This is a genomic window from Pseudomonas sp. C6002 (assembly GCF_013385805.1).
Lineage (GTDB): Bacteria > Pseudomonadota > Gammaproteobacteria > Pseudomonadales > Pseudomonadaceae > Aquipseudomonas.
The window spans coordinates 311084-365180 of the sequence record NZ_JACAPH010000021.1 but is presented as its reverse complement, the minus strand read 5'-3'; the positions used below and the strand labels follow the sequence as shown (position 1 = coordinate 365180).

Below are 54097 nucleotides of genomic sequence, written 5' to 3'. Positions count from 1 at the left end.
TAGGCGGCCCAGGGCTTCTACGCCGGCGATGCGGCCGGTGGCGGTGTCGATGAATGGCTGGAAGCAGGCGAGCGGTTGCCCGTCGATCACGGGGCCTCCTTAAAAGACCGGAAATAAAAAAGGCCCGGCCCTCAATGGAGAGGGCCGGGCCTGATCTGTTTGCAAGAATGCAGCCAGCACGCTCAACTTTTGCGCGAAGCACCTTGCATGGCCAGTTTGATCAGCGGGATCAGGCCGGCACCCAGCCGCACCAGGCGGGTCATGGTGCCGATTCCGCCGCCCTTGGCGCCTTTGCCGGTGAGAAACCCCAGCAGCGTCACCACGCCCACGCCCCACAGCGGCGCGTGCTTGATGCCAAAACCGTCCTGCCAGCTCAGGCCCATGTTGCGGACCTTTTGCAGCGGCAGCATCAGTTGCTGGGACTCGTGACGGATTTCCTGGCGGTGCATTTCCATGCGCAGGCGGATCAACGCCTTGCGCATTTCTCGTCGGGAAGTGTTTTGCGGCAATTCAGTCATGCTCATGGCAGCAGGCGCTCCCGGTCGTTGGCCAGCTCTTCGAGGGTGGCGTGGAACGGCGTGGACTCATCGAACACCGCCGCCTTCAGGCGCAACCCGCAGAATGCTGCGGCCAGTATGTAGAACACACACAGGCTGATAATCCCGGTCAGGCGGTAGGTATCCCACACCAGAATCATCACCAGCGCCGACAAACCCACCAGCAACAGCAAGGCAAACACCAGCGCCAGGCCGGCGAACAGCAACAGGCTGACGGTGCGGGCTTTCTGCTCCTGCAACTCGATGCCGAACAGCTCGACATGGCTGTGCAGCAAACCCAGGACAGCCGCGCCCAGGCGCCGTGAAGTAGAACTTGGGCCCGTGGACGAGCCGGATTCGCCGATAGACATGATTAGCGCCTTGTAGCCAGCAGGCCGATCAAAAAGCCCACGCCGGCCGCAATGCCGACGGACTGCCAGGGGTTGGCCTGCACATAGTCTTCAGTGGCCGTGACCGCCGCCTGGCCGCGTTCGCGCAGGGAGTCCTCGGTCAGTTGCAGGGTTTCACGGGCCTTGAGCAGGCTTTCGTGAATCTTGCTGCGAAGCTCGTCAGCCTGGTCACCGGCGAGGATGGCCGTGTCGTCCAGCAGCTTCTCGGTATCGCTGACCAGGGTTTGAAAATCCGCCATCAGTATTTCTTGAGCAGTCTTTGCCGTTTTTCTGGCCATGGTTATCTCCGTGAGTGGCTGGTCTGTTTACTTCTGGTTTCGAGTCACCGGTGTCGGTGAAGGTTCACTGCAATTGTCTGGTACAGCTTTTGCTTTGCCTTGGTGCGCAGGCCCGGGGCCTTGCGCTGAATCCGGGCGGTTGGGGCTCAAACCCTGAAAAACCTTACCCTAAATAACTAAAACTCGCGGAAAAACCCTGTCGGATTCTGCCTTTTTCAATGATCGCTGCGCCAAAGCGGTTCACGGCCTCAAACGAGGGTCGGACCGCTGGTGCCAATTTAGTGCGCATCATGAAGGTCATGAACTGCTTTGGTGCTTTTTCCTGCATGTGCAGGCCTGCCATCCTCCATGGAAAATTTGCAAAGCGCGGTGGACACCCTCGTCCACAGCTCCAACACGCTGTTCATTCTGATTGGTGCGGTCATGGTCCTGGCCATGCACGCCGGCTTTGCCTTCCTGGAAGTCGGCACGGTGCGCCAGAAGAACCAGGTCAATGCCCTGTCGAAAATCCTCAGCGACTTCGCGATTTCCACACTGGCCTATTTCTTTATAGGCTATTGGATCTCCTACGGCGTGACCTTCATGCAACCGGCGGCGGTGATCAGCGCCGACCACGGCTACGGCCTGGTGAAGTTCTTCTTCCTGCTGACCTTCGCGGCGGCGATCCCGGCGATCATTTCCGGGGGAATCGCCGAGCGTGCACGGTTTGTTCCGCAACTGTGTGCCACTGCGTTGATCGTAGCCTTCATCTACCCGTTTTTCGAAGGCATGGTGTGGAACGGCAACTACGGCCTGCAAGCCTGGTTGCTGGCCACCTTCGGCGCCAGCTTCCATGACTTTGCCGGCAGCGTCGTGGTGCACGCCATGGGCGGCTGGCTGGCGCTGGCGGCGGTGCTGTTGCTGGGGCCAAGGCAGGGGCGTTATCGGGAAGGGCGCCTGGTGGCGTTCGCGCCGTCGAGCATTCCATTTCTCGCGTTGGGCTCGTGGATCTTGATTGTCGGCTGGTTCGGCTTCAACGTCATGAGTGCGCAAACCCTGTCCGGGGTCAGTGGGCTGGTGGCGGTCAATTCGTTGATGGCGATGGTCGGTGGCACGGTAGCGGCATTGGTGATCGGCCGTAACGACCCAGGCTTCTTGCACAACGGTCCATTGGCCGGGTTGGTGGCGATCTGTGCCGGTTCCGACCTGATGCACCCGGTGGGCGCGTTGGTGACCGGCGTGGTGGCGGGCGGCTTGTTCGTCTGGTTCTTCATTGCCGCCCAGGATCGCTGGAAAATCGACGATGTGCTGGGTGTATGGCCGTTGCACGGGCTGTGCGGCGTGTGGGGCGGGATTGCCTGCGGGATCTTCGGCCATACCGCCCTGGGCGGTTTGGGCGGCGTGAGCCTGATCAGCCAGTTGATCGGCACCGCGCTGGGGGTAGTGGTAGCCCTGGCCGGCGGCTTCCTGGTGTATGGCGTGATCAAACGCGTGCATGGCCTGCGCTTGAGTCAGGAAGAAGAGTATTACGGCGCGGATTTGTCGATCCACAAGATTGGCGCGGTCAGTCAGGATTGAGGGGCGCGTCCCCTTCGTTCTGGTTGCAGCCATGTAACAGGCGGTACCGGCTCTGGCGCACTTCATCGACACGGCCTTGCACCTGCTGCTCCGACAACCCCAGCAGGATCAACGCATGGGAGGCGAGCATCAGGCTCGACTCCAGCAACTCGGGCACCACTTCAGTGGCGCCGGCGGCTTTCAGTTCGGCCAGCTGACTGTCGTCGCGGGTGCGTACCAGGATCGGCACGGTCAGGTTGATCCGCCGCGCTTCGTTGAGCACGGCCAGGGCGACGTCGCTGTTGTCCACCGCGATCACCACCAGGCGCGCACGTTCCAGGCCGACCGCGCTGAGCAGGGCGCCACGGCGGCAGTCGCCGTAATGCACGGCGCTGTCTTCGGTAGACGCTTCCTGGACTCGCTCCGGGTCGTCATCAAGGGCAATGAACGCCTGTTGTTCACGGTGCAGGAAGCGCCCGATGGACTGGCCAACCCGGCCGTAGCCGCAGATCACCGCGTGGTCGCGCAGCTCGGCATTCAGGGCCGTAATCTCTTCAAGCTGTACTTGCTGGTTGGGCTTGCGGTGCAGGCGCAGGGCAATCGCGGGTGCAGCCCTGAGCAACAGCGGAGTCAATAGCATCGAGCAGAAGGTGGCAGCCAGCAGCAGGCCGCTGATGTCGGCGGGCAGCAGGCGGCTTTGCTGCATTTGCGCCATCAAGGCGAAACAGAACTCGCCGCCCTGGGCCAGCGCCAGGCCGCTGCGCCAGGCGGTTTCACCGTCGCTGCCGCGCAGTCGCACCAATAGCGCGACCACACAGCCTTTGATGAACATCAGCGTGAGGGTCAGGCCGAGAATCAACAGGCTATGACTGACGAACAGTTGCAGGTCGATCAGCATGCCGATGCTGACAAAAAACAGTCCTAGCAGGATGTCGCGAAACGGTCGGATATCGGCTTCGATCTGATGGCGGTAATGGCTTTCCCCCAGCAGCATGCCGGCGAGAAACGCACCGAGTGCCGGGGACAGGCCCAGCAAGTGGGTCAGCCAGGCGGTGAGCAGTACGATCACCAGTGCCAGCAGCACGAACAATTCGGCCGAATGGGACGCCGCCACCTCACGGAACAAACGCGGCAGCAACCAGCGGCTGGCCAGCAGCAGGCCGAGGAACAGCACCACGGTTTTGCCCAGGGTCAGTGGCAATGCCCAGTACCAGGCTTGCTCGCTGTTACCGGCGAACACTGGCACGAGGGTCAGCAGCAATACGGCCACTACATCCTGGAACAGCAATACCCCAATCGCGTTCTGGCCATGGCTGCTGAAGATTTCGCCAAGGCTGGTCAGCTCCTTGCTGACGATGGCGGTGGACGACAGTGCCAGTCCCGCACCGAGCAACAGCGCGGTGGTCGGCGACAGGCCGAACAGTGCCAGCAAACCGCCCAGCAGCAACCCGCAGCACAGTACCTGCAGGCTGCCCAAGCCAAACACCACCCGGCGCAGGCTGAGCATTTTGTTGAGAGAAAACTCCAGGCCCAGGGAAAACAGCAGGAACACCACACCCAGTTCGGCAAGGTCTGGCAACTCTTCGCTGTCATTGACCCAGTCGAGGGCGGTGGGGCCCACGGCCAGGCCAACACACAGATAGCCCAGCACCGGCGGCAGTTGCAGGCGACGAAACAGCGCAATCACCACCAGGGAGGAGGCCAGGATAATCAGCAGGTTGGCAAACACATGCAGCTCCATTGCAGGTATTACGGGAAAAAAGTCGCGAGAGTCGCTGAATCAGTTATACGCCATGCTGATCTGGGTCAGGCTTTTGCAGTGTCCCGACGCTGTTAGAATAGGTGCCTGATTCTTCTTGGACCCGTTGCCATGCTTCCTGAATGTCAGTTGTTCGGCACCCTGGGCTGCCATCTGTGTGAGTTTGCCGAAGCCGAAATCATGCCGTTGGTCGAACACGGCCTGCTGGTGGAGTTGGTGGATATCGCCGATTCCGAGGCCCTGTATGAAGCCTACGGCCTGCGGATTCCGGTGCTGCGCCGGGTGGACACGGGCGCGGAGCTGGAGTGGCCGTTCGACGAAGCGCAGGTAGTGAACTTTCTTAGCTAGCACTCGGCGATGGCGAGTTCCCGATTATTCGGTTACTGTATGTTTGTACAGCGATTGAATGAGAGGGAACGCCCGTGGTGAATGTTGAACAACTGAAAAGCAGCGTCAATCGCATGTCCGCCGACGTCGTGCGCGACGCGGTGAACGAGCTGCGCCTCGATGGCCTGGTCACGGAAGGCAAGACGCCGTTTAACAAAGTGCATTTCAACACCTGCTTTGCCGAGATCGAGGCGCTGTTCCAGCGCGCGGGTTATCACAAGCAGCTGGATGTGGTGGGTTACCAGGGCTTGCTGTATGCGCTTTACGACCCGGGCCGCTGGGAAGCGGTGGATGTGCTGCGCTGGCTCAAGGAATTCACCGAGGCGGCCAGTGCGTCACCGGTGTTGCGCGCGGAATTGGCCAAGGCCTGAATCTGTGCTGGGCCTGATCCGGCAGCATGCGGGATAATGTGCGCCTGTATGTCCACGTCTTGAGCCTGCCATGTCCGTTTTTTCCGCTGCCCAGCACCAAGCCAGCACCTTGTACCTGCCGCCAGGCGCCTGGGCCACCGTGCTGGATTGCCTGTGTGAGCACTTCCAGGCCATCAGCCGTGAGCAATGGCTGGACCGCATCGCCCGGGGCAGGGTGCTGGACATCAATGGCACTCCCATCAATCAGGACCTCGCCTACCGCGAAGGCCTGTGCATCTACTACTTTCGCGAAGTACCGAACGAGAAAGTAATCCCGGTGCAGGAGACGATCCTGTACGCCGATGAACACCTGGTGGTAGCCGACAAGCCGCATTTCCTGCCGGTCACGCCTGCCGGTGAATACGTCGAGCAGACCCTGTTGCGGCGTTTGATCCGTCGCCTCGACAACCCGGCGCTGGTGCCGCTGCATCGCATTGATCGGCATACCGCAGGGCTGGTGCTGTTTTCGGCCAACCCCCAGACGCGCTCGGCGTATCAACAGCTGTTTCCCACGCGCAAGATCGACAAGTTCTACGAAGCCATTGCCCCGGCATTGCCTGGGCTGACTTTTCCGCTGGTACACAAAAGCCGGCTGGTGGATGGCGAGCCGTTCTTTCGCATGCAGGAAGGCGAGGGGGCGAGCAACACCGAGACGGCGGTCGAGGTGCGGGAAAAGAATGGCGACCTGTGGCGCTATGGCCTGTTTCCGGTGACCGGCAAGAAGCATCAGTTGCGGGTGCACATGACGGCCCTGGGCGCGAGTATCTGCAACGATCCGTTCTACCCCGACGTTATCAAGGATGCCGAGGACGACTACGCCAACCCGCTCAAGCTGCTGGCCCAAGGGGTGCGTTTCATCGACCCGGTCACCGGCCTTGAGCGCGACTTTCGCAGCGAGATCAGCCTGGACTGGTAAATCCCAGCAACGAAAAAGCCCGCATTACGCGGGCTTTTTTGTATCTGGCGTTAAGACTTACAGGTCTTTAACGGTGCGAACCTGATCCTTGTTGATCTGGGTGCGCTTGCCATCCAGCTGTTCGAATTCGTAGAAGCCGGTGGACTTGTCGAATTTAGGAGTGTCGACGGCCTGGATTTCGCGACCGTCATTCAGGGTGATCACTGTCGGCGAGGCGCAACCGGCAAGGGTAGCGAGGCCCAGTGCAAGCATGAGAGCGGCGATGGTCCGTTGAGTCATGAGTTTGTCTCCGAGAGAATGCTTTGTTGAGTACTGACCTTGTGACGTGTGTAACGTCGGCAAAGTTCCTTGTTCGACGCTCATTCTGACACGCTGGGCGGGCGGTGCAACAACTCCGGTGTATTGAGGTTGGCCAGGCGCGGATCGTCGGCGGGGCAATCCAGGGCCTTGGCCCCCAGCGCCTGCATGATCTGGCGCGGGCTGCGCTCGCCGGCTGCCCAGGCCCGTTCGAAGGGCTCGCGCAGCGAAGTGGGGATCACGCAGAGCAGCGGTTCCCAGAAATCGCCGTGGCGCACCATCACCGGCAGTAACGGGTTTTGCTGCGCCGTGCTGCGCAGGTCGGCGAGCAATCGTGCATCGATCTGCGGCACATCGCACGGCAATACCAGCAGATGCCCATGCTGCGCCACCGCCAGTCCTGCGCGAATGCCGGCCAGTGGCCCTGGAAAGTCGGGGCTGTCATCGCCGACCAATTGATCGGCGTAGGCCGCGTACTGCGCCTGGTTGCGATTGCAGGAGATGATCAGGTCGTCGGTCAACGGCCGCACCAGGCGATGCAGGTGCGCGATCAGCGGCTGCCCGTGCCAGTCCAGCAAACCCTTGTCGAGGCCGCCCATGCGCTGGCCACGGCCGCCGGCCAGCAAAAGGATCGAGCAGGGCAGTGGGGAAGAATGGCTTGGCATGACGGCTCCTGCGGGCAGTGAAATGGGGGGCTGTGATATAACATCGGGCTGTTCCTTCGACAACCGGACCGAGCCATGAAAGCCAAGGCTGATGCGCCCTTTGTACCCCTGAATATCGCTGTATTGACGGTCAGCGACACCCGCACCCTGGAAACCGACACCTCGGGCCAGGTCTTCGTCGACCGCCTGACCGCCGCCGGTCACCTGCTGGCCGAGCGAGTTTTGCTTAAAGATGATCTGTACAAAATCCGTGCGCAAGTGGCGCACTGGATTGCCGAAGACGTGGTGCAGGTGGTGTTGATCACCGGCGGCACCGGCTTCACCGGCCGCGACAGCACCCCGGAAGCGGTGAGCTGCCTGCTGGATAAGCAGGTGGATGGTTTCGGCGAACTGTTCCGGCAAATCTCCGTGGCCGATATCGGCACCTCCACCGTGCAATCCCGTGCCCTGGCCGGCCTGGCCAACGGCACACTGGTGTGCTGCCTGCCGGGCTCCACCAACGCGGTGCGCACCGGTTGGGACGGGATTCTCGCCGAGCAATTGGATAACCGTCACCGCCCGTGCAACTTCGTCCCGCATTTGAAACAGGCCGAGCCCTGTGAATCCCGTGGGTAAGCCGGGCAAGACCGGCGCGTTGATGCCGGTGGAAGACGCCCTCGAACAATTGCTGGCGATGGCCGAGGCAGCGCCGATCCGCGAGCCGGAAACGTTGGCGCTGGCCGAGTGTGATGGTCGGGTGCTGGCCCAGGCGTTGATCTCCACGCTGGACTTGCCGCCCTGGCCCAACAGCGCCATGGACGGATACGCCCTGCGCCTGGCGGACTGGACCGGTGAGCCACTGGTAGTCAGCCAGCGCATTTTTGCGGGCACGGCACCCGAGCCCTTGGCTGCCGGTACCTGCGCGCGGATCTTCACCGGAGCCCCGGTACCGGAGGGCGCGAACTGCGTCGAGATGCAGGAAAACGCCGTGGTCCATGCCGATCAGCGGGTGAGCTTCACCGAAGCGTTGCAGGTGGATCAAAACATCCGTCCCCAAGGCCAGGAAACCACGGTGGGCGAGTGGGTGTTGCCAGCAGGGACACGCCTGGGCCCGATCGAGTTGGGCCTGGCGGCTTCGCTGGGTCGTGATCGGCTGGAGGTGGTACGACGCGCCCGCGTGGCTGTGCTGTCCACCGGCGACGAGTTGATCGAGCCGGGCCTGCCGCTGGGGCCCGGGCAGATCTACAACAGTAATCGCCGGGTGCTGTGCAGCTGGCTGGAGCGCCTGGGCTGCGAAGTGGTGGATGCCGGGATCCTGCCGGACGACCTGGAACAAACCCGCGAACGCCTGGGCGCATTGGGCTCGGTAGACCTGATTCTGTCCACCGGCGGTGTGTCGGTGGGGGAGGCGGATTTTCTCGGGATTGCGCTGCGGGAAGAAGGGGAGCTGGCGCTGTGGAAGCTGGCAATCAAGCCGGGCAAGCCGCTGACGTTCGGGCATTTCCGTGGTGTACCGGTGATCGGTTTGCCGGGCAATCCGGCGTCGACGCTGGTGACCTTTGCCTTGCTGGCGCGGCCTTACCTGTTGCGCCGCCAGGGCGTGGAAGACGTGCAGCCGCTGCGCATTGAAGTGCCCGTGGGATTTGTCTGGCCCAAGCCGGGGAATCGCCGCGAGTATTTGCGCGGGCGGCTGGAGCAGGGCAAGGCGATCATCTACCGCAACCAGAGCTCGGGTGTGCTGCGTAGCGCGGCGTGGGCCGAAGGTTTGGTAGAAGTGCTGGAGGGGACGACGCTGGAGATCGGTGACCGGGTCAACTTCATTCCGCTGAGTGAAGTGTTGAACTGAGCCCGATCTATCAAACAATGAAGATCAAAATGTGGGGGCGGGCTTGCTCGCGAAAGCGGTGGATCAGTCACCCGATGTATTGACTGACCCTCTGCATTCGCGAGCAAGCCCGCCCCCACATTTGATTTGTGTTCATCCTGCAATTACGGCAAGTCGCGACTCGCGTAAAACGCACTCAACACCTTCACCAGGTGCGCCAGGTCGTGGCTGCCGCACAGCTCGCGAATCGAGTGCATGGCAAACGTCGGCAAGCCGATATCCACGGTGCGCACGCCCAGGTGGCTGGCGGTGATCGGGCCGATGGTCGAGCCGCAACCCATGTCGCTGCGAACCACAAAGCTCTGCACCGGCACTTCTTCGGCCATGCACAGGTGGCGGAAGAACCCGGCGGTTTCGCTGTTGGTGGCGTAGCGCTGGTTGCTGTTGACCTTGATCACCGGGCCGGCATTGAGTTTCGGGCCGTGGTTGGCGTCGTGCTTCTCGGCGTAGTTGGGGTGCACGCCGTGGGCGTTGTCGGCAGACACCAACAGCGACTTCTGGATAGTGCGTACGAACTCATCACCCTCGGGCAGCAGGCGACGCAGGGTCTGCTCCAGCATCGGGCCGTCGGCACCGCAGGCGGAGCACGAGCCGACTTCTTCGTGGTCGTTGCAGACCAGCACGCAGGTTTCATCGGTTTCGGCGGTGAGCAGGGCTTGCAGGCCGGCGTAGCACGACAGCAGGTTGTCGAGGCGGGCACCGGCGATAAAGTCGCCATTGAGGCCGATCACGGCCGCGCTCTGGGTATCGTAGAAGCTCAGCTCATAGTCGAGCACCACATCGGCGTTCAACCCGTGTTCACGAGCCAGTTGCTCGGTCAGCACTGCGCGGAAGTCTACGCGCTCGTCACCGGCGAACTGCGCAAGGATCGGCGGCAGTTCGGTCTGGGCATTGATCGCCCAACCCTGGTTGGCTTCACGGTTCAGGTGAATGGCCAGGTTGGGGATGATCGCGATGGGCAGCTTGAAGTCGATCAGCTGGCTTTCGACCTTGCCGTCGCGGCGGAAAGTGACGCGGCCGGCCAGGGACAGATCGCGGTCGAACCACGGCGCCAGCAGCGCGCCGCCGTACACTTCCACACCCAGTTGCCAGAAGCCCTGGCGTTGCAGTTCAGGCTGTGGCTTGACCCGCAGGCACGGGCTGTCGGTGTGGGCGCCGACCAGGCGGATGCCGCCTTGCAGGGGCGAGTGGCGGCCGAGTTTGAAGGCGATGATCGAGGAGTCGTTGCGGGTCACGTAGTAGCGCCCGTTGGCCTCGGTGGTCCAGGTCTCGCGCTCGTCAAGACGCTGGAAACCGGCCGCTTCCAGGCGCTGTGCAAGGGCGGCGGTGGCATGGAACGGGGTAGGGGAGGCCTTGAGGAAGTCGATCAGGCCTTGGTTCAACTCTTCGCGCATAAGTAGCTCCAGACAGCAATGGCGCGAGTTTACCGTCCGACGGGATAAGTGCACAGAACAAATGTGGGAGCGGGCTTGCTCGCGAATGCGGTGTGTCAGTCGCCGAATGAGCTAACTGATCCACCGCATTCGCGAGCAAGCCCGCTCCCACATTTTAATTGCGTTTACAGGTTAAAACGGCGCGGGGCACTCGAAGCGCAGACGCTCGCCGCTCTGGGGATGGGTGAAGCTCAACATGCTGGCGTGCAGACACAGGCGTGGCCAGGCAGCCAAGGCCTGTTCATGGGCGTACAAGCCATCGCCCAGCAACGGATGCCCGATGGACAGCATATGCACGCGCAGTTGATGTGAGCGGCCGGTGATCGGTGTCAGCTCAACCCGGCACCAGTCGCCGCAACGCTCCAGGACTTTCCAGAAGGTCAGCGCGTTCTTGCCGAATTCGTGGTCCACCACGTGCCGTGGCTTGGTCGGTGGGTCGTAGCGCAAGGGCAAGTCGATGCTGCCGCTGTCCAGTTCCGGTTGGCCCCAGCAGAGTGCGGTGTAGGCCTTTTCGGTTTCCCGGTCATGAAACTGGCGGGACAGTTCACGGTGGGTATCCGCGTCTCGGGCCAGCAGGATGATCCCGGACGTTTCCCAGTCCAGGCGATGGACGATGCGGGCTTCGGGGTAGCCGTTTTCCTGCAGGCGGGTGATCAGGCAGTCCTTGTTGTCGTCGGCGCGACCGGGCACCGAGAGCAGCAGGGTAGGCTTGTTCACCACCAGGACAGCAGCGTCCTGATGAAGGATATGGACATTGGACAACGGCATTAAAACAGCCTCGTAACAAACGCCAACGGCGGCTCGCTCACCCGGCCCCGTGAGGGGAGCCAGGTAACCGAGCCGCCGTGGCGACCGCCTTTTCGATCAACGATCAGGCAGGGTGATATTGAGTTCCAGAATCGAGCAGCTGCCGTCATTTTCCAGGGCGACATGCACGTCATCGTTACCGATGTTGACGTACTTGCGGATCACTTCCACCAGTTCCTTCTGCAGGGCTGGCAGGTAATCCGGGGTGCTGCGTTGGCCGCGTTCGTGCGCCACGATGATCTGTAGACGCTCTTTCGCTACCGACGCGGTACTTGGCTTTTTGTTGGCGCGAAAGAAGTCGAGAAATTTCATTGTTTAGTTGCCTCCAAAGATACGCTCGAAGAATCCCTTCTTCTTAACATCGAGGAAGCGATGTTCCACGGTCTTGCCCAGCAAGCGATCTACCGCATCGCTGTACGCCTGGCCGGCGTCGCTCTGGTCGTCAAGAATCACCGGCACACCTTGGTTGGATGCCTTCAGGACGGCCTGGGATTCCGGGATCACACCCAGCAGGGTCACGGCGAGGATTTCCTTCACGTCTTCAACGCCGAGCATTTCGCCATTGCTGACGCGCTCAGGGTTGTAGCGGGTCAGCAGCAGGTGTTCCTTGATCGGATCTTCACCTTTCTCGGCGCGCTGGGACTTGCTGGCCAGCAGGCCGAGCATGCGGTCCGAGTCACGTACCGAGGAGACTTCAGGGTTGGTCACGACGATGGCTTCGTCGGCGAAGTACATCGCCAGGTGAGCACCGGTCTCGATACCCGCCGGGGAATCGCACACCACGTATTCGAAGGTTTCCTTCAGTTCGGCGAGGACCTTGCCCACGCCTTCCTTGGTCAGCGCGTCTTTGTCGCGGGTCTGGCTGGCGGCCAGTACATACAGGTTCTCAAGGCGCTTGTCCTTGATCAGGGCCTGTTGCAGGTTGGCTTCGCCATTGACGACGTTGACGAAGTCGTAAACCACGCGGCGTTCACAGCCCATGATCAGGTCGAGGTTACGCAAGCCGACGTCGAAGTCGACGATAACTGTCTTGTGGCCGCGCAGAGCGAGGCCGGTACCGATAGCGGCGCTGGTGGTGGTCTTACCCACACCACCCTTGCCGGATGTAACCACGAGAATCTTGGCCAAGGTGTTTCACCCCTAAGGAAAAAGGACTTTTTAGTCCCTGAAAAACATCTCTTGTCACTCGCTGCAGGCGGGCAGCTCTTGTAGGAGAAAGCACGGTTTGCCTGGGCAAACCCCACCTTAAAATTATTCCTACACAAGTTTTGCCGTTTTCGCTGTGCTATCAGAGTCCAGAGATGCTTGGAAAATGCGGCAGTATCCGTTAAAGACGAACGATGTTCAACACATCGCCCGACAGGCTGACTTGTACCCCGGCCCCCCACAGCGGATCGCGGCGCAAATCTTCCGAAACCTTGTACTGGCCTGCGATGGACACTAGCTCAGCGGTCAACTGCTGGCAAAAAATACGGGCCTTGGTGTCACCTTTTATGCCGGCCAGGGCACGACCACGCATGGGGCCGTATACATGGATGTTTCCATCGGCGAGAAGTTCCGCCCCCGGGCTGACCGGGGCGATGACGACAAGGTCGCCACCCTGGGCGTAAATCTGCTGCCCGCCCCGTACGGGAGAGGTGATGATCTTTGTCGGCTTGATCGTCGGCTCCGGCGGTTTCTCCGGTTTTTTCTTCTCTTCGCCGACCAACGGGTCGAGCGGACGCTCGCGGGCACCCGACGGCGGCAGTACTGGCAGTTCAATGGCGATTGCCGCGGCGATGTCTTCGATACGGCTGGCACGGATCGCCAGGGTGCGCAGGCCATGCTGGCGGCACACGCGCATCAGCCCGGGCAGGTCGACCGCGCCCTGGCCGGCCGGGAGCTTGTCCAGGGCCAGCACCAGCGGTGCATTGTTGAAGAAGTTCGGCGCCAGGGCGACCTTGGCGGCGAGCTGGCGGTCCAGGGCATCAAGGTCGTAGCGGGCCAGTTCCAGCACGGTAATGGCGAGCATGCTGCCTTTCAACTGGAACACGGGATCTTGGTCTAGCGGTTCGGTTTGGCTCATGGTCGGCAAAGCGGCTTGTCACGAAAAGTGTCGAGACTTATAACGAGAACATCCGCTAGCCGCAAGCCGGGTCGAACCGTTGTAGAATGCGCGGCCGTTGTCTTTACCGGAATCTTGAATGGATCGCCCGCGTTTTCGAGCTGTATTTTTTCATCCGCGCTTCTGGCTGTTATGGCTGGGGCTGGGTTTGCTGTGGCTGATTGTGCAGTTGCCGTACCGGGCTTTACTGGGGATTGGCCGTGCCTTGGGGGCGGGAATGTACCGGGTGGCCGGTGAACGTCGACGTATCGCCGCACGAAACCTGGAACTGTGCTTCCCGGAAAAGTCCGCTAAAGAGCGTAAACATTTGCTCAAGGAAAACTTTGCCTCCACCGGCATCGCGTTCTTCGAGATGGCCATGAGCTGGTGGTGGTCCAAGCCGCGCCTGGCGCGCCTGGCCCATGTCGAAGGGCTGGAGCACCTCAAGCAGGCGCAACTGGAAGGCAAGGGCGTGATCCTCATGGCCCTGCATTTCACCACCCTGGAAATCGGCGCCGCCTTGCTCGGGCAGAAGCACACCATCGACGGCATGTACCGCGAGCACGGCAACCCCTTGTTCGATTTCGTCCAGCGCCGTGGCCGCGAGCGGCACAACCTCGACTCCCTGGCCGTAGAGCGCGAAGACGTGCGCGGCATGCTCAAGCTGCTGCGGGCCGGTCGTGCGATCTGGTACGCACCGGACCAGGACTACGGCGCCAAGCAAAGTATCTTCGTGCCATTGTTCGGCATTCAGGCCGCCACCGTGACCGCCACCAGCAAGTTCGCCCGCCTGGGCAAGGCTCTGGTGGTGCCGTTCACCCAGGAACGCCTGGCCGACGGCAGCGGTTATCGCCTGGTGATCCATCCGCCGCTGACCGACTTTCCCGGTGAAACCGACGAGATCGATTGCCTGCGCATCAACCAGTGGGTCGAAGCCTCCGTGCGCGAATGCCCCGAGCAATACCTGTGGACGCACCGCCGCTTCAAGAGCCGGCCGCCAGGTGAACCTAAACTGTATGAAAAACGTCGCCGTTGATCTGAAGTCCCCAAGCACCATGGAGTGATGCAATGCGCCCAGCTGAACCGGTCACAGGCTTGATTCTTTCCGGCGGCGGGGCGCGAGCCGCCTATCAGGTGGGGGTACTGGCGGCGATTGCCGAGCTGTTGCCGCCGGGCGCGGCCAATCCGTTTCCGGTGATCGTCGGCACCTCGGCCGGGGCGATCAATGCAGTGAGCCTGGCCAGTGGCGCCATGGACTTTACCGCCGCCATCCAGCGCCTGACCGCCTTCTGGCAGGGCTTTCGCAGCCACCTGGTGCTGCGCAGCGACTGGCCCGGGGTGATCAGCCAGGCCAGTCGATTCCTTATCCACAGCCTGCTGGGGATGGGGGCGCAGGTGCCAGTGGCGCTGCTCAACAGTTCGCCGCTGCGGGACTTGTTGCGCGACAAACTGCACCTGGAAGGCATCGCGCAGTCGATCCGCGAGAAACACCTTCATGCTGTGGCGGTGACCGCGTTCGGGTACGAGTCCGGGCAAGCCGTGACCTTCTATCAGGGCGGCGGCACCATCGATGCATGGTTGCGGCATCGGCGCATCGGCATTCCCACCCAATTGACCGTTGAACATTTGCTGGCCAGCTCGGCGATTCCGTTGCTGTTTGCGCCGGTCAAACTCGGCCAGGAATATTTTGGTGACGGGGCGGTGCGCCAGTCGGCGCCGATCAGTCCTGCGTTGCACCTGGGCGCCAGCCGCGTGCTGGTGGTGGGGGTCAGTGGCAACCCGCGTGGCAACGATCCATCGAACCCGGCGCGCACCTTCACCGGCCAGGAGCCGACGTTGGCGCAGATCGGCGGGCACATGCTCAACAGTACGTTCATCGACAGCCTGGAAAGCGATATCGAATTGCTTGAGCGCCTGAACCAGTTCAGCCACGTGTTGCCGGCCAACGCGGCGATACAAGGTTTGGCACCAGTGGAAGTATTGGTGATCGCTCCCAGTCAGCCAATCGACGAAATCGCGGCACGTCACCGCCAGGAATTGCCGGCGGCATTGCGCCTGTTTCTGCGCGGGCCGGGGGCGACCAAAACCAGTGGCGCGGGTGTGCTCAGCTACCTGCTGTTCGAGGCGGGGTATTGCAGCGAATTGATCGAGCTGGGAAGGCGGGATGCGCTGGCCAAGCGCGAAGAGTTGCAGCGGTTCCTGGGCCTGACACCGGACTGAATGTGGGAGCGGGCTTGTGTGGGAGCGGGCTTGCTCGCGAATGCGGTGTGTCAGTCGCCAGATGTATTGACTGACCCACCGCATTCGCGAGCAAGCCCGCTCCCACATAAACCCGATTCCACAGGGGATAGGCGGTGTGGTTAGAAGTGGTACTTCACCAACAGGCTCGCAGTGTCCTGGTTGGTCTCGAACGCGCCGCTGTCCTGGATCCCGTACTTGTTCTTCCAGTAGTCGTATTCGATACCGACATACAACTGCTTCTCGCCCCAATGCAACGCCTTGCCCAGGTCATATTTGATCTGCGGGTTGAAGTGCAGGTTGGCGTGGTAAGTGCCGCGGGCGTTCTTGTCGTTATCCACCACCCAGTCCATGAAGCCGTCGATCAGCACATTGGAGTTGCCCACCGGGATCGTGTACGACCACACCGGTGTGATCTGCCATACGCCGTCACCCGGGCGATTGCCTTCGGTCTGGCGCTGGTAGAAGTTCAGCTGGAAGTAGTCGAAACCAGGGATTGCCAGGTCGAAGCCCGGGCCGAGCAAGTACGACTCGTTGTCGCCTTCGCCGAACTCGTAAGTGAACGCCAGCAACACGTCCTTGATCGGACCGAACGACAAGTCCTTGTCGAAGATCTTGCCGAACGACAAGCGTGGGCTGAACTCACCGTAGTAAGTACTCGGGCCGACATTGCCGTCTTCCTTGCCGTTGTAAAAGATGCGGTCGAGGAAGAAGAAGTTGTCGCCGTACTTCCACGCATCGGCGTGTTCGAAGGTCACGGTTTGCTGGATCTGCGGGTTAACAGTGAAGTTCTTGCCCCACAGATAAGTCAGGCTGTTGTTCTGCCACTGCAACAGATCACCGGCCATGGCCTGGCCCCCGGCCAGCAGGGATCCTGCCAGCATCAGGCTGTTCACGGTACGTTTCATTCGGTTGCTCCCGAGGTAAAGGTTTCTGGTTTTTTTTCTAAGCGGACGCTCTGGTGTGGCGTCTTTTGGCTTGCCGCAAAAATCGTCTGTTCGGTCAGCTTTGATGCTTTTAGCAAGAGCTGCGCCAAGGTGTTTAAAAAGCCAAAAAATCCCCGTCGGCTGTGATGAACACAGTCGAATTCGGAGAGTTTTTGCACACGTTGGCTGCGGACGTGGGGCCGGGATAAGTTGGCCTTGCAGTCAGCTTTTACATTCGCTGTTTTTTTTTGAGTCGATTTGAGCGGGCGCCGAGAATACTGACTCCCAGGCCTGTGCTCAAGTGCGCCGTTAAAGAGCGCGCGGGGCGAGAATGGGGCACGGCGCGTGGCCGGCCCCGGGTGAATGGCGTACATGGTGTGTTCCCTGATCGTTATTGTTTTTGTTGTGACGCAGGAATCAATGTGGGTGTGCGTGAGCGCTTGGGGCAGCGCGTTCGGCGCCACCCAGGATGTTGAATAACAGGTTCAGCGACAGCGCGCTGATCGTGGCCATGGCGATGCCGCTGTGAGTGATCGGGCTCATCCATAGCGGCAGCTGTGCAAAGAATTCGGGACGTACCACCGGGATCAATCCCATGCCGATACTCACCGCCACCAGCAACTGGTTACGACGGTCGGCAATGTCGGCTTCCTGGAGGATCTTGATCCCGGTGGCTGCCACCATGCCGAACATGGCAATCGCCGCGCCGCCCAGCACTGCGGGTGGAATCGACGCTACCAAAAAGGCGGCCTTGGGCAGCAGGCTCAGCACAATCAGGAACGCGCCGGCCACGATCGTCACCGAACGGCAGCGCACGCCGGTCATCTGCACCAGGCCGATGTTCTGCGCGAACGAGGAGTGGGTGAAGGTGTTGAAGAACCCGGCAAAAAACGATGCGCCGGCGTCACACAACAGGCCACGGCGGAGCATTTTCGGCGTGACTTCCTGGCCGGTGATCTTGCCCAGGGCGAGGAACATCCCGGTGGACTCGACGAAGATGATCACCACCACCAGGCACATCGACAGGATCGGCGCCAACTCGAACTTGGGCATGCCGAAATGCAGTGGCGTCACCACTTGCACCCACGGGGCGCGCGCCAGGCCGCTGAGGTCGACCATGCCGATCATCCCGCACAGCCCGTAGCCGAGGGCCATGCCGATCAGCACCGAGATATTCACCCAGAAGCCGCGCATGAAACGGTTGATCAGCAGGATGGTGACCAGCACCAGCGCGGCAATCGCCAGGTAAATCGGTGAGCCAAACGTGGACGCCGCTGCGCCACCGCCGGCCCAATTGACCGCGACGGGAAACAGCGAAAGACCAATGGCGGTGATCACGGTACCGGTCACCAGCGGTGGAAAGAAGCGCACGACCTTGGACATGAACGGCGCGATCACCATGCCGAAAAAACCGGCGGCGATGGTCGCACCGAAGATCCCCTGCAGGCCGATGCCGGGCATGCCGGCCATGGCCACCATGCTGCCGACAGCGGCGAAACTGGCGCCCATCATCACCGGCATACGAATGCCTACCGGGCCGATGCCGAAGGACTGGACCATGGTTGCGATGCCCGCCACCAGCAGGTCGGCGTTGATCAGGAAGGCGATTTCTTCACGGCTCAGGCCCGCGGCCTGGCCGATGATCAAAGGCACGGCGACGGCGCCACCGTACATCAGCAAGACGTGTTGCAGGCCTACCAGAATCAGTTGCAAGAGGGGCAGCCGCACCATGGCGGGCGCGGCAGGAGTCTGAGTTTCTAGCTGGGACATGCAACACCTCGGATCTTTTTATTGTTGTGTTGTTCGGCATTCAATTGCCGGGTGGAACTCATTCGTCAAAGCACACCGCAGATCCCATGTGGGAGCGGGCTTGCTCGCGAACGCGGTGGTTCAGTCACCTGAAGTGTTGAATGACACACCGCATTCGCGAGCAAGCCCGCTCCCACACTAGTCCTGCGTTAATCAGTCAGTTGGTACGCGCCCCCTGAGTGATCCAGGTGCCAATCAAGTCCCGTTCCTGCTGGGTCATCTGGGTGATATTGCCCAGCGGCATGATCTGGCTGGCCACGGCCTGTGCCTGGATGCGCGGGGCCATTTGCTGGATCTGCTGCGGCGTATCAAACATCACCCCGGCCGGTGCGGTGCTGAACAGCGGGCTTGTCGGCTTGGCCGAATGGCACACCGCGCAGCGCTCCTGGATCACCCCGTGGACCTTGTCAAAATCAATCGAGGCCTGGGCCGGTGCTGCTTCGGCAGGTGCCGGTGCAGGTGCCGCTGGAGCAGCCGGTTTAAGCCCGCCACCCAACGCCGTTTCCGGCAGCGGCTGGTACTCGATGGCCGCTGGCGCCTTGGCCACTTCCGGTGCAGTCGCCACCGGTTTTGGGCCGGTCACGTAGGCCAGGCAAATCATTGCCAGTGCGCCCACCGGCAAGGTCCAGGCGTATTTCTGGCTGTTGTGACGGGTGTTGAAGTAGTGACGCACCAACACCGCCGCCACCGCGATACCTGCGAGGATCAGCCAGTTGTATTGGCTGCCGTAGGTGCTCGGGAAGTGGTTGCTGATCATGATGAACAGCACCGGCAAGGTGAAGTAGTTGTTGTGCCGCGAACGCAGCAAACCCTTGGCCGGCAGTGCCGGGTCGGGCGTGCGGTTTTCGGCGATGGCCGCCACCAGCGCACGCTGGGCCGGCATGATGATGCGGAACACGTTGCCCACCATGATGGTGCCGATCACGGCGCCCACATGCAGGTACGCACCACGACCGCTGAACACCTTGCTGAAGCCGTACGCGGCGGCAATCAACAGCACGAACAGGATCAGGCCGAGCAGGGCGGGGCGCTTGCCCAGTGCCGAGTCGCAGAGAAAGGAGTAGATGAACCAGCCGGCCAGCAGCGAGCCGAGGCCCAGCAACACACCTTCCGGACCGCTGAGGCTGCTGCCCGGGGCCAGCAGGTACAAGGTCGGGTTGGCGTAGAACACCACGCACAGCAGCGCGATGCCGGACATCCAGGTGAAGTAGGCTTCCCATTTGAACCAGTGCAGGTTGTCCGGCATGGTCGGCGGGGCCAGTTTGTATTTTTCCAGGTGGTAGATACCGCCACCGTGGATCGCCCACAAGTCACCGGCGAGGCCGTCCTTGGGGTTGACGCGGTTGAGGTTGTTTTCCAGCCAGACGAAGTAGAACGAAGCGCCGATCCAGGCGACGCCAGTGATCATGTGAACCCAGCGCACGCTCAGGTTCAGCCATTCCATCAAATGTGCTTCCACAGTCTTTACCTCTCGCCTGTCACTCTGTCGTCGAGTGATCAGACCTTCTCTTATTGGTGGGGGGCGAGGATCAACCGCTCATCCTCTTTAAAAAAATGCTCATCGCAGTTATTGCCTGTGCCACTGCGATCAACCACCAGGAAGTCATCCCGCTTTTCGATCGTCAGCACCGGGTGGTGCCAGACGCCGCGATGGTAATTAATGCCCTGCCTGCCGTTGGTAACGAAGGCGCGGACCAAGCCCGATACAGGTTCATCGCCAAGTGGCGCGACCACGATCAGAAAGGGGTTGCCGAGCAGCGGGATGAAAGCCTGGCTGCCCAGCGGGTGTCGTTCCAGCATGCACACGGTCAGCGGCATGTCCTGCGCGTCGGCGCGGAAGATGCTGATGATCGCGTTATCTTCTGGCGTGGCGGTTTCAACCGTCGCCAGTTTATGAAAGCGCATGGTCGACCCGTTGTTGATCATGAAGTGATCGCTGCCATCGGTTTCGATAACGTCTCCGAAAGGGGCGAAGGCTTCTTTGGTCAGGGGTTCGATCATCAGTGTGCGCATGGCTGTCTTCTTATCCGGATTCTGTGTTGTTTGCTTTTGTGGCGAGGGAGCTTGCTCCCGCTGGACTGCGTAGCAGTCCCATTTCCTGGGGCCGCTTCGCGACCCAACGGGAGCAAGCTCCCTCGCCACAGGTTCACCGCTTACTTCGAGACCTTACCGAGAACCCGCAGGCGGCTCACACCACCATCCGGGAACACATTCAGACGAATGTGGGTGATCGGGCCCAGCGCCTTGATCTGCTCGGCAAACGTGTGTTCAGCGTGCATTTCCAGTTTCTGCGCCGGCAGCAGTTCGCGCCAGAACAGCGATTGGGTTTCGATCTGGCTGTCGGTGCCGCCCTTCACGAACGCGCCCTGGATCGAGCAAGTGTCCGGGTAGTTGCCCTTGAAGTGCAGGGTGTCGACCACGATCTTCTCGATCTCGCCCGGGTGGCCCAGTGCGACGATCACCCAGTCATTGCCCGGCGTACGACGACGTGCGGTTTCCCAGCCGTCGCCCATGTTGATGCCACGGCCCGGGTTGAGGATGTTGCTCATGCGCCCGAAGTGTTCATCGGAGCAGGCCAGTGCGCGGCCGCCGTTCAATGCAGCAGCCAGGTCCACCTGTTCGTTGTCGCCCACCGCCGACCAGTCGCGGAACGGAATGCCGTACACACGCAGACGGGCCACGCCACCATCCGGGTAGATGTTGAAACGCAGGTGGCTGAAGGCCTGGTCGTTGTTGATCTCGTGGAAGTGATGGCTGTTGCCTTGCAGCTCCACCGCCGACAGCACTTCAACCCATTGGGTGTTGTCATCCGGCTCGCCGGACGCCAGGAAGCAGGCTTCCAGGGACGCCGATGGCGGGAAGTTGCCGGTGAAGAATGAAGTGTCGATGTCCACGCCTTTGATCGAACCCGGTACGCCCAGGCGGATAACTGCGCTGTCGTAGCCTTCGAAGCGCTTGCGGCGCGACTCCCAGCCGTCCATCCACTTGCCGTTGTCATCGAAAACGCCCTCCTTCCACACGGCCGGGGTCGGCTGGAACAGACGGTTGGCGTCGGCGAACCAGTCATCGGTGACAGAGATGATCTTGGTGCCCAGGCGGGCGTCGGCCAGGTTGACGAACTTTTCGAAAGGTACGGGTTGCGCTTTCATTCTTCTTGTCTGCCTTAAAGTAAGTGGCTTGGGATGCTCGCCAGGCCCTGGGCGTTCATGAACCGCTCGGGCCAGGTCTGCTAAAGGGTCAGTAATCGGAACAACGCGATTTTATTGATCTCGGCCAGCGCACATTTGAACTCGGCTTCCACCGAGTTGTGAATGCGCGTTTCAAACGCGGCAAGGATCTGGTGCCGGTTGCTGCCTTTTACCGCCATGATGAAGGGAAACTTGAACTTGGCCTTGTAGCCATCGTTCAGCTCGGTGAAGCGCGAAAACTCGTCGCTCGAGCATTGGTGAATACCGGCGCCAGCCTGTTCATTAGTGCTGGCTTCGGTCAACTGGCCCTGGACGGCCGCTTTGCCCGCCAGGTCCGGGTGAGCGTTGATCAGGGCCAGTTGACTGGTGTGATCGGCGCTCAACAGGATGTCGCTCATGCGCTGGTGCAGGGTTTCAATCTCGTCGATCGAAGCGTCCTGGCCCAGGTCGAAGGCCTTTTCGGCCACCCATGGCGAATGTTCGTAGATGTCGGCGAAGGCTTTGACGAATTCGTCGCGGCTCAGGGTCGACGGTTTCAGGGTTTGGAACGCGGTCATTTGGCGGCTCCCTGGAAAGGGTGTACGTCATGCCAGTGACGGGCGATGTCGACGCGGCGGGTGAACCACACCTGATCATGGCCCTTGGCGTATTCGATAAACCGCTTGAGGGCGGCCAGGCGTGCCGGGCGGCCGATCAGGCGGCAGTGCAAGCCGATGGAGAGCATTTTCGGTGCGTCCGCGCCTTCGGCATACAGCACGTCGAAGGCGTCTTTCAGGTATTCGAAAAAGTCGTCGCCCTTGTTGAAACCCTGGACCTGGGTGAAGCGCATGTCATTGGTGTCCAGGGTGTAGGGGATCACCAGGTGCGGCTTGCCGGTCGGGTTGTTGGGTTCCCAGTAGGGCAGGTCGTCGTCATAGGTGTCGCAGTCATAGAGGAAGCCGCCTTCCTCCATCACCAGCCGCCGGGTGTTGGGGCCGGTGCGCCCGGTGTACCAGCCCAGTGGGCGCTCGCCGGTGAGTTCGGTGAGGATGCGGATCGCTTCGAGCATGTGCTCGCGTTCCTGGGCCTCATCCATGTATTGGTAGTCGATCCAGCGGTAGCCGTGGCTGCAGATCTCGTGGCCGGCGGCGACCATCGCGCGGATCACATCCGGGTGGCGCTGGGCGGCCATGGCCACGGCGAAGATGGTCAGCGGGATATCGAATTCCTTGAACAACTTGAGGATGCGCCACACGCCGGCACGGCTGCCGTATTCGTACAGCGACTCCATGCTCATGTTGCGCTCGCCTTGCAGCGGTTGCGCCGAGACCATCTCGGACAGGAAGGCTTCCGACTCTTTGTCGCCGTGCAGGATGTTGCGCTCACCCCCTTCTTCGTAGTTGAGTACGAACGACAGGGCGATACGGGCCTTGCCCGGCCAGTGTGGGTGAGGAGGGTTACTGCCGTAACCGATCAGGTCGCGTGGGTAGTCAGCGCTCACTGCAGTCTTCCTTCTTGTTCGTGGTAGCGGTGTGTGTGGCGGCCGGGCAGCGGAAAGACTGGGTGGCGTCACAACGATGACTGATTGTATACAACTTAGTGTGCACTTTGTAAGCCTGTATTTCTGCATTTTTTCCGCAGGGTCTTTGCAGAATAGCACTGCAAGAAACCTGCCTGACTGGTCAGCTAAATTGAAAAAAACCTCATTCACTGTAGGAGCGAGCTTGCTCGCGAAAAACCTGAGAGCGCCTCGTTAACCCTGAAGCGCTGCGTTATCGTTAACGATCTTCGCGAGCAAGCTCGCTCCTACAGTATCGGCGTCAGCCACGGAACGCAGGCTTGTTGAATTTATTGTGTACAATTTTTTTGAAAAGTGTCTTAATCAGCCATCGCCGACTTTTTCAGTGACCTGAAAAGGTGCGGTCTTTCACTTTTTACTGACTTCGGGAGGCGCGCAGACGCTATGGGACGTTTGACCACACACGTATTGGACGCCGCGCATGGCTGCCCTGGCAGCGCAATCAAGGTTGAGTTGTACCGTGTCGAGGGCGCACAGCTTGAGCTGGTCGCCAGCACCCTGACCAACAGCGACGGCCGCTGCGATGCACCCCTGCTGCAAGGCGATGACTACCGCAGCGGTGTCTATCAGTTGCAGTTCAGCGCCGGTGATTACTACCGCGCCCGCGGTGTGCAACTGCCCGAACCTGCATTTCTCGATGTGGTGGTGCTGCGCTTCGGCATCAGCGCCGAACAGGATCACTACCACGTGCCTTTGCTGATTTCGCCTTACAGCTACTCCACCTATCGCGGTAGCTGAGTCGTCACCGCGCTTCACACCCCCAAAGCTCTTCGTTGGTTTTTCGCCCGCTCACACTGCGGGCTTTTTTTCGCCTGCTGATTGCGCCATAAAGGCGGCCCCGATCTTCAGTGCGATCGGGGCTGGATCTTCAGCGGCTCAATAGCGACGCAGCGCCGGCGCCTGTGAACAAGCCCGCGCTGATCCGGTTGAACCAGCTCTGGCCCCTGCCGCTGCGCAGGTAGCGCGCGGCGCCATGTGCGCCGAGGCCGTAGGCCAGTTTGCACAGCAGGTCGAGCACGGTCCAGGTGGCGATCATGATCAGCAACTGCGGCAAAAAGGCCTGCTGGGCACTGAGGAATTGCGGCAGGAAGGCGGCGAAAAACAGGATGTCCTTCGGGTTGCTGGCGCCCAGCACAAAGGCCCGGCCAAACAGCGCACGAAAACGCGGGGTGGCGGCCACTTGCGGTACGTCGGCGACGTGGGCCGGTTGCCGGGATTGCTGCCAGCTCTGCCAGGCGAGGTAGAACAGGTACAGCGCGCCGACGATCTTCAGGGCGCTGAACAGCTGTTCCGATGCCAGCAACAACGCACCCAAACCCAGCGCCGAGGCGCTCAGCAGGCAGATGGAAGCAATCACCCCGCCGAGAAAGGCCGGGTACGAACGGCGCAGGCCGTAGTTCAGGCTGTTGCTGATCATCAGCAAGGACAGGGGGCCGGGGATCAGGATCACCACCAGCGCAGCGCCGCTGAACAGCAGCCAGGTTTCCAGACTCATTGCATTCCTCCATTCGTACAAAAGCCCCACCCGACGGGGTGAGGCAGGGTCAAGCGGGTTGGCCTACAGGAACGCGAACTTGGCGATGAAGATCGCGCAAAGCACCCACAGGCTGATGGAAATTTCCTTGCGTTTACCCGTGCCGGCCTTCAGCGCCACGTAGGTGATGAAACCCAGGGCGATGCCGTCGGCCACCGAGAAGGTCAGGGGCATCATGATGGCCGTGACGATCGCCGGAATGCTGTCGGTGGCGTCGTCCCAATTGATATGGGCCATGCCGCTCATCATCAGCATCGCCACATAGATCAACGCGCCGGCGGTGGCATAGGACGGAATCATGCCAGCCAGCGGGGCAAAAAACATCGCTGCGATAAACAACACGCCAACCGTAACCGCCGTCAGCCCGGTGCGGCCACCAGCGGCAACCCCGGCGGCGCTTTCCACGTAACTGGTGACTGGCGGCACGCCGACCATGGCGCCGAACACGCTGGAGGCGCTGTCGGCTTTCAGGGCGCGGGAGAGGTTTTCGATCTTGCCGTCGGCATTCACCAGGCCTGCACGCTGGGCCACGCCCATCAAGGTGCCGGCGGTGTCGAACATGTGCACAAACAGGAAGGCGAACACCACGCTGATCATGCTGACGTTGAACACGCCCATCACGTCCATGGCCATCCAGGTCGGCGCCAGGCTTGGCGGGGTGGCCAGGATGCCGTGGTACTCCACCAGGCCCAGGCCCCAACCGGCGAGGGTCACGGCGATGATGCTGATCAGGATCGCGCCGAATACCCGGTGGTAGCTGAGGATCGCAATCAACAGGAAGCAGATGGCCGCCAGCAATGGGGCGGGTTCATGCAGGGAGCCGAGCTTGATCAGGGTGGCCGGGCTTTGCACGATGATGCCGGCGGTTTTCAGGCCGATCACCCCGAGAAACAATCCGACGCCGGCGCCCATGGCATGGCGCAGGCTCACCGGAATGCTGTTGAGCAGCCACTCGCGAATGCGTGAGAGCGTCAGGATCATGAACAACACACCGGAGATAAACACCGCACCCAGTGCCGTCTCCCAGTTGTAGCCCATGGTCCCGACCACGGTGTAGGTGAAAAACGCGTTCAGGCCCATGCCCGGCGCCAGGCCTACTGGCCAGTTGGCGTACAGGCCCATCAGCAGGCAACCCAGCGCGGCGGCGATGCAGGTGGCGACAAACGCCGCGCCGTGATCGATGCCGGCGTCGGCCATGATGTTGGGGTTGACGAAGATGATGTAGGCCATGGTGATAAAGGTCGTGAGGCCAGCGATCAGCTCGGTCTTCACTGTGGTGCCATGCAAGCGCAGTTTGAACAGGCGTTCCAGCCAACCGTTGTGGGTTGGCGAGAGGTCGAGCGTAGGGGCTTCGGATTTGCGGCTTTCCACAGCAAGTACTCCTCAAGAGTTTTATTGTTATTTCCAGCGCCGGACACATGAGTGGGCAGCAGCGCTTTGAGGTACCAGCGGGTTTTGTTGACCAATAGGTCAGGAACTCGCACGAAGCGAATTATGCTTTTGTATACAAATAAAGCAAATAATGTTTTCTATTTTGTGTGCGAAAGGGGATGAAAGGCAATTCAGGATTGGCCACTGAGTGCCTTGTTTACCGCCAGCCAGCCTTCTACCGCCGTCTCGCCTGCCTCGGCAAACGCCCGTTGCAGCAGCTTTACCTGTTCGCGCCGCAGCGATTGTTCGAAACGCCGGCCTTCCTCGGTCAACTCCAGCAGGCGCTTACGCTTGTCGGTCTCGGACGCCACGCTGTCCACCAGGTGCATTTCCTGCAGTTGGCGCAACGGCATGTTCAGCGCCTGTTTGCTTACGCCGAGCAGTTCCAGCAGCTCCTTGACGCTCAAGGCCGGGTAGCGCGCGATAAAAAACACGATGCGTTGATGCACCCGGCTCAAGCCGCGGCGCTCCAGCATTTCGTCAGCCTTGGCGGTGAACGCCTGGTAGCCGAAGAAGAAGGCTTCCATGGCGGTTTGCTGGCTGGTCTGGTTTTTAAGGTCAAGCATATTGACGTATCTGCCCAAGTCGTCGTAATTTCGGTCAAGCAGTTTGACGTATTTTCCCCAGGCTTTGCTACCGGTGACCCTTATGGCCTTCTCAGAACGTGTTTCGCGTCTTAAAAGCTCCCTGATCCGTGAAATCCTCGCGGCGGCGCAAAAGCCGCAGGTGATGTCCTTCGCCGGTGGCCTGCCGGCCGAAGTGATGCTGCCCACGCTGGATTGGGAAGGCATGCCGCTGAATATCGGCCAATACGGCATGAGCGAAGGCGAGCCACAGTTGCGTGAATTGCTGGCGGCCGAGGCGCGGGTGCTGGGTATTGCCTGCGATGCGCGCCAGGTCATGGTGGTCAGCGGCTCCCAGCAAACCCTGGACCTGGCGGCCAAGCTGTACATCGACAAGGGCACCAAAATCCTCCTGGAAGGCCCGACTTACCTTGCGGCATTGCAGATTTTCCAACTGTTCGGCGCCGATTGCCTGACCGTACAGCTTGAGGCGGACGGTCCGGACCTCAGAGCCTTGCGCAGCAGCCTTGAGCAGCATCGCCCGTCCTTCGTCTACCTGATCCCGACGTTCCAGAACCCTTCGGCGGTGCGCTACAGCGATGCCAAGCGCGAGGCCGTCGCCGCGTTGCTGGACGAGTTTGGCGTAACCCTGATCGAAGACGAACCCTACCGCGAACTGACCTTCGACGGCGGCAGCGCACAACCCATCGTCAGTCGGCTGAAAAAGGCCAGCTGGATCTACACCGGCACCGTATCCAAGACCTTGTTGCCCGGCCTGCGGGTCGGCTACCTGATCGCCAGTCCGGACCTGTTCCCGCACCTGCTCAAACTCAAGCAATCAGCCGACCTGCATACCAACCGCGTTGGCCAGTGGCAGGCGATGCAATGGATCGGCACCGAGAAATACCAGCATCACCTGGTAGAGTTGCGCAGCTTTTACCGGGGCCGGCGCGACGCTTTCCAGGCTGCACTGGCGCGGCATTTCAGCGACCTGGCCGACTGGCAAATACCCCAGGGCGGATTATTCTTCTGGCTGACCTTGAAACAGCCGCTCGATACCCGCACCTTGTTGGCACCTGCGCTCGACCAGGACATCGCGTTCATGCCCGGTGAACCGTTCTTTTCCGAGCCGGACAATCATCACGGTCACCTGCGGCTCAATTTCAGCCATATCGACCCGGCGCGCTTGGACGAAGGTCTCAAGCGTCTCGCTGCGGTGGTCCGTCAAGCACAGCACGCGCAAGCGGCATAGGGGAGCCTCCATGTACAAGGTCTACGGCGATTACAAATCGGGCAACTGCTACAAAGTCAAACTCATGCTCAGCCTGTTGGGCATCGACTATGAGTGGATCGATGTCGACATCCTGAAGGGCGACACCCAGACCGCGGAGTTCCTGGCCAAGAACCCCAACGGCAAGATCCCGGTGCTGGAGCTGGAAGACGGCACCTGCCTGTGGGAGTCCAATGCGATTCTCAACTTCCTGGCCGATGGCAGCGAGTTCCTGCCCAGCGAACCGCGCCTGCGCACCCAGGTTCTGCAGTGGCAGTTTTTCGAGCAGTACAGCCACGAGCCGTACATCGCGGTGGCGCGGTTTATCCAGTTTTACCTGGGGCTGCCGGAAGATCGCCTGGAGGAATACAAGAAGCTGCACAAGGGCGGTTATAAAGCCCTGAAGGTGATGGAGCGCCAGTTGCAATTGACACCGTATCTGGTGGGCGACCAATTCTCGATTGCCGACGTGGCGCTGTATGCCTACACCCATGTGGCGGATGAAGGTGGCTTTGACCTGAGCGCCTATCCAGGCGTGCAGGCGTGGTTGAAGCGCGTGGCCAGCCATCCCAAGCATGTGCCGATGCTGGGCTGACAATCCGGTCAAAAATGTGGGAGCGGGCTTGCTCGCGAAGGCGGTGTACCAGTCAGCACATGTATTGGCTGACCCACCGCCTTCGCGAGCAAGCCCGCTCCCACATTTAGTTTTGCGGTGCGCCAGGTAATTCTTCACTGAGCAACTCAAAACAGCGCTGCGCCGCTGGGCTCAACGGCTGTCCACTGCGACTGATCAACCCGATCTCCCGGTTCACCCCCGGATGATCAATGGTAATCCGCTTCAACCCCTCCAGACTGTCCGCCGCCGATTCCGGCAACACACTGATCCCCAAGCCCTGCCGCACCAACGCCAACACGGTCGACATGTAGTTGGCCTCCATCCCCGCGAGCATCGTCAGGCGTGTTTCATCGAACAACGCGTCCACCTGTTCCCGCACGCTGCTGTCGCGGCCGGTGAGGATGATCGGCTGGTCGGCCAGTTGCTCCAGGCTCAACTTTGCAAAACGAGTCAGCGGATGATCCAGCGGCACGAACGCACATAACCGATCATTCAGCACCGGCACAAACACCAACCCGTGGCTCAGCCGCGCCCGCACACCAATACCGAAATCCACTTCGCCGGAACGCACTTGCGCGTGAATGCGATGGGCCACCAGGTCATGCAAGCGGACCTCGATCCCGGCAAAACGTTCGCGAAACAGGCGCAGGGCGGGAGGTAACGCGCCGGCGCACACGGAGGGCAGGGCGGCGATGGTCACCACGCCTCGTCGTAGCGCTGCCAGGTCACGGGAGCCGGTGACGATGTTGTCCAGGTCCAGCAACAGCTTCTCCATCGGCCCGCGTGCATCCAGCCCGGCGGCGGTGATGCTGACGTGGCGCGGGCTGCGGTCGAGCAGCGCGACGCCCAGCCATTCCTCCAGTTGTTGCACCTGCACGGTCAGCGCCGAGGGCGACAAATGCAGTTCGTTGGCGGCCTTGGTAAAGCTGCCCGTGCGGGCAACGGCGAGAAACGCCTGGATATGCTGGATCGAATTTTTCATTTTTATTTTGCTCGAGCGTTTTGTTTTTTCGAATGTGGAGTGCCGAATATTCCAATTTACAAAGCCTAACGCGATTCCAATACTCCAGGGAAAACAATAACCGGCCGAAAACGCCGTTCTGGAGCTACCCCATGCTCGCTACCCTGGGTGTCATCACCATCCTGTGCCTGCTCACTGCCGTCATGAGCAAACGCCTGTCGCCACTGGTGGCCCTGATTGCCTTGCCGATCATCGCCGCGCTGCTGGGCGGTTTCGGCTTGCAAACCAGCGCCTTCATCATCACCGGCATCAAGAACGTCGCCCCCGTGGTGGGGATGTTTGTGTTCGCGATCCTGTTCTTCGGGATCATGACCGATGCCGGCATGCTGGATCCAATCATTGATCGCATCCTGCGCACGGTAGGGACGCGTCCTACAAGGATTGTCGTCGGTACCGCGACCCTGGCCCTGCTGGTGCACCTCGACGGCTCCGGCGCGGTGACCTTCCTGGTGACGGTGCCGGCGATGCTGCCGCTGTACACGCGGCTGGGAATTGATAAACGCATCCTCGCGTGTGTGGCGGCGATGGCGGCCGGGGTCAACTTCCTGCCGTGGACCGGCCCGGTACTGCGTTCCTCGGCAGCGCTGCACGTGCCGGTGGCGGACTTGTTCCAGCCGCTGATCCCGGTGCAGATCGTCGGCCTGGTCTTTGTATTCGCCTGCGCCTGGTGGCTGGGCCACCGGGAAGAAAAACGCCTGGGCCTGGGCGCTGGTTCCAGCGTGGACGCAGTGCCGCAACGGGTGCTCAGCGACGATGACATTGCCCTGCGTCGCCCGCGGCTGTTCTGGGTCAACCTGGTCCTGACGGTACTGGTGATGGTGGTGATGATCGCCGGTTGGGTCGACCCGGTGGTGATGTTCATGCTCGGCACCGTGGTGGCACTGTGCATCAACTACCCGAACGTCGACGCCCAGCGCGCGCGGATCGACGCCCACGCAAAAACCGCCCTGACCATGGCCAGCATCCTGCTCGCCGCCGGTGTGTTCACCGGCATCATGCAAGGCACCGGCATGCTCAAGGCCATCGCCGAAGTGGCGGTGGCGCAGATTCCGGCGGGCCACGGCAAGTTGATCCCGGCGGTGGTGGGCTTCCTGTCGATGCCGCTGAGCATGCTGTTTGACCCCGACTCCTACTATTTCGGCGTGATGCCGGTGATCGCCGAAGTCGGCAAGGCCTTGGGCGTCGACCCGCTGCAAGTGGCCCAGGCCTCGTTGCTGGGCGTGCACACCACCGGCTTTCCGGTCAGCCCGTTGACGCCGGCGACCTTCCTGTTGGTGGGCCTGTGCAAGATCGAATTGGCCGATCACCAGCGCTTCACCATCCCCTTTCTGTTTGCCGCGTCGGTGTTGATGACTCTGACGGCTTTGCTCCTGGGAGTGATTTGAAATGAAAACCTTGCGCATCGGTTCCGGCGCCGGCTACTCCGGCGACCGTATCGAACCTGCGGTGGAATTGGCCGAACAGGGCGACCTGGATTACCTGGTCTTCGAATGCCTGGCCGAGCGCACCATCGCCCTGGCGCAACAGGCGCGGATCAGCGATCCACAAGGCGGTTACGACCCGCTGTTGAGTGAGCGCATGCGCCGCGTGCTGCCCTTTGTCGGCCAGCCCGACGGGCGCCGGCGCCTGCGGGTAATCACCAATATGGGCGCGGCCAATCCGGTGGCGGCGGCGGTTGAAGTGCGGCGGATTGCCAGTGAACTGGGGCTTAACCTCAAGGTGCTGGCGGTGGTTGGCGACGACGTGCTTGAGACCTTGCGTGCCCAGCCGGAGCAGTTGCTCGACAACGGCCAGACCCTTGGCTCGTTGGGCGAGCGGTTGATTTCCGCGAACGCCTATTTGGGCGCCGACGGCATTATCGACGCCTTGCGCGCCGAGGCCGACGTGGTGATCACCGGCCGGGTGGCAGACCCTTCGTTGTTCCTGGCGCCGCAGATGTTCGAATTCGGCTGGGCTGCGGATGATTGGCAACGGCTGGGGCGCGGCACGCTGGTGGGGCATTTACTGGAATGTGCGGGGCAGGTCAGCGGTGGCTACTTTGCCGATCCGGGTTTCAAGGACGTGGACGACCTGGCACGCCTGGGCTTTCCACTGGCCGAGATTGACGCAGACGGCGAGGCCTTGATCACCAAGGTCGCAGGTTCCGGTGGGCGGGTCAGCCGTGCCACGTGCACCGAACAATTGATCTACGAAGTGCACGACCCGGCGGCCTACCTCACACCGGACGTGTGCGCGGATTTTTCCCAGGTGGCGTTTACCGAAGAAGCCGTGGACCGGGTGCGTGCCCACGGCGCGAGCGGACGGCCACGTCCCGAAGCGTTGAAAGTCAGCGTCGGTTATCTGGACGGCTGGATCGGTGAGGGGCAGATTTCCTACGGTGGCCCGGGCGCGGTCGCTCGTGCGCAACTGGCTCGCGATGTGGTCCTGAAACGCTTGGAGTTGACCGGTGTGCGCATGCAGGACGTGCGTGCCGAATTGATCGGCGTCGACTCCCTGCACGGCCCGCGCAGCACGGTTGAACCGTGGGAAGTGCGCCTGCGCATAGCCGCCCGCTGCGCAGAACGCAGCGAGGCGGTGCGTGTCGGCAATGAAGTTGAAACTCTCTACACCAACGGCCCGTCCGGCGGCGGCGGCGCCAGCAAGAGCCTGCGCCAGGTGGTGGCGGTGGCATCGTTGCTGCTGCCCCGTAACGCGGTCAACCCGAGGATCGAGTCATGAAACTGCACACCCTGGCCCACTCCCGAACGGGCGATAAGGGCGACACCTCGAACGTCTCGATCATTGCGTATCGGGCCGAGGACTATCCGCTGCTCTGCGAGCAACTCACGGCTGAGGTGGTAGCGGCGTTTTTTGCGCCGTTGCTGGAGGCGGGTGCCGCACCGGTGCAGCGTTATGAACTGCCCAATGTGCAGGCACTGAACTTCGTGTTGCCGGGGATCCTGCGAGGCGGGGTGACGCGGTCGCTGGCGCTGGACGCCCATGGCAAGTGCCTGGGCTCAGCATTGCTGGATCTTGAATTGGCAATACCAAACTAATGTGGGAGCAAGCCCGCTCCCACACTGGATCCTCGCTGTTTGTCAGACCGCCGCAAACCGCTTGTCGAGGTAATCGATGATCACCTTGGAGTCGTACATCCAGGTGGTCTGGCCGTTCTCTTCGATGCGCAGGCATGGCACCTTGATCTTGCCGCCTTGCTCCAGCAGGGTCTGGCGGTCCTGCTCGTTGTTCTTCGCATCCTTCAAGGCCACCGGCACGTTCAGGCGGTGCAGGGTGCGGCGGGTCTTCACGCAGAACGGGCAAGCGTGGAATTGATACAGGGTCAGGTCCTTGGCCGCTGCGTTCACCTGCGCCTGTTGTTCGGCAGGGCGCTGCTTTTTGCGCGGACGGGTCAGGAAGTCGCCGGCGATGATGACGTGGCCGAGGCCCACTCGAAGTGCTTTGACGAACATGGCTGAAACCTCTTGCCCTAGACTTAAGGGGGCGCAGCTTACCTGATTTTTCACAGGCGAAAAAAAACCGGCGATGAACGCCGGTTTTTCCAGGTGCCGCGTATTACTTGATCAGGCTGAGAAACTCGCTGCGGGTCGCCGCGTTTTCGCGGAACTCACCCAGCATCACCGACGTGATCATCGACGAATTCTGCTTCTCCACACCGCGCATCATCATGCACATGTGCTTGGCCTCGATCACCACTGCAACGCCCAGGGCGCCGGTGACCTGCTGGACCGCATCGGCGATCTGGCGGCTGAGGTTTTCCTGGATCTGCAGGCGGCGGGCATACATATCGACGATACGCGCGACCTTCGACAGGCCCAGCACTTTGCCGCTCGGGATATACGCGACGTGAGCCTTGCCGATAAACGGCAGCAGGTGGTGTTCGCACAGCGAGTACAACTCGATGTCCTTGACCAGCACCATTTCGCTGTTGTCAGAGCTGAACAAGGCACCGTTGGTGACTTCTTCGAGGGTCTGTTCATAACCGCGGCAGAGATACTGCATGGCCTTGGCGGCACGTTTTGGCGTGTCGAGCAGGCCCTCGCGGGAAACGTCCTCGCCGAGCTGGCCGAGGATCGCGGTGTAATTCTGTTCCAGGGACATGAAACTACCTAGTGGGATTTTCGCAAAGGGCAAGGGTACGGCGGCCAACACATCGCTGCAAGCCTGACGATGGCACTTGTTACTCGTCGCGGCCTTCCATCATGGTGCGCTTGAGCATCACATACACCGCGCCAGCGCCGCCGTGACGTGGCTGGCACGAGGTAAAACCCAGCACCTGGGAGTGTTGGCGCAACCAGGTGTTGACGTGGCTTTTGATCATCGGCCGCTTGCCGTCCAGGCGCACGGCCTTGCCGTGGGTGACGCGCACGCAGCGGATTTCGAATTTGGTGGCTTCGGCGAGGAACGCCCAGAGGGTTTCGCGGGCTTTTTCGACGGTCATGCCGTGCAGGTCGAGACTGCCCTCGAACGGGATCTGGCCGACCTTGAGCTTGCGCATCTGGCTTTCCTGCACGCCGTCGCGGGCCCACATCAACTCGTCTTCGGGACCTACATCGATAACGAATTGATCCGACAGGCCGTCCACGGTGGTGGCGTCCGTGCGCACGGTCGCGGCCTGGCGCAGCTTGGCGATCTGGGCGCGATCGGTCTTGGGTTTGCCGGTGTCGGCGCGATCATGCTTGATCGGCTTGACGCCGCGCAGCTCGTTCTTGAATAGGGAAAAATCGTCGTCTTGCATGTCAGCCTCCGCGAAGGGCGGGCAGTTTACCTAATCGCGGCGGCTTGATGCGCAACAAACGCTATCTGTGCGCCATCAGTCGTGCTTTTTCATCAGGTGCGAAGCGATGTTCAGTGACAGCGGTTGGCGCATGCGCCGACGGCAACGGCGCCACAGCCATACGCCGAACCACAGCACCAGCAGGCCGATGACCAAGAGTATTGCAGAACCGCCAGGGCTGGCATTCAGCTCGCCCAGGGCCGGTGAGTGTCCAACCAAACCAGCGCCGCCAGCAATTGCCAGTAGTACGCCACCTATCGCCAACAGCGCGGCAAAGCCGGCGCCGATGCGCAGACGCCAGTTGCTCGGGCCCTTGGGGCGCAAGCGACGAGCATCAAAACCATCGGATATCTTCATTCCGACCTTTCCTCCAGGGTATCGGCCCTTCGACCGGAAGATACACAGGTTGTTCCGGGTACAGAGGCAATTGCAGCAAATGACAGGTATTTGCGGATGAGCGGGCGGCTACCCGCTCATCGAAGGTCGATCAGATCAGATCTTTGGTCAAGGCGAGGGTGGCGAAGTTGTCAGCCATGATGGCCATTTCAGTCTGCTGCACGTGGTCGGCGCTGAGGATGCCGCCCTTGTAAGGCAGGTCGCGGGTGGCGCAGGCGTCTTCCACCAGGGTGCAGCGAAAGCCCAGGTTTTTTGCCGCACGCACCGTGGTGCTGACGCTGGAGTGGCTCATGAAGCCGCAGACGATCAGGTCCAGGGAACCGAGGTCTTGCAGGTGTTTCTCCAGGCCGGTGCCGTGGAAGGCGCTGGGCAGCAGCTTGCCGATGATGGTTTCGTCGGCCTGTGGCTCAAGGCCAGGAATGAACTCACCGCGCTCGCCCTGAGGGTCAAACAACCCGCCGACAGTGCCCAGGTGGCGCACATGCACGATCGGGCGCCCGGCGTTGCGCGCGGCAGCGGCCAGTTGCTTGATATTTTCGACAGCAGCGTCCATGCCCGAGAGGGCGAGGGGACCACTGAGGTATTCCTTCTGGGCGTCGATGATCACGAGGGTCGCATGGTTCAGGTTCGCCGCTGCGTAACCACGACCGCTGAGTTGAAACATCGTCTTTGGAACGGACATTCTGGGGCTCCTGTGAGTGGGGCTTTTGTGACATTGTCCTCTGGCTGAGCGCTTCTGTGAATCGCTACCATCGTAAGGTACGCCGTTGTTGGCGTGCAGCGATGTCAATAGGGCACTACGTTTAGGCAAAAACCACGTTTAAGATGAAATCCGACGTGCGGCAAAGGGTTTTTTCGTACATCGTCGGTACAGCTTAAGACTGTTAGAATCGCCGGTCGTTTTTTCCAGGAGCTTGCCCCCGTGATCACTTCCCGCCTGCGCACCTTGCGCGACCACATCCGATGGGCCGTCAGCCGTTTCCATGGGGAAGACCTGTTTTTTGGCCATGGCACCGACAACGCCTGGGACGAAGCCCGGCAACTGGTGCTCGGCGCCTTGCACCTGCCATGGGAAATTGCCGACAGTTACCTGGATTGCAACCTGGAAGAAGAGGAAATCTCCCACGTGCAACGGTTGCTGCACCGCCGTATCCACGAGCGTGTGCCGACCGCTTACCTGTTGAAGGAAGCCTGGTTCTGCGGCATGTCGTTTATCGTTGATGAGCGTGTATTGATTCCCCGCTCACCGATTGGCGAACTGATCGAAAACCGCTTCGAACCGTGGCTGGGCACACCGCCGGCACGCATTCTGGACCTGTGCACCGGTTCCGGTTGCATCGGTATTGCCTGCGCCTACGAGTTCCAGGACGCCGAAGTGGTACTGGGCGACCTGTCCTTCGAAGCGCTGGAGGTGGCCAACCAGAACATCGAGCGCCATGGCGTCGATGAGCGCGTGTATACCGTTCAGGGCGACGGCTTTGATGGTTTGCCGGGCCAGCGTTTTGACCTGATCGTGTCCAACCCGCCGTATGTCGACGCCGAAGACTTTGCCGACATGCCGGATGAATACCAGCACGAGCCGGAGCTGGGCCTGGCCTGCGGTGACGACGGCTTGAACCTGGTTCGGCGGATGCTGGCCGAGGCGGCAGATCACTTGACCGAGAAGGGCTTGCTGATTGTCGAAGTGGGCAACAGCCAGGTTCACGTCGAGGCGTTGTACCGGGAAGTGGACTTCGCCTGGCTGGAGTTCCAGCGCGGCGGGCATGGCGTGTTCATGTTGACGGCCGAGCAGTGCCGGGCGCATCAGGCGGTGTTTGCCGCCAGGGTTTAACCGCTTCCAAGTGGGTAACGCGGTCAGTGTGGGAGCGGGCTTGCTCGCGAATGCGGTGGCTCAGTCAAGATATCCGGTGACTGACACACCGCATTCGCGAGCAAGCCCGCTCCCACATTTTGATCCGGTTTCAATTGATAAACCGGATTACCGATGCGTCGCAATCCAGATCAACAACCCCGCCTGAAACACGGTAAACGCCACCAGGCACGTAATCGTGAAGCGCAACCCGCTGTCTTCGCGCTTGAACTTGATGACTTTTTCCTCTTCCTTGCGCAGTTTCACTTCTTGTTCCGCCAGGTTCTGCTCGGCCTGTTGCAGCATCTGCGCCGCTTCCAGAATCTCCACGAACTGCAGCTTTTCGGTGTTCCAGCTGTCCAGCACATCGCTGACCTTGCCCGGCTGCACGTTGCCCTTCAAATGCTGGACATCGGCGTACGCAACATCAAAGCCCTGGATACGCAGGAAGTGATCCCGGCGCAGGCGCGTGGCTTCGTTGAGGGCGTCCTTGTTGGCCAGGTCGACGCCGTCGACGCGGTAGTGCGACCACTTCTTTTTCGCCCAGGCGGCGCCCTGGGCTACCAGGAAACGGCCGATGCCGCGGTTAGCCGGCTCGATCTCCAGGCTGTTGCCCGGGCCAAAGTGCACCCGATGGGTCGCGTGATCGACCCAGATATCCAAATGGTTCTGTTCCCGGCGCACCCGCTGGCCCGGTAACTGAATGACCATGCGCAGCAGGCTGTGGTCCTTGTTGTTGCGTTCGGCCCAGCCAAACTGCACAAAGCGCAGGGGCCGCACGCCCGTGGCACGGTCGGTGGCCAAAGGGGCCAGGCGCAGCATCTTGAAGTGTTCGGCCTGCACCTCCGCCCACGGTAACGCGGCCGATGCGGCGGCCTCGGTGTCAGCCGTGGTGTCGGCGGTAGGTTCGGGTGTTGCTTCGGTGTTCGTCATTCGGCGCGATCCTGTCCAAGCTCTGCGGGCCGACAGGCTTTTTGCTGTCGACCCATGGCTTATCGGCCGTTTTGCTCAGGACTGGAGGGCAATACTCGCTTAACTGGCGCGAAGTCCGTCGATAAAGCGAACCAGGCGAGTGCCCAGTTCAGCCGCCAGCGGCAACTGCGGGTCGTTATAGGACTCCAGTTGCTGCTTCACGTTGTTGGGCACGATGCGCATCACGTGGTTCATGCCTTCGATCACCGTCAGCTCGGCGTCGGGCTTGGCCTTCTGCAATTGTTGCGCATCGGCCACGCCGACCTGCAGGTCATTGGTGCCCTGGACGATCAGCGCCGGCATGGTCAATTTGGCAAAGGCCGCCGAAGGGTCGGCGCGGAACAGGCTGATCAGATAGGGCTGCACGCTGGGGCGGAAAATGCCCTCAAGGGGGGTGGGCACATCGGCGTCCACCTGGCCGGCCTTGAGGTGATCGAGAATCTGGTTGCTGCGCAGTAACAGCGCTGGAGGCATATGGTCGGCCAGTTGCTGGCGGATCACCTGGTCCACCGGGCGCGCGCTGCCCGACAGGGAAATCACCCCGGCCGGGTTGAGCTGCGGGGCGGCGAGGGCGGCCACCAGTGCACCTTCGCTGTGGCCCAGCACAATCAGCGGGCCCATGCGTGGGTCGGCCTTGAGCAACTTGCCCCAGGCCACGGCGTCGGACACGTAGGCATCCAGAGTCAGGTTGCGTTCATCGGGGGTGGCGGCAAGGCTGGCGGCCACGCCGCGCTTGTCGTAGCGCACGCTGGCGATGTTGTGCCTGGCCAGCACCCAGGCCAGGCGCTTGAGGCTGTCGTTGCGTGCGCCGTCGGCGCTGTTGCCGTTGCGGTCGGTGGGCCCGGAGCCGGCGATGATCAGCACCACCGGCACCGGCTTGTCGGATTTGGGCAACAACAGCGAACCAAACAGCTCGCCACTGCCGGTGTCCAGGCTGATGGGCCGTTGCAGCACGACAGGGGAGGCGGCGAAGCCAAGGCTGGAAAACAGAGTGAGGGTCAAAAGCAGAACTCGCAGCATCATCGCGCCATCATGAGGAAGGTGCCGGTTGGACCAACGTCTACCGGTAAGGTTTCGAGGATGAACTAGTCGGTTAGCCTGCGTATACTGGCCGCCTTAAGTTATTACGGTTGACTTGATTCAACTGATTTCACGGAGCGCCCTGCATGTCCGGCAATACCTACGGCAAGCTGTTCACTGTTACCACCGCGGGCGAAAGCCATGGCCCGGCGTTGGTCGCCATTGTCGACGGCTGCCCGCCGGGCCTCGAGTTGTCCCTGGAAGACCTGCAGCGTGACCTCGACCGCCGCAAGCCCGGCACCAGCCGCCACACCACCCAGCGCCAGGAAGCCGACGAAGTCGAAATCCTCTCCGGCGTGTTCGAAGGCCGCACCACCGGCTGCGCCATCGGCCTGCTGATTCGCAACACTGACCAGAAGTCCAAGGACTACTCGGCGATCAAGGACCTGTTCCGCCCGGCCCACGCCGACTACACCTACCACCACAAATACGGCGAGCGCGACTACCGTGGCGGTGGCCGCAGCTCGGCGCGGGAAACCGCGATGCGCGTGGCGGCCGGGGCGATCGCCAAGAAGTTCCTGGCGACCCAGGGCATCGTGATCCGCGGCTACATGAGCCAGCTGGGCCCGATCGAAATCCCGTTCAAGACCTGGGACAGCGTCGAAGACAACGCCTTTTTCTGCCCAGACCCGGACAAAGTGCCGGAGCTGGAAGCCTATATGGACCAGTTGCGCCGCGACCAGGATTCCGTCGGCGCCAAGATCACCGTGGTTGCCGAAGGCGTGATGCCGGGCCTGGGCGAGCCGATCTTCGACCGCCTCGATGCCGAACTGGCCCACGCGCTGATGAGCATCAACGCGGTCAAGGGCGTGGAAATCGGCGCCGGGTTCGATTGTGTGGCCCAGCGTGGCACCGAGCACCGTGACGAGCTGACCCCGGAAGGTTTCCTCAGCAACAACGCCGGCGGCATTCTCGGCGGCATTTCCTCCGGCCAGCCGATCGTTGCGCACCTTGCGCTCAAGCCGACTTCCAGCATCACCACGCCGGGCCGTTCGATTGATGTGCACGGCAACCCGGTGGACGTGATCACCAAGGGCCGTCACGACCCTTGCGTCGGCATCCGCGCCACGCCGATTGCCGAGGCGATGATGGCCATTGTGTTGATGGACCACCTGCTGCGTCATCGTGGGCAAAACGCCGACGTAAAAGTCAGTACTCCGGTATTGGGCCAGCTGTGACCGTGTGTGGCGAGCGAGCTTGCTCGCGCTGGGCTGCGCAGCGGCCCCAAAGCCTGCAACCCGGTAGGACCTGGAGAACTGCGGCGCTTCTATCGGGGCCGCTTCGCGCCCCAGCGCGAGCAAGCTCGCTCGCCACAAGTCACTTATGCTGACGCAAGCCCTTCCATACTGGCGACTCTCCAGCTTCTACCTGTTCTATTTCGCCCTGCTGGGGGCGACGGCGCCGTTCCTGGCGCTGTACTTCGATCACCTTGGGTTCTCCAGCGCGCGCATCGGCGAGCTGGTGGCCATCCCCATGCTGATGCGCTGCGTGGCACCCAACCTGTGGGGCTGGCTGGGGGACTACACCGGCCGGCGCCTGGCCATCGTGCGCTTTGGCGCGGTGTGCACCCTGGTGAGTTTCTCGTTGATCTTTGTCAGCAAGACTTACGCCTGGCTGGCGCTGGTGATGGCCTTGCACGCGTTCTTCTGGCACGCGGTCCTGCCGCAGTTTGAAGTCATCACCCTCGCGCACCTGCAAGGCCAGACCTCGCGCTACAGCCAGGTGCGGTTGTGGGGCTCCATCGGTTTTATCCTCACCGTGGTGATCATGGGCCGCTTGTTCGACTGGCTGAGCCTGGATATCTACCCGGTGGTGGTCGTGGTGATCATGGCCGGCATCATCGGCGCCAGCCTCTGGGTGCCGAATGCGCAGCCCCTGAGCCAGGGGAGCCGCCTGGCCGGTGACGGCTTTTTGCGGCAACTGCGCAGCCCCGGCGTGCTGGCGTTCTATGCCTGCGTGGCGCTGATGCAGATGAGCCATGGCCCGTACTACACCTTCCTCACCCTGCACCTTGAACACCTCGGTTACAGCCGTGGCGTGATCGGCATGTTGTGGGCGCTGGGCGTGGTGGCGGAAGTCTTGATGTTCCTGGCCATGAGCCGGATTCTCACGCGCTTTTCGGTACGCCGGGTATTGATGGCGAGTTTCCTGCTGGCCGCACTGCGCTGGTTGCTGCTGGGCTCGTTTGCCGAATTCTTCTGGGTGCTGTTGCTGGCGCAGGTGATGCACGCGGCGACCTTCGGCAGTTTTCACGCGGCGGCCATCCAGTTCGTGCAACGCAGCTTTGGCGCTCGCCAGCAAGGGCAGGGCCAGGCACTGTATGCGGCACTGGCCGGTACCGGCGGTGCGCTGGGCGCACTCTATTCAGGTTATAGCTGGAACCTGCTGGGGCCGACCCTGACCTTCAGCATTGCCAGCGTCGCGGCCCTGGCCGCCGCCCTAATCATTGGCATTCGATTGCAAGAGGAGCGGCCATGAGCGGCTCCCGTGACAGAGGAAGAGTTTGATGAGCTATCTCGCGGTTTACCACGTCTGCACCCCCGACACCCCGAACAAGGTCCTGACTCACCAGGACGATATCGCCTCGACCCTGGCCGAGCTGGGTGTGGGGTTCGATCGCTGGCAGGCGGCTACCCGACTTGAGCCCGGGGCCAGCGAGGTTGAGATTATCGCCGCCTACCAGGCGCCCATCGACAAGCTGATGACCGAGCGCGGCTACACCACCGTTGATGTGCTTCGCGTCAGCAACGATCACCCGCAGAAAGCCCAATTGCGCGCCGAGCGACTCGACGAACACCGCATGGCCCAAGACCACGTGCGTTTTTTCGTAGCGGGTCGTGGGCTGTTTACCTTGCACATCGAAGATTATGTGTACGCGGTGTTCTGCGAGAAAAACGACCTGATCTTGGTGCCGAGCGGCATCCCGCACTGGTTTGATATGGGGGAGAACCCGCACTTTGTGGCGATCCGCCTGTTCAGTGACCCTGAAGGGCTGGCGGTCATGCTGACCGGCGACGCGATCGCCGAGGGGTTTCCTCGGCTTGATGACTAAGTTCGTCCGGCAATGCCTCCTGAACAGGGGGCATTTTTTTAACTTCAATTCCTTCAGGTTGGAAATCGCTGTAGGAATAAACTTGAAAGTTTGTGGGTAACAGCTGTTTATCGTTGACCTTACTTATTAGTTCCACTCTTTGTGTAACTCTCTCTGGTCTCAATATTTATTCGCCTGTCAATAGGAGTAATCCGACTTCGGGCGTTACAAGACCTATATGAAGAGAGAGGCCTGCATGAGCGGTTCGGAGCCACAGGAACAACCGTCCACGCAAACGGACAGCGCGCCGGTTGCCAACCGCAAGGCGCGTGCGATGTTGTCGGGTAAACCCCTGACCCCCAAGGAACGGGAAATCCTGCATTGGGCGGTCGAGGGCAAGACGGTGTGGGAAATCAGCAGGATTCGCTCCATCTCCCAGGCCACGGTGAAGTTTCACCTGCGCAACATCTACGGCAAGTTGCAGGTGACTAACCGGGTCCAGGCCGTGAACGAGGCGGTGAAACAGGGATTGTGCAAATAAAAAAAGGCCGTGGTGCGCAACGGCACCACGACCTGTCCGGGTCCTGCATGACGGTCAAGCCGAATGGTAGGTCGGCAGGGCAAAGCGGTTCTGGCTTTGCAGCATCGAAATCTGTGGCAGGTCGCTGGCTTGTTCAGCCAGGTCGCGGCGAATGGCGCTGATGACCCACGTCAGTTGGTCGGCCGTGTGCAGTTGCTGATAAGAGATCGAACGTTTGATCTGCTTGCCTTCGCTGTTACGCAAGGTCAGCAGGATGCCGCCATCAGGACGCGCCTGGGTGGTGACGTCGAAATTGGAGAACACAGAAGAAAATTTATCTTGGATCAGGCTCATGTCTATCAGCTCCGTTAGCTCATGTTTTGCAGCGTGGAGTGATAGGTGCAGTGATTGTGCCAGTACTAAGTATCTTAAAAAATCGTTATAAATCAATCAGTTATAAAATTTTAAGATTTCCGGTTTCGTGCAATTTGCATGAATGGCCATCGTGCATCCTGCATTTTGCGGGGTTTTGCCAAGTGTTTCACCGCTGGCACGCAAGGCAGGTCTTCCATAGTGACCACCTGGCGGTGCGCAAAATTCCTTTTCCTTTCGGGATACAAAACTTTTCAAATCCTGCGTGTACAGCCGAAGAACGGCTGGCGTATTTTCCTGCAAGGCATTCGGCGCGGGTCTTACAGTGCGATGAGTGCCTTGAGGGTCATACGAACAATAAGAAAAAGGACGTTCCCGCCATGAACCACCCGCCAAGTGACATGATCACCTGGGGCATGATGCTGCGTAAGGTGCCCACCATTGTCCGTGCGCTGCCGCGCCTGGTGCGCGGAATCCGCGTTGCCAACATCACCGATCCCGACCAGCCGTGCGGCCTGGGCTGGACCTTTGAACAAGCCACCCAACGCAACCCCGACGGCGCCGCGCTGCTGTATGGCGACACGGTGCTGAGCTACCGCCAGGCCAACCAGCAGGCCAACCGCATGGCTCACTACCTGCAGCGGCAGGGGATCGGCAAGGGCGACGTGGTGGCGTTGTTTATCGAAAACCGCCCCGAGTTGTTGCTCAGCGTACTGGCCGTGGCCAAGGTGGGCGGCATTTGCGCGATGCTCAATACCTCGCAAACCCAGTCGGCGCTGGTACATAGCCTCAACCTGGTGGCACCGGCGGCCATCGTGGTGGGAGCCGAGTTGGTAGGGGCCTACGAGGCCGTGCGCAGCCAGGTGGCCATCGAGGCGGATAAAACCTGGTTTATTGCCGATCAGCAGCACAGCCATGTGCCGCCGGATTACGTCGACCTGATGGCTGCCAGCGCCGACTGCCCGGTGGAAAACCCCGCCAGCACCCAGCAGATTTTTTTCAACGACCCTTGCTTCTATATCTACACCTCCGGCACCACCGGCTTGCCCAAGGCCGGCATTTTCAAACACGGCCGCTGGATGAAGTCCTCGGCCAGTTTCGGCACCATCGCCCTGGATATGGGGCCCGAGGATGTCGTCTATTGCACCTTGCCGCTGTATCACGCCACTGGCCTGTGCGTGTGCTGGGGTTCGGCGATTGCCGGGGCGTCGGGGTTCGCGATTCGCCGCAAGTTCAGCGCCAGCCAGTTCTGGGACGATGTGCGCAAATTCAATGCGACCACCCTGGGTTATGTCGGCGAGCTGTGCCGCTACCTGATCGACCAGCCTGCCCACGGGCGCGACCTGGATAACCGGGTGACGAAGATGATCGGCAACGGCCTGCGCCCTGGGGTTTGGGCTGAGTTCAAGCAGCGCTTTGGCGTTGATCATATCTGCGAGCTGTACGCCGCCAGTGACGGCAACATCGGCTTCACCAATGTGCTGAACTTCGACAACACCATCGGCTTTTCCCTGATGCACTGGGCACTGGTGGACTACGCCCATGACAGCTGTGAGCCGATTCGCGGCGCCGACGGTTTCATGCGCGAAGTGCCCAAGGGGGGCCAGGGGCTGCTGCTGGCCAGGATCGATGACAAGGCACCGTTCGACGGCTACACCGACCCCGAGAAGAACCGCAAGGTGGTGCTCAGCGACGTGTTCGAGAAGGGCGACCGTTATTTCAACACCGGCGACCTGTTGCGCAATATCGGCTTCGGCCACGCCCAATTCGTTGACCGGCTGGGGGACACCTACCGCTGGAAAGGTGAAAACGTCTCCACCACCGAAGTCGAGAACATCTTCCTGCAGCACCCGCAGATTTCCGAAGTGGTGGCCTACGGCGTGGAGATTGAAAACACCAACGGCCGCGCGGGCATGGCGGCCATTACGCCTGCCGAATCCCTGGCTTCCCTGGACATGCGCGAGTTGCTGACCTTCGCCCACGGGCAATTGCCCGCGTATGCGGTGCCGTTGTTCCTGCGGATCAAGGTGAAGATGGAAACCACGGGCACCTTCAAATACCAGAAGGTGAAACTCAAGGAGGAAGCGTTCGACCCGGGCAAGGCCGGTGATGATCCGATCTTTGCCTGGCTGCCTGGGTCGGACAGTTATGTGCCGGTCACCGGGCAACTGTTGGCGGATATTCAGGCGGGCAAGTTCCGTTATTGATTCTGCCTATCGCCGCTTTTGGGAAAAAAGGCATGACAGTGGGGAACTCCATCGCGAGACTGGGCGCCTTATGAAACACCAGACAAGGAGCCCCACATGTCAGACCAAGCCAAACAAATGACCGAAGACGAAGCCGCCGAATTTGCCGAGCAGGTGTTCGACGTGGCGCGCAAAGGCGATGCCGCGATGCTGGCGGCGTTGCTGGCCAAGGGCTTGCCGCCGAACCTGCGCAACCACAACGGCGATACGCTGTTGATGCTGTCGGCCTACCATGGCCATGTGGACGCGGTGAAAGTGCTGCTGGAATTCAAGGCCGACCCCCAGATTGCCAACGACAAGAACCAACTGCCGATTGCCGGCGCGGCGTTCAAGGGCAACCTGCCGGTGGTCAAGGCGTTGATCGAAGGCGGAGCGTTGGTCGAAGGCGCATCCTCTGATGGTCGCACCGCCTTGATGATGGCGGCGATGTTCAACCGTACCGAAATGGTGGACTACCTGATCAGCCAGGGCGCCAATCCCAAGGCCACCGATGCCCAGGGCGTGACCGCGCTGGCAGCGGCCCAGACCATGGGGGCGGTGGATACGGCGGCGCAGTTGGAAAAACTGGTGTAGGCTTTGCGCCCTCAAAATCAGCCCCGCCACAGGACCACCCCATGAAAACCGCACTCGTCGAACTCATCAGCAAAATCAGCTCCGGCTGCATGAGCGAACCCGAGATCGCCAAGGTGGCTGACGAAGCGGCCCAGGCCTACGCCGATCCCGACGCTTTCCTGGCCGCCAACCCCGACATCAACTACGACGACACTTTCCCGATTCCCCTGGGTGAGTGGATCGTCGTCGGCAGCCTGCCCGACACCGTGCTGTTCCAGGCCGACACCTACCTGGACCTGTTCGCCCAGATCGTCGCCTCCTTTGGCCCCGGCGTGGCGTTCAACCTCAAGCCCAAGCAACTGGCCAAGACCGAAGCCCTGACCGCGCTGAACCGCATCCAGATCCAGATGAGCGCCCTCAACCCGGAGAACGGCGGCTACGTGCTGATGAACTTCAGCCAATTGCTGGACGACGAGATCCAGGCTGTGCTGGTCTACGGCAACGACGTGCCACGGGTGCTGCAGTTGTGTGCCGAAACCGGGATCAAGGGCGAACCATCGCTGGAAGCCCTGCGGGTTGCGGTACACGTCTGAAATAAAACGGAACCCCCGGCCACGGCTGACTATCCTAAGCAGGCAAGCCCTCACTTAGGAGCGACACCATGGGTTCCACTTTTAATGGTCTGATCGGGTTGATCATCCTCGCGCTGGATATCTGGGCGATCATCAACGTGTTCAAAAGCGGCGCGAGTACCGGCGCCAAAGTGTTGTGGATCCTGTTGATCCTGCTGCTGCCGGTACTGGGCTTGATCATCTGGGCGATCGCCGGGCCGCGCGGTAACGTGCGGATCTGATCCAAACAACGCTATCCAGAGCGGGCACAGTAAGTGTGGGAGCGGGCTTGCTCGCGAATACGGTGTAACAGTCACCTGATGTATCGACTGATTTACCGTATTCGCGAGCAAGCCCGCTCCCACATCTGTTTCCGTACGCCCGTTATTGTGTTTCGAGATATTCGCTGTACAAAATTTTCACATTCCATCCAAGACAATTCGCCGGCTATTTCCCCTGTCGAGTGCTCTAAAACGAGTGCCCACCTACTGCAGGAGTGAGTAATCAATGGCGTTGCCGGCGTTGATCGGGCACCATTTGCGCCATTGCGTTCACCGTCTACCCCAGCCTGCCTGGGCGAGGGCGGGGCGCCGCTGTATTCATTCGCAACTTAAACTTCCAATGGGTCCTAAAACGACATGGCAAACCCGGACGCCCTGAATCAGCAGCGAGCTTCTAATCGCTTGCTGCAACCGACCGTCAAATCCCATCTGGCGTACACGCTGCTTTGTGCCTTGATCATGATGGTGATGTTCTCCCTGCTGCGCCTGGCGCTGCTGGTCTACAACCGCGAGATGATCCTCGACACACCGGCCTCGACTTTCCTTGAAGCGTTCGCCAACGGCCTGCGCCTGGATATCCGCCTGGTGATGTACGTGCTGGTGCCGTTGCTGCTGGCGTTGTTCAGCGTAAGGGCCATGGCGGCGCGCGGGTTCTTCCGCTTGTGGCTGACGGTCGCGTCCAGCATCGCGCTGTTCCTGGGCCTGATGGAAATGGACTTCTACCGCGAGTTCCACCAGCGCCTCAACGGCCTGGTCTTCCAGTACGTGAAGGAAGACCCGAAAACCGTGATGAGCATGCTCTGGTACGGTTTCCCGGTGGTGCGCTACCTGCTGGCCTGGGCCGTGGGTACGCTGATCCTGAGCATCGCCTTCAAAGGCGCCGACCGTGCAACGCGCCCACGCGGCCCGTTCAGCGGTGGCAGCATCGGCACTCGCCAGGTAGCGCCGTGGTACACGCGCATCGCGGTGTTCGTGGTCTGCCTGCTGGTCGCCGTGGTCGCCATCCGTGGCACCCTGCGCCAGGGCCCGCCACTGCGTTGGGGCGACGTGTACACCACCGACTCGAACTTCGCCAACCAGTTGGGCCTCAACGGTACCTTGTCGCTGATTGCGGCGGCGAAATCGCGCTTCTCCGAGGAGCGTTCGAACATCTGGAAAGCCACCCTGGAGCAGCCGCTGGCCACCCAGACCGTGCGCGACATGCTGGTATTGCCGACCGAGAAACTGGTCGACACCGACACCGCCGCGGTACGCCGTGACTTCACGCCGCCGGCCGAGAAGACCCTGCCGATCAAGAACGTCGTGGTTATCCTGATGGAAAGCTTCGCCGGTCACTCGGTGGGCGCCCTGGGCCGCCCGGGCAACATCACGCCGTACTTCGACAAACTGTCCAAGGAAGGCCTGCTGTTCGACCGCTTCTTCTCCAACGGCACCCACACCCACCAGGGCATGTTTGCCACCATGGCGTGCTTCCCGAACCTGCCGGGTTTCGAATACCTGATGCAGACTCCGGAAGGCAGCCACAAGCTGTCGGGCCTGCCGCAGTTGCTCAGCCATCGCGATTTCGATGACGTGTACGTCTACAACGGCGACTTCGCCTGGGATAACCAGTCGGGCTTCTTCAGCAACCAGGGCATGACCAACTTCATCGGGCGTAATGACTTCGTCAACCCGGTGTTCTCGGACCCGACCTGGGGCGTGTCCGACCAGGACATGTTCAACCGTGGCCTGGAAGAGTTGAAGGCCCGTGAAGGCGGCAAGCCGTTCTATGCGCTGCTGCAAACCCTGTCCAACCACACGCCGTACGCGTTGCCGACGCCATTGCCGGTCGAGAAGGTCACCGACCGTGGCAGCCTCAACGAGCATTTGACGGCCATGCGCTACTCCGACTGGGCCTTGGGCCAGTTCTTTGAAAAGGCCCGCAAGGAGCCGTACTTCAAGGAAACCCTGTTCGTGATCGTGGGCGACCACGGCTTCGGCAACGAGCAGCAGATCACCGAGATGGACCTGGGCCGCTTCAACGTGCCGATGCTGATGATCGCACCGGGCATGCAGGAGAAGTTCGGCGAGCGTGACCACACCGTGGGCACCCAGATCGACATCGTGCCGACCATCATGGGCCGCCTGGGCGGTGACACCCTGCACCAGTGCTGGGGCCGCGACCTGCTCAACCTGCCGGAAGGCGACAAGGGCTTTGGCGTGATCAAGCCGTCGGGCAGCGACCAGACCGTCGCCTTGCTCACCGGTGACCGCGTGCTGGTACTGCCCAAGGAAATGCCGCCGAAGTTGTGGGAATACGAACTGGGCGCCAACCCGACCGGGAAAGTGATTCCAGAGTCGCCGGACGAGGCTGCGTTGAAGCAGAAGCTCGAATCGTTCCTGCAGACCGCTACCAAGAGCCTGCTGGACAACACCGCCGGTGTAGTGGACGGCAAGCCGGACTAAACACCCGCGCATAAAAAAAGAGGCCTTTCAAGGCCTCTTTTTTTTGCACGCTGGAACGCGTTATATCTTGCCGAGCAACAACAGAATCAACAGCACTACCAACACAGTACCGAGAATACCCGATGGCCCGTAACCCCAATTGCGTGAGTGAGGGAACACTGGAAGACCGCCGACCAGCAGGAGGATCAGAATAATGATAAGAATGAGGCTCATGTTTTGTTTTCCTTATTGTCTTCTGAAAAGACCTGTTATTAACGGATAGGCCCGACAACTGATACGGACGCCTTAATAACTCCGACCCATGTGTTTGGCAGAAAATTCCGTGTTTTTTTAAAGCTTTTCGCTAACTTGCTTATTTCCTTTAACCCCGTTGCAAATAACTGTCCTTAGTTCAAATAAATGGAACTTGGCGGGTTTCCCGCTATCCGACCCGGCCCACGGTTTGCCTGGGGCATTCAGCAGTCTGATGGTGCGTGGGTGCGGGAAAAACCTTCGCTACACTGCGGCTCACTTCTTCCGTGAACCACAAGGCTACTTTCCTATGCAAAATCGCATGATGATCACCGGCGCCGGTTCTGGCCTGGGTCGCGAAATCGCTCTGCGCTGGGCCCGTGAGGGTTGGCAGCTGGCCTTGTCGGACGTCAGCGAAGCGGGCCTGCAAGAAACCCTCAAGCTTGTACGCCAGGCCGGCGGTGACGGTTTCACCCAGCGCTGCGACGTGCGCGACTACAGCCAGCTCACCGCGTTCGCACAGGCCTGTGAGGAAAAGCTCGGTGGCATCGACGTGATCGTCAACAACGCCGGTGTCGCATCGGGCGGGTTTTTCAGCGAACTGTCCCTGGAAGACTGGGACTGGCAGATCGCGATCAACCTGATGGGCGTGGTCAAGGGCTGCAAGGCCTTCCTGCCGCTGCTGGAAAAGAGCAAGGGCCGCATCATCAACATCGCGTCCATGGCCGCCCTGATGCAGGGCCCGGCCATGAGCAACTACAACGTGGCCAAGGCCGGCGTGGTGGCGCTCTCGGAGAGCCTGCTGGTGGAACTCAAGCAACAGGAAGTCGGCGTGCATGTGGTGTGCCCATCCTTCTTCCAGACCAACCTGCTGGACTCGTTCCGCGGGCCGACGCCCGCGATGAAGGCCCAGGTGGGCAAGCTGCTGGAAAGCTCGCCGATCACCGCCGCAGAAATCGCCGACTACATCTACCAGCAAGTGGCGCAAGGGCAATTCATGATCCTGCCCCACGAGCAGGGGCGCATGGCCTGGGCATTGAAACAGAAGAACCCGCAACTGCTGTATGACGAGATGACCGTGATGGCGGACAAGATGCGGGCGAAAGCTCAGTCGCAGGCGGTAAAAGGTTGAATTTCAGGTGAGCACCTGATGTGGCGAGGGAGCTTGTTGTGGCGAGGGAGCAAGCTCCCTCGCCACAACAAGCTCTCTAGCCACAGAGAGTGCCTGCAAATTTGAACATATCGTTTGGTTCTTGGGTGTAATTCGAGATTATTCACTGCCTGTCTGTAGGGTAATTTACCCTGATGTGTAAGGCATGCCTGTTTAACCTGAAGGCCATTGATGGTGCCAGGCAGGGAGCGCATGGTCGGGGTTCGGTAACTTAAAAAGGACGAACCCCATGCTGGTATTAAGCCGCGCGGTAGGTGAAATAATTTCGGTGGGTGACCAGATCACCTTGCGCATTCTGGAAGTGAACGGCACCCAAGTGAAGCTGGGTGTGGAAGCGCCGGTGGGGGTCAATGTGCACCGGGCGGAGGTCTATCAGAAGATCCTCAGTCGCCACGGGCAGCAGACCAATATCCATCCAGTGCCTGTGCCCAATCCTTGAGTCTCAGTCGAACAGGTGCTTGGGCACATCGTGCTTGAGCATCAACTGGCACTGCTCGCTTTCGGGGTCGAAAACAATCAGCGCCTGGCCCTTGGTCAGCGCCTGTCGTACCCGCAGCACCCGTGTTTCCAGGGGTGTGTCGTCACCATTGTCGGTGCCGTCGCGGGTCACGAAGTCTTCGATGAGGCGTGTCAGGGTGTCGACTTCAAGTGCATCGTAGGGAATCAGCATACAAGCCTCGGCTAGGGAATCCCGGCGATGCTACTGCGCCGGGATCCGAGTTGCCAGTCTCAGGTTTTTTGGCCCACCAGGCTGTCCACCGACGGCACGCGGGTATCACTCTCCATTTGTGTGTCGTGTTCGATCTGGTGACTGAACCGGTCGAGGGAGCCCTTGGCCGGCTGTGCATCGCTGGCGAACACCGGCGGGCTGAGGATGTACGCGCCCAGCAGGCGACTCAGGGCGGCGAGGCTGTCGATGTGCGTGCGCTCATAGCCGTGGGTGGCATCGCAACCAAACGCCAGCAGTGCGGTGCGAATGTCGTGGCCGGCGGTCACCGCCGAATGCGCGTCGCTGAAGTAGTAGCGAAACAGGTCGCGACGCACCGGTAGCTCATTTTCCGCCGCCAGGCGCAGCAGGTGGCGGGACAGGTGATAGTCATACGGCCCGCCGGAATCCTGCATCGCCACACTCACCGCGTGCTCGCTGGAGTGCTGCTCGTGGGCCACCGGCGCAATGTCGATGCCGACGAACTCACTCACATCCCAAGGCAATGCCGCCGCCGCACCACTGCCGGTTTCTTCGGTGATGGTGAACAGCGGATGGCAGTCGATCAGCAGCGGCTGGCCGCTGTCGACAATCGCTTTGAGCGCCGCCAGCAGCGCGGCAACCCCGGCTTTATCGTCCAGGTGGCGGGCGCTGATATGCCCGCTCTCGGTGAACTCCGGCAGCGGGTCGAAGGCGACGAAATCGCCGACGCTGATACCCAGGGAGTCACAGTCGGCGCGGGTGGCGCAGTAGGCATCCAGGCGCAGTTCGATGTGGTCCCAACTGATGGGCATTTCATCCACGGCCGTATTGAACGCGTGACCGGAGGCCATCAACGGCAGCACGCTGCCACGGATCACGCCGTTATCGGTGAACAGGCTGACGCGGCTGCCCTCGGCAAAACGGCTGGACCAGCAGCCGACCGGCGCGAGGGTCAGGCGGCCATTGTCCTTGATCGCCCGCACGGCGGCGCCGATGGTGTCCAAGTGCGCGGAAACGGCGCGGTCAGGGCTGTTTTTCTGGCCCTTGAGGGTGGCGCGGATGGTGCCGCGCCGGGTCATTTCAAACGGAATACCCAGTTCTTCAAGGCGCTCGGCAACGTAGCGCACGATGGTGTCGGTAAACCCGGTGGGGCTGGGAATGGCGAGCATTTCCAGCAGCACTTTTTGCAGGTAAGCGAGATCCGGTTCGGGGATGGTTCGGGTCATGGAAACTCCTGATGAGTTGAGGGCATCGATGGTTTCGATGAAAGGGGCGCCTCAGAGATTGTGTTGGCTGTACCGGCGTCTTCGCAAGCAAGCCCGCTCCCACATTTGGAATGCATTCCCCTGTGGGAGCGGGCTTGCTCGCGAAAGCGCCAGTCAAGGCAACACCTTTCTCAAGCCGTCGGTTGGCTATGCGGGAACAACAGGTCCACGAACTTTTCAGCCGTCGGCTGCGGTTCATGGTTGGCCAGCCCGGCCCGTTCGTTGGCTTCGATAAACACGTAGTCCGGTTGGTCGGCGGCCAGCACCATCAGGTCCAGGCCCACCATGGGAATGTCGAGGGCACGGGCGGCGCGCACGGCGGCGTCCACCAGGGTCGGGTGGAGGATGGCGGTGACGTCTTCCAGGCAACCGCCGGTGTGCAGGTTGGCGGTACGCCGCACTGCCAGGCGTTCGCCACGGGGCAGGATGCTGTTGTAGTCGTAGCCGGCCGCCTGCAGGGTGCGTTGGGTTTCATGGTCCAGGGGGATTTTGCTTTCGCCATCGGTGGCGGCCTGGCGTCGGCGGCTCTGGGCTTCGATCAACGCGCCAATGGAATGCTGGCCATCGCCGGTGACTTCCGCCGGGCGGCGAATGGCGGCGGCGACCACTTCAAAGCCGATCACCAGAATTCGCAGGTCGAGGCCTTCGTGGAAGCTTTCCAGCAGTACACGGGTGTCGAATTGGCGGGCCGCCTCAATGGCTTTTTGCACGTCTTCAATGGTCTGCAAATCCACCGCCACACCCTGGCCTTGTTCGCCATCCAGCGGCTTGACCACAATGCGCTGGTGCTCGTCGAGAAACTCCAGGTTGTCATCGGCACTGCCGGCCAATTGCTGGGCCGGAAGGTTCAGGCCTGCGGCCTTGAACACCTTGTGGGTCAGGCTCTTGTCCTGGCACAACGTCATGCTGATGGCGCTGGTCAGGTCGCTGAGGGATTCGCGGCAGCGCACCCGGCGGCCACCGTGGCTCAGGGTGAACAAGCCGGCATCGGCATCGTCCACCTGCACGTCGATCCCGCGCCGATGGGCTTCCTCGACGATGATCCGCGCGTAGGGATTGAACTCCGCCTGTGGGCCAGGGCCGAGGAACAGCGGCTGGTTGATCCCGTTCTTGCGCTTGATGGCGAAGGTGGTCAGCGCGCGAAAGCCAAGCTTGGCGTAGAGACTTTTCGCCTGGCGGTTGTCGTGCAGCACCGACAGGTCGAGGTAGCTCAGGCCACGGCTCATGAAGTGTTCGATCAAGTGGCGCACCAGCACTTCACCCACCCCGGGGCGGGTACATTGCGGGTCGACCGCCAGGCACCAGAGGCTGCAGCCGTTCTCCGGATCGTGAAAGGCCTTCTGGTGGTTCAGGCCCATCACGCTGCCGATCACCGCGCCGCTGTCTTCGTCCTCGGCCAGCCAATACACCGGGCCGCCTTGATGGCGTGGCGTGAGCAGCGCCGGGTCCACCGGCAACATGCCGCGCCCCTGGTACAGCTGGTTCACCGCCTGCCAGTCCGCCTCGGTTTGTACCCGGCGAATCCGGAACCCGCGAAACACCCGGGTCGCCGGACGATAGTCGGTGAACCACAGGCGCAGGGTATCGGACGGGTCGAGAAACAACTGCTGGGGATCAATCCCGAGGATCTGCTGCGGCGCCGCCACATACAGCGCGATATCCCGCTCGCCGGGCTGCTCGTTGAGCAACTCCAGGGCCAGGCTCGCCGGGTCCGGGAAGGTGTGGCCGATCAACAGCCGGCCCCAACCGCAATGCACGGCAATCGGCGTGGGGTCCAGTTCGCTGCCGTCTTCGGCGAAGCGGGCTTGCAGGCGCTCGTAGGAGGGCGCCTGGCCTCGCAGCAAGCGTTGGCTGTAAGCCGTGGCATGAGGTTTCATGAATCAGATTCCTTGTTCGCTGAGCCACAGGTTCAGCGCCGCCAGTTGCCACAGCTTGGAGCCGCGCAACGGGGTCAGTTGGCCTTGGGGATCGGTGAGCAGGCGGTCGAGCATGGCCGGGTTGAACAGGCCGCGGTCCTGGCTTGGGTCCAGCAGCAGCTCACGCACCCAGTTCAAGGTGTCACCCTGCAAATGCTTGAG

At 61.1% G+C, this 54097-nt stretch carries 63 protein-coding genes (2 of these 63 cut by a window edge); 26 read left to right on the top strand and 37 right to left on the bottom strand.

Going from position 1 to position 54097, the window contains the following annotated elements:
• The 4 genes from HX817_RS15670 to HX817_RS15655 all read right to left on the bottom strand — a co-directional run.
• Positions 1-90: the 5' end (the start) of an EAL domain-containing protein gene (locus tag HX817_RS15670; RefSeq protein WP_008432158.1), read on the bottom strand. 1074 nt of this gene lie to the left of the window's left edge; only the first 90 of its 1164 coding nucleotides appear in the window; it begins with the start codon at positions 88-90; the stop codon falls past the left edge of the window.
• A gap of 92 nt (positions 91-182) precedes the next feature.
• On the bottom strand, positions 183-524 hold the full coding sequence (locus HX817_RS15665) for a hypothetical protein (RefSeq protein ID WP_177040537.1): 342 nt from the start codon (positions 522-524) through the stop codon (positions 183-185).
• The gene (locus HX817_RS15660; RefSeq protein ID WP_003209078.1) at positions 521-907 is read right to left on the bottom strand and encodes a phage holin family protein; all 387 of its coding nucleotides are present in this window, start codon (positions 905-907) and stop codon (positions 521-523) included. Before HX817_RS15660 ends, HX817_RS15665 begins: the two co-directional genes overlap by 4 nt.
• 2 nt (positions 908-909) lie before the next feature.
• The gene (locus tag HX817_RS15655) at positions 910-1224 is read right to left on the bottom strand and encodes a YqjD family protein (protein ID WP_003209080.1); all 315 of its coding nucleotides are present in this window, start codon (positions 1222-1224) and stop codon (positions 910-912) included.
• A 348-nt stretch (positions 1225-1572) separates the two neighbouring features.
• Between HX817_RS15655 and HX817_RS15650 the strand changes: the two genes are divergently transcribed.
• A complete protein-coding gene (locus HX817_RS15650) occupies positions 1573-2781 on the top strand; it encodes an ammonium transporter (protein WP_177040536.1) in 1209 nt (402 codons plus the stop codon).
• On the opposite strand, the gene HX817_RS15645 is transcribed toward HX817_RS15650, so the two are convergent.
• Positions 2768-4489: a monovalent cation:proton antiporter-2 (CPA2) family protein gene (locus tag HX817_RS15645; protein WP_087694777.1), complete on the bottom strand. Its 1722-nt coding sequence runs from the start codon at positions 4487-4489 to the stop codon at positions 2768-2770. The genes HX817_RS15650 and HX817_RS15645 overlap by 14 nt on opposite strands.
• A gap of 141 nt (positions 4490-4630) precedes the next feature.
• Between HX817_RS15645 and HX817_RS15640 the strand changes: the two genes are divergently transcribed.
• The 3 genes from HX817_RS15640 to HX817_RS15630 all read left to right on the top strand — a co-directional run bounded on the left by HX817_RS15640 (position 4631) and on the right by HX817_RS15630 (position 6232).
• Entirely contained in the window at positions 4631-4867 is a 237-nt protein-coding gene (locus HX817_RS15640) for a glutaredoxin family protein (RefSeq protein WP_087694778.1), read from the top strand.
• 74 nt (positions 4868-4941) lie between these two features.
• Positions 4942-5277, top strand: coding sequence for a hypothetical protein (locus HX817_RS15635; RefSeq protein WP_003209087.1), 336 nt, complete (start codon positions 4942-4944; stop codon positions 5275-5277).
• A gap of 70 nt (positions 5278-5347) precedes the next feature.
• Positions 5348-6232: a pseudouridine synthase gene (locus HX817_RS15630; RefSeq protein ID WP_177028920.1), complete on the top strand. Its 885-nt coding sequence runs from the start codon at positions 5348-5350 to the stop codon at positions 6230-6232.
• Between the two features lie 57 nt (positions 6233-6289).
• On the opposite strand, the gene HX817_RS15625 is transcribed toward HX817_RS15630, so the two are convergent.
• Both HX817_RS15625 and mobA read right to left on the bottom strand, forming a co-directional pair.
• Positions 6290-6511 (bottom strand): YgdI/YgdR family lipoprotein, encoded by a 222-nt coding sequence (locus tag HX817_RS15625; RefSeq protein ID WP_003209090.1) that lies wholly within the window; start codon positions 6509-6511, stop codon positions 6290-6292.
• A gap of 80 nt (positions 6512-6591) precedes the next feature.
• Positions 6592-7194 (bottom strand): molybdenum cofactor guanylyltransferase MobA, encoded by a 603-nt coding sequence (gene mobA / locus HX817_RS15620; protein ID WP_177035739.1) that lies wholly within the window; start codon positions 7192-7194, stop codon positions 6592-6594.
• Between the two features lie 75 nt (positions 7195-7269).
• Between mobA and moaB the strand changes: the two genes are divergently transcribed.
• Both moaB and glp read left to right on the top strand, forming a co-directional pair.
• Positions 7270-7809, top strand: coding sequence for a molybdenum cofactor biosynthesis protein B (gene moaB / locus HX817_RS15615; RefSeq protein WP_003209092.1), 540 nt, complete (start codon positions 7270-7272; stop codon positions 7807-7809).
• Positions 7793-9019: a gephyrin-like molybdotransferase Glp gene (glp, locus tag HX817_RS15610; protein WP_177040535.1), complete on the top strand. Its 1227-nt coding sequence runs from the start codon at positions 7793-7795 to the stop codon at positions 9017-9019. The genes moaB and glp overlap by 17 nt, the downstream gene beginning before the upstream one ends.
• Before the next feature lie 143 nt (positions 9020-9162).
• On the opposite strand, the gene HX817_RS15605 is transcribed toward glp, so the two are convergent.
• The 5 genes from HX817_RS15605 to minC all read right to left on the bottom strand — a co-directional run bounded on the left by HX817_RS15605 (position 9163) and on the right by minC (position 13363).
• A complete protein-coding gene (locus tag HX817_RS15605; protein ID WP_003209095.1) occupies positions 9163-10452 on the bottom strand; it encodes a M18 family aminopeptidase in 1290 nt (429 codons plus the stop codon).
• A 171-nt stretch (positions 10453-10623) separates the two neighbouring features.
• Positions 10624-11259, bottom strand: a complete 636-nt coding sequence (locus tag HX817_RS15600; RefSeq protein WP_008432172.1) for an RluA family pseudouridine synthase — start codon at positions 11257-11259, stop codon at positions 10624-10626.
• A gap of 96 nt (positions 11260-11355) precedes the next feature.
• Positions 11356-11610 (bottom strand): cell division topological specificity factor MinE, encoded by a 255-nt coding sequence (gene minE / locus HX817_RS15595; protein WP_003175252.1) that lies wholly within the window; start codon positions 11608-11610, stop codon positions 11356-11358.
• Positions 11611-11613: 3 nt separating this feature from the next.
• The gene (minD, locus tag HX817_RS15590) at positions 11614-12426 is read right to left on the bottom strand and encodes a septum site-determining protein MinD (RefSeq protein ID WP_003209098.1); all 813 of its coding nucleotides are present in this window, start codon (positions 12424-12426) and stop codon (positions 11614-11616) included.
• A gap of 199 nt (positions 12427-12625) precedes the next feature.
• Positions 12626-13363 (bottom strand): septum site-determining protein MinC, encoded by a 738-nt coding sequence (gene minC / locus HX817_RS15585; protein ID WP_177040534.1) that lies wholly within the window; start codon positions 13361-13363, stop codon positions 12626-12628.
• A gap of 118 nt (positions 13364-13481) precedes the next feature.
• Here minC and HX817_RS15580 point away from each other — a divergent pair, with 118 nt between their 5' ends.
• Positions 13482-14417 (top strand): lipid A biosynthesis lauroyl acyltransferase, encoded by a 936-nt coding sequence (locus tag HX817_RS15580; RefSeq protein ID WP_003209101.1) that lies wholly within the window; start codon positions 13482-13484, stop codon positions 14415-14417.
• Positions 14418-14449: 32 nt separating this feature from the next.
• On the top strand, positions 14450-15601 hold the full coding sequence (locus tag HX817_RS15575; RefSeq protein WP_087694783.1) for a patatin-like phospholipase family protein: 1152 nt from the start codon (positions 14450-14452) through the stop codon (positions 15599-15601).
• 140 nt (positions 15602-15741) lie between these two features.
• Here the strand turns inward: HX817_RS15575 and HX817_RS15570 are convergent, their stop codons facing one another.
• The 8 genes from HX817_RS15570 to puuE form a co-directional block, all read right to left on the bottom strand.
• Positions 15742-16527, bottom strand: coding sequence for an outer membrane protein OmpK (locus HX817_RS15570; RefSeq protein WP_003209104.1), 786 nt, complete (start codon positions 16525-16527; stop codon positions 15742-15744).
• On the bottom strand, positions 16524-16919 hold the full coding sequence (locus HX817_RS15565) for a hypothetical protein (RefSeq protein ID WP_134326009.1): 396 nt from the start codon (positions 16917-16919) through the stop codon (positions 16524-16526). Before HX817_RS15565 ends, HX817_RS15570 begins: the two co-directional genes overlap by 4 nt.
• A 43-nt stretch (positions 16920-16962) precedes the next feature.
• A complete protein-coding gene (locus tag HX817_RS15560; protein WP_177040533.1) occupies positions 16963-18315 on the bottom strand; it encodes a nucleobase:cation symporter-2 family protein in 1353 nt (450 codons plus the stop codon).
• Positions 18316-18511: 196 nt separating this feature from the next.
• Entirely contained in the window at positions 18512-19813 is a 1302-nt protein-coding gene (locus HX817_RS15555; protein ID WP_008432185.1) for a urate hydroxylase PuuD, read from the bottom strand.
• A 50-nt stretch (positions 19814-19863) separates the two neighbouring features.
• Entirely contained in the window at positions 19864-20367 is a 504-nt protein-coding gene (locus tag HX817_RS15550; protein WP_003209110.1) for an ureidoglycolate lyase, read from the bottom strand.
• Between the two features lie 140 nt (positions 20368-20507).
• Positions 20508-21503: an allantoicase gene (gene alc, locus HX817_RS15545; RefSeq protein ID WP_003209112.1), complete on the bottom strand. Its 996-nt coding sequence runs from the start codon at positions 21501-21503 to the stop codon at positions 20508-20510.
• Positions 21504-21583: 80 nt separating this feature from the next.
• Positions 21584-22099 (bottom strand): 2-oxo-4-hydroxy-4-carboxy-5-ureidoimidazoline decarboxylase, encoded by a 516-nt coding sequence (gene uraD / locus HX817_RS15540; RefSeq protein WP_102606293.1) that lies wholly within the window; start codon positions 22097-22099, stop codon positions 21584-21586.
• On the bottom strand, positions 22096-23022 hold the full coding sequence (gene puuE / locus HX817_RS15535; RefSeq protein WP_008432189.1) for an allantoinase PuuE: 927 nt from the start codon (positions 23020-23022) through the stop codon (positions 22096-22098). Before puuE ends, uraD begins: the two co-directional genes overlap by 4 nt.
• Before the next feature lie 462 nt (positions 23023-23484).
• On the opposite strand from puuE, the gene uraH reads away from it, so the two are divergent.
• Positions 23485-23838 carry a hydroxyisourate hydrolase gene (uraH, locus tag HX817_RS15530; protein WP_003209117.1) on the top strand — a complete coding sequence of 118 codons (354 nt, stop codon included), beginning with the start codon at positions 23485-23487 and terminating at the stop codon, positions 23836-23838.
• Positions 23839-23968: 130 nt separating this feature from the next.
• Here the strand turns inward: uraH and HX817_RS15525 are convergent, their stop codons facing one another.
• The 3 genes from HX817_RS15525 to HX817_RS15515 form a co-directional block, all read right to left on the bottom strand.
• Positions 23969-24595: a LysE family translocator gene (locus HX817_RS15525; RefSeq protein WP_008432192.1), complete on the bottom strand. Its 627-nt coding sequence runs from the start codon at positions 24593-24595 to the stop codon at positions 23969-23971.
• 63 nt (positions 24596-24658) lie between these two features.
• Entirely contained in the window at positions 24659-26005 is a 1347-nt protein-coding gene (locus tag HX817_RS15520) for an NCS2 family permease (protein ID WP_177040532.1), read from the bottom strand.
• 191 nt (positions 26006-26196) lie between these two features.
• Positions 26197-26631, bottom strand: a complete 435-nt coding sequence (locus HX817_RS15515; RefSeq protein WP_003212841.1) for a MarR family winged helix-turn-helix transcriptional regulator — start codon at positions 26629-26631, stop codon at positions 26197-26199.
• 82 nt (positions 26632-26713) lie between these two features.
• On the opposite strand from HX817_RS15515, the gene HX817_RS15510 reads away from it, so the two are divergent.
• Together HX817_RS15510 and HX817_RS15505 are read left to right on the top strand one after the other, a co-directional pair.
• The gene (locus tag HX817_RS15510; RefSeq protein WP_003212839.1) at positions 26714-27880 is read left to right on the top strand and encodes a PLP-dependent aminotransferase family protein; all 1167 of its coding nucleotides are present in this window, start codon (positions 26714-26716) and stop codon (positions 27878-27880) included.
• A gap of 10 nt (positions 27881-27890) precedes the next feature.
• Complete coding sequence (locus HX817_RS15505; RefSeq protein ID WP_008432197.1) at positions 27891-28493, top strand: glutathione S-transferase family protein; 603 nt, start codon at positions 27891-27893, stop codon at positions 28491-28493.
• Between the two features lie 106 nt (positions 28494-28599).
• On the opposite strand, the gene HX817_RS15500 is transcribed toward HX817_RS15505, so the two are convergent.
• Entirely contained in the window at positions 28600-29496 is an 897-nt protein-coding gene (locus HX817_RS15500) for a LysR family transcriptional regulator (RefSeq protein WP_177040531.1), read from the bottom strand.
• 131 nt (positions 29497-29627) lie between these two features.
• Here HX817_RS15500 and HX817_RS15495 point away from each other — a divergent pair, with 131 nt between their 5' ends.
• The 3 genes from HX817_RS15495 to HX817_RS15485 are packed head-to-tail and all read left to right on the top strand — an operon-like array spanning position 29628 to position 32570.
• Entirely contained in the window at positions 29628-30920 is a 1293-nt protein-coding gene (locus HX817_RS15495) for a CitMHS family transporter (protein WP_003213142.1), read from the top strand.
• A gap of 1 nt (position 30921) precedes the next feature.
• Entirely contained in the window at positions 30922-32253 is a 1332-nt protein-coding gene (locus HX817_RS15490) for an acyclic terpene utilization AtuA family protein (RefSeq protein WP_177040530.1), read from the top strand.
• Entirely contained in the window at positions 32250-32570 is a 321-nt protein-coding gene (locus HX817_RS15485) for a hypothetical protein (protein WP_008432203.1), read from the top strand. Before HX817_RS15490 ends, HX817_RS15485 begins: the two co-directional genes overlap by 4 nt.
• Before the next feature lie 42 nt (positions 32571-32612).
• Here the strand turns inward: HX817_RS15485 and HX817_RS15480 are convergent, their stop codons facing one another.
• From HX817_RS15480 to HX817_RS15460, 5 genes are all read right to left on the bottom strand, one after another.
• Positions 32613-32984, bottom strand: coding sequence for a glutathione S-transferase N-terminal domain-containing protein (locus HX817_RS15480; protein ID WP_063031984.1), 372 nt, complete (start codon positions 32982-32984; stop codon positions 32613-32615).
• Positions 32985-33087: 103 nt separating this feature from the next.
• Positions 33088-33633: a GTP cyclohydrolase I FolE gene (folE, locus tag HX817_RS15475; RefSeq protein WP_003204506.1), complete on the bottom strand. Its 546-nt coding sequence runs from the start codon at positions 33631-33633 to the stop codon at positions 33088-33090.
• Positions 33634-33712: 79 nt separating this feature from the next.
• On the bottom strand, positions 33713-34270 hold the full coding sequence (locus HX817_RS15470; protein WP_003213135.1) for a Smr/MutS family protein: 558 nt from the start codon (positions 34268-34270) through the stop codon (positions 33713-33715).
• A 75-nt stretch (positions 34271-34345) separates the two neighbouring features.
• Positions 34346-34666 carry a hypothetical protein gene (locus HX817_RS15465; RefSeq protein WP_003213133.1) on the bottom strand — a complete coding sequence of 107 codons (321 nt, stop codon included), beginning with the start codon at positions 34664-34666 and terminating at the stop codon, positions 34346-34348.
• Positions 34667-34796: 130 nt separating this feature from the next.
• The gene (locus tag HX817_RS15460; RefSeq protein ID WP_008433198.1) at positions 34797-35387 is read right to left on the bottom strand and encodes a cysteine hydrolase family protein; all 591 of its coding nucleotides are present in this window, start codon (positions 35385-35387) and stop codon (positions 34797-34799) included.
• Positions 35388-35627: 240 nt separating this feature from the next.
• Between HX817_RS15460 and prmB the strand changes: the two genes are divergently transcribed.
• Positions 35628-36536 (top strand): 50S ribosomal protein L3 N(5)-glutamine methyltransferase, encoded by a 909-nt coding sequence (gene prmB / locus HX817_RS15455; RefSeq protein ID WP_177040529.1) that lies wholly within the window; start codon positions 35628-35630, stop codon positions 36534-36536.
• Between the two features lie 147 nt (positions 36537-36683).
• Here the strand turns inward: prmB and HX817_RS15450 are convergent, their stop codons facing one another.
• Positions 36684-37487, bottom strand: coding sequence for a hypothetical protein (locus HX817_RS15450; protein ID WP_177040528.1), 804 nt, complete (start codon positions 37485-37487; stop codon positions 36684-36686).
• A gap of 99 nt (positions 37488-37586) precedes the next feature.
• Positions 37587-38549, bottom strand: a complete 963-nt coding sequence (locus HX817_RS15445) for an alpha/beta hydrolase (RefSeq protein WP_003213124.1) — start codon at positions 38547-38549, stop codon at positions 37587-37589.
• A gap of 143 nt (positions 38550-38692) precedes the next feature.
• Here HX817_RS15445 and aroC point away from each other — a divergent pair, with 143 nt between their 5' ends.
• From aroC to HX817_RS15425, 4 genes are all read left to right on the top strand, one after another.
• Complete coding sequence (gene aroC / locus HX817_RS15440) at positions 38693-39784, top strand: chorismate synthase (RefSeq protein ID WP_003213122.1); 1092 nt, start codon at positions 38693-38695, stop codon at positions 39782-39784.
• A 148-nt stretch (positions 39785-39932) separates the two neighbouring features.
• Complete coding sequence (locus HX817_RS15435) at positions 39933-41084, top strand: MFS transporter (RefSeq protein WP_177040545.1); 1152 nt, start codon at positions 39933-39935, stop codon at positions 41082-41084.
• A 28-nt stretch (positions 41085-41112) separates the two neighbouring features.
• On the top strand, positions 41113-41658 hold the full coding sequence (locus HX817_RS15430; RefSeq protein ID WP_003216782.1) for an acireductone dioxygenase: 546 nt from the start codon (positions 41113-41115) through the stop codon (positions 41656-41658).
• A gap of 235 nt (positions 41659-41893) precedes the next feature.
• Positions 41894-42178 carry a response regulator transcription factor gene (locus tag HX817_RS15425; RefSeq protein ID WP_003216779.1) on the top strand — a complete coding sequence of 95 codons (285 nt, stop codon included), beginning with the start codon at positions 41894-41896 and terminating at the stop codon, positions 42176-42178.
• A gap of 54 nt (positions 42179-42232) precedes the next feature.
• On the opposite strand, the gene HX817_RS15420 is transcribed toward HX817_RS15425, so the two are convergent.
• Positions 42233-42511: a DUF3509 domain-containing protein gene (locus HX817_RS15420; RefSeq protein WP_003216777.1), complete on the bottom strand. Its 279-nt coding sequence runs from the start codon at positions 42509-42511 to the stop codon at positions 42233-42235.
• A 398-nt stretch (positions 42512-42909) separates the two neighbouring features.
• Between HX817_RS15420 and HX817_RS15415 the strand changes: the two genes are divergently transcribed.
• The 5 genes from HX817_RS15415 to HX817_RS15395 all read left to right on the top strand — a co-directional run bounded on the left by HX817_RS15415 (position 42910) and on the right by HX817_RS15395 (position 48664).
• Positions 42910-44736, top strand: a complete 1827-nt coding sequence (locus HX817_RS15415; protein WP_177040527.1) for a long-chain-acyl-CoA synthetase — start codon at positions 42910-42912, stop codon at positions 44734-44736.
• Between the two features lie 96 nt (positions 44737-44832).
• Positions 44833-45348: an ankyrin repeat domain-containing protein gene (locus HX817_RS15410; RefSeq protein ID WP_003216773.1), complete on the top strand. Its 516-nt coding sequence runs from the start codon at positions 44833-44835 to the stop codon at positions 45346-45348.
• A gap of 41 nt (positions 45349-45389) precedes the next feature.
• Positions 45390-45920, top strand: a complete 531-nt coding sequence (locus HX817_RS15405; protein WP_177040526.1) for a hypothetical protein — start codon at positions 45390-45392, stop codon at positions 45918-45920.
• A gap of 68 nt (positions 45921-45988) precedes the next feature.
• Positions 45989-46180 (top strand): PLDc N-terminal domain-containing protein, encoded by a 192-nt coding sequence (locus tag HX817_RS15400; RefSeq protein WP_003172956.1) that lies wholly within the window; start codon positions 45989-45991, stop codon positions 46178-46180.
• 396 nt (positions 46181-46576) lie between these two features.
• The gene (locus HX817_RS15395) at positions 46577-48664 is read left to right on the top strand and encodes an LTA synthase family protein (protein ID WP_134326018.1); all 2088 of its coding nucleotides are present in this window, start codon (positions 46577-46579) and stop codon (positions 48662-48664) included.
• A gap of 60 nt (positions 48665-48724) precedes the next feature.
• Here the strand turns inward: HX817_RS15395 and HX817_RS15390 are convergent, their stop codons facing one another.
• Entirely contained in the window at positions 48725-48877 is a 153-nt protein-coding gene (locus tag HX817_RS15390; RefSeq protein ID WP_003216767.1) for a DUF3309 family protein, read from the bottom strand.
• Between the two features lie 328 nt (positions 48878-49205).
• Between HX817_RS15390 and HX817_RS15385 the strand changes: the two genes are divergently transcribed.
• Together HX817_RS15385 and csrA are read left to right on the top strand one after the other, a co-directional pair.
• A complete protein-coding gene (locus HX817_RS15385; RefSeq protein WP_003216764.1) occupies positions 49206-50027 on the top strand; it encodes an SDR family oxidoreductase in 822 nt (273 codons plus the stop codon).
• A gap of 268 nt (positions 50028-50295) precedes the next feature.
• Positions 50296-50505, top strand: coding sequence for a carbon storage regulator CsrA (gene csrA, locus HX817_RS15380; RefSeq protein ID WP_134326019.1), 210 nt, complete (start codon positions 50296-50298; stop codon positions 50503-50505).
• Positions 50506-50508: 3 nt separating this feature from the next.
• On the opposite strand, the gene HX817_RS15375 is transcribed toward csrA, so the two are convergent.
• The 4 genes from HX817_RS15375 to HX817_RS15360 form a co-directional block, all read right to left on the bottom strand.
• Positions 50509-50736 carry a YheU family protein gene (locus HX817_RS15375; protein ID WP_003192759.1) on the bottom strand — a complete coding sequence of 76 codons (228 nt, stop codon included), beginning with the start codon at positions 50734-50736 and terminating at the stop codon, positions 50509-50511.
• Positions 50737-50795: 59 nt separating this feature from the next.
• Positions 50796-51980, bottom strand: a complete 1185-nt coding sequence (locus HX817_RS15370; protein ID WP_003216760.1) for an osmoprotectant NAGGN system M42 family peptidase — start codon at positions 51978-51980, stop codon at positions 50796-50798.
• Positions 51981-52150: 170 nt separating this feature from the next.
• Complete coding sequence (gene ngg, locus HX817_RS15365; protein WP_177040525.1) at positions 52151-53896, bottom strand: N-acetylglutaminylglutamine synthetase; 1746 nt, start codon at positions 53894-53896, stop codon at positions 52151-52153.
• Positions 53897-53899: 3 nt separating this feature from the next.
• Positions 53900-54097: the 3' portion of an N-acetylglutaminylglutamine amidotransferase gene (locus tag HX817_RS15360; protein ID WP_003216754.1), read on the bottom strand. It continues 1575 nt past the right edge of the window; only the last 198 of its 1773 coding nucleotides appear in the window; the start codon falls outside the window, past its right edge; it ends in the stop codon at positions 53900-53902.

What these genes read in the sequence shown, in the direction of transcription:
- HX817_RS15665 (WP_177040537.1), bottom strand. Translation starts at nt 524, where the DNA reads ATGAGCATGACTGAATTGCCGCAAAACACTTCCCGACGAGAAATGCGC.
- folE (WP_003204506.1), bottom strand. Translation starts at nt 33,633, where the DNA reads ATGTCCCTGGAACAGAATTACACCGCGATCCTCGGCCAGCTCGGCGAG.
- HX817_RS15490 (WP_177040530.1), top strand. Translation starts at nt 30,922, where the DNA reads ATGAAAACCTTGCGCATCGGTTCCGGCGCCGGCTACTCCGGCGACCGT.
- HX817_RS15460 (WP_008433198.1), bottom strand. Translation starts at nt 35,387, where the DNA reads ATGTCCGTTCCAAAGACGATGTTTCAACTCAGCGGTCGTGGTTACGCA.
- HX817_RS15465 (WP_003213133.1), bottom strand. Translation starts at nt 34,666, where the DNA reads ATGAAGATATCCGATGGTTTTGATGCTCGTCGCTTGCGCCCCAAGGGC.
- HX817_RS15405 (WP_177040526.1), top strand. Translation starts at nt 45,390, where the DNA reads ATGAAAACCGCACTCGTCGAACTCATCAGCAAAATCAGCTCCGGCTGC.
- moaB (WP_003209092.1), top strand. Translation starts at nt 7,270, where the DNA reads ATGAAAGCCAAGGCTGATGCGCCCTTTGTACCCCTGAATATCGCTGTA.
- HX817_RS15390 (WP_003216767.1), bottom strand. Translation starts at nt 48,877, where the DNA reads ATGAGCCTCATTCTTATCATTATTCTGATCCTCCTGCTGGTCGGCGGT.
- HX817_RS15375 (WP_003192759.1), bottom strand. Translation starts at nt 50,736, where the DNA reads ATGCTGATTCCCTACGATGCACTTGAAGTCGACACCCTGACACGCCTC.
- HX817_RS15630 (WP_177028920.1), top strand. Translation starts at nt 5,348, where the DNA reads ATGTCCGTTTTTTCCGCTGCCCAGCACCAAGCCAGCACCTTGTACCTG.
- HX817_RS15515 (WP_003212841.1), bottom strand. Translation starts at nt 26,631, where the DNA reads ATGCTTGACCTTAAAAACCAGACCAGCCAGCAAACCGCCATGGAAGCC.
- HX817_RS15525 (WP_008432192.1), bottom strand. Translation starts at nt 24,595, where the DNA reads ATGAGTCTGGAAACCTGGCTGCTGTTCAGCGGCGCTGCGCTGGTGGTG.
- HX817_RS15495 (WP_003213142.1), top strand. Translation starts at nt 29,628, where the DNA reads ATGCTCGCTACCCTGGGTGTCATCACCATCCTGTGCCTGCTCACTGCC.
- HX817_RS15650 (WP_177040536.1), top strand. Translation starts at nt 1,573, where the DNA reads ATGGAAAATTTGCAAAGCGCGGTGGACACCCTCGTCCACAGCTCCAAC.
- ngg (WP_177040525.1), bottom strand. Translation starts at nt 53,896, where the DNA reads ATGAAACCTCATGCCACGGCTTACAGCCAACGCTTGCTGCGAGGCCAG.
- HX817_RS15425 (WP_003216779.1), top strand. Translation starts at nt 41,894, where the DNA reads ATGAGCGGTTCGGAGCCACAGGAACAACCGTCCACGCAAACGGACAGC.
- HX817_RS15660 (WP_003209078.1), bottom strand. Translation starts at nt 907, where the DNA reads ATGTCTATCGGCGAATCCGGCTCGTCCACGGGCCCAAGTTCTACTTCA.
- HX817_RS15565 (WP_134326009.1), bottom strand. Translation starts at nt 16,919, where the DNA reads ATGTACGCCATTCACCCGGGGCCGGCCACGCGCCGTGCCCCATTCTCG.
- HX817_RS15370 (WP_003216760.1), bottom strand. Translation starts at nt 51,980, where the DNA reads ATGACCCGAACCATCCCCGAACCGGATCTCGCTTACCTGCAAAAAGTG.
- aroC (WP_003213122.1), top strand. Translation starts at nt 38,693, where the DNA reads ATGTCCGGCAATACCTACGGCAAGCTGTTCACTGTTACCACCGCGGGC.
- HX817_RS15400 (WP_003172956.1), top strand. Translation starts at nt 45,989, where the DNA reads ATGGGTTCCACTTTTAATGGTCTGATCGGGTTGATCATCCTCGCGCTG.
- HX817_RS15550 (WP_003209110.1), bottom strand. Translation starts at nt 20,367, where the DNA reads ATGCGCACACTGATGATCGAACCCCTGACCAAAGAAGCCTTCGCCCCT.
- HX817_RS15410 (WP_003216773.1), top strand. Translation starts at nt 44,833, where the DNA reads ATGTCAGACCAAGCCAAACAAATGACCGAAGACGAAGCCGCCGAATTT.
- HX817_RS15575 (WP_087694783.1), top strand. Translation starts at nt 14,450, where the DNA reads ATGCGCCCAGCTGAACCGGTCACAGGCTTGATTCTTTCCGGCGGCGGG.
- HX817_RS15600 (WP_008432172.1), bottom strand. Translation starts at nt 11,259, where the DNA reads ATGCCGTTGTCCAATGTCCATATCCTTCATCAGGACGCTGCTGTCCTG.
- minC (WP_177040534.1), bottom strand. Translation starts at nt 13,363, where the DNA reads ATGAGCCAAACCGAACCGCTAGACCAAGATCCCGTGTTCCAGTTGAAA.
- alc (WP_003209112.1), bottom strand. Translation starts at nt 21,503, where the DNA reads ATGAAAGCGCAACCCGTACCTTTCGAAAAGTTCGTCAACCTGGCCGAC.
- HX817_RS15445 (WP_003213124.1), bottom strand. Translation starts at nt 38,549, where the DNA reads ATGATGCTGCGAGTTCTGCTTTTGACCCTCACTCTGTTTTCCAGCCTT.
- HX817_RS15605 (WP_003209095.1), bottom strand. Translation starts at nt 10,452, where the DNA reads ATGCGCGAAGAGTTGAACCAAGGCCTGATCGACTTCCTCAAGGCCTCC.
- HX817_RS15395 (WP_134326018.1), top strand. Translation starts at nt 46,577, where the DNA reads ATGGCAAACCCGGACGCCCTGAATCAGCAGCGAGCTTCTAATCGCTTG.
- HX817_RS15625 (WP_003209090.1), bottom strand. Translation starts at nt 6,511, where the DNA reads ATGACTCAACGGACCATCGCCGCTCTCATGCTTGCACTGGGCCTCGCT.
- csrA (WP_134326019.1), top strand. Translation starts at nt 50,296, where the DNA reads ATGCTGGTATTAAGCCGCGCGGTAGGTGAAATAATTTCGGTGGGTGAC.
- HX817_RS15385 (WP_003216764.1), top strand. Translation starts at nt 49,206, where the DNA reads ATGCAAAATCGCATGATGATCACCGGCGCCGGTTCTGGCCTGGGTCGC.
- HX817_RS15560 (WP_177040533.1), bottom strand. Translation starts at nt 18,315, where the DNA reads ATGTCCCAGCTAGAAACTCAGACTCCTGCCGCGCCCGCCATGGTGCGG.
- HX817_RS15470 (WP_003213135.1), bottom strand. Translation starts at nt 34,270, where the DNA reads ATGCAAGACGACGATTTTTCCCTATTCAAGAACGAGCTGCGCGGCGTC.
- HX817_RS15485 (WP_008432203.1), top strand. Translation starts at nt 32,250, where the DNA reads ATGAAACTGCACACCCTGGCCCACTCCCGAACGGGCGATAAGGGCGAC.
- HX817_RS15450 (WP_177040528.1), bottom strand. Translation starts at nt 37,487, where the DNA reads ATGACGAACACCGAAGCAACACCCGAACCTACCGCCGACACCACGGCT.
- HX817_RS15570 (WP_003209104.1), bottom strand. Translation starts at nt 16,527, where the DNA reads ATGAAACGTACCGTGAACAGCCTGATGCTGGCAGGATCCCTGCTGGCC.
- HX817_RS15430 (WP_003216782.1), top strand. Translation starts at nt 41,113, where the DNA reads ATGAGCTATCTCGCGGTTTACCACGTCTGCACCCCCGACACCCCGAAC.
- HX817_RS15420 (WP_003216777.1), bottom strand. Translation starts at nt 42,511, where the DNA reads ATGAGCCTGATCCAAGATAAATTTTCTTCTGTGTTCTCCAATTTCGAC.
- uraH (WP_003209117.1), top strand. Translation starts at nt 23,485, where the DNA reads ATGGGACGTTTGACCACACACGTATTGGACGCCGCGCATGGCTGCCCT.
- HX817_RS15655 (WP_003209080.1), bottom strand. Translation starts at nt 1,224, where the DNA reads ATGGCCAGAAAAACGGCAAAGACTGCTCAAGAAATACTGATGGCGGAT.
- HX817_RS15500 (WP_177040531.1), bottom strand. Translation starts at nt 29,496, where the DNA reads ATGAAAAATTCGATCCAGCATATCCAGGCGTTTCTCGCCGTTGCCCGC.
- HX817_RS15580 (WP_003209101.1), top strand. Translation starts at nt 13,482, where the DNA reads ATGGATCGCCCGCGTTTTCGAGCTGTATTTTTTCATCCGCGCTTCTGG.
- mobA (WP_177035739.1), bottom strand. Translation starts at nt 7,194, where the DNA reads ATGCCAAGCCATTCTTCCCCACTGCCCTGCTCGATCCTTTTGCTGGCC.
- HX817_RS15415 (WP_177040527.1), top strand. Translation starts at nt 42,910, where the DNA reads ATGAACCACCCGCCAAGTGACATGATCACCTGGGGCATGATGCTGCGT.
- HX817_RS15505 (WP_008432197.1), top strand. Translation starts at nt 27,891, where the DNA reads ATGTACAAGGTCTACGGCGATTACAAATCGGGCAACTGCTACAAAGTC.
- HX817_RS15510 (WP_003212839.1), top strand. Translation starts at nt 26,714, where the DNA reads ATGGCCTTCTCAGAACGTGTTTCGCGTCTTAAAAGCTCCCTGATCCGT.
- HX817_RS15480 (WP_063031984.1), bottom strand. Translation starts at nt 32,984, where the DNA reads ATGTTCGTCAAAGCACTTCGAGTGGGCCTCGGCCACGTCATCATCGCC.
- HX817_RS15640 (WP_087694778.1), top strand. Translation starts at nt 4,631, where the DNA reads ATGCTTCCTGAATGTCAGTTGTTCGGCACCCTGGGCTGCCATCTGTGT.
- minE (WP_003175252.1), bottom strand. Translation starts at nt 11,610, where the DNA reads ATGAAATTTCTCGACTTCTTTCGCGCCAACAAAAAGCCAAGTACCGCG.
- uraD (WP_102606293.1), bottom strand. Translation starts at nt 22,099, where the DNA reads ATGACCGCGTTCCAAACCCTGAAACCGTCGACCCTGAGCCGCGACGAA.